The organism is Streptomyces sp. NPDC090021 (assembly GCF_044748225.1).
In the GTDB taxonomy this organism is placed as follows: domain Bacteria; phylum Actinomycetota; class Actinomycetes; order Streptomycetales; family Streptomycetaceae; genus Streptomyces.
In genome coordinates, this window is the sequence record NZ_JBIVFO010000010.1 from 114,189 (window position 1) to 159,328 (window position 45,140).

The window sequence follows — 45,140 nt, forward strand, 5'->3', positions numbered from 1 at the left end:
GATGGCGGTGGTCGTCTGATGCTGCCAGTCCAAGGCCCGACGCTTGGCTTTCGCGCGGAGTCCTGCGATCTGGTCGTAGGTGCGGTGCAGCCGGCCGCTGGTGCGCTCGCCGGGCCCCCGGTGCCGCTTACGCTGCGCGGCACGCTGTTCCAAGTGCAGGAGCCTGGCCTTCTCCTTGCCGGTCAGCCATTCGCCGTGCTCGTACGTTTCGCCGTCCGAGAGGGCGATGGGCACGGTGACGCCCACGTCGATGCCGATGTCCGGCCCCTGGTGGGGCTCGGGTCTGCCCTGAAGGGTGTGGACACGGAAGGCGATGTGCCAGCCGAGCGCGTCCTTGATCAGTCGTGCCCCGGTGATCCGGTTCTCCGTGTTGGCGTGCTTGCCCACGGGCAGGTCCTTGGTCCACCGGAACCGGACCCGGCCCACCTTGGGAATGTTGACCACGCCCCACCGGCGGTGCACGCGGGTGATGTTCAGGTCCCGGCCCTGCGGAATGTCCACGGACATCACCGTGCGGAACCGGCCCTTGAAGTTCGGGGCGTCGGCGCGGCCGTCCCAGCAGTTCTTCCACGCCTGGAAGTACGTCTTGAGCACCGCTTGCGCGGCCTGCGCGGGCAGGACGGCGAGAAAGCCGATGTCCTCGCGGGCCTGGCGAATCGCGGCGTCGGCGTTCGCGAGAGTCCGCTCTTCCTTCGGCATCATCCGCCACCACGCGTGCAGCAGGTTCCACATCGTGCGGGCCGCGTGCGCCTGATCATCCACTGCGCGAACCCCGGCAGGAGACAGCGCAAGCCGGGCACGGTGCCCGAACTGCCGCTTGACCAGGGCGCCTTGACTCACAATGAGAGCCTAGCATTGGTTTATGTCACGGCGCTGGAACCCTAATGCCGATGTCAGAACCGGTCGCCATGTTGTCTACAACCTGCACGTTCACTTGGTTTTCGTCACCAAGTACAGGCGGAAGGCGTTCACCGACGCCATGCTGACCCGCACCGAAGAGATCATGCGGGAGGTCTGCGCCGGCTTCGAGGCCGAGCTGAAGCAGTTCAACGGCGAACAGGACCACGTGCACCTGCTGGTGCACTACCCGCCCAAAGTCCAGCTCTCCAAGCTGGTCAACTCCCTCAAGGGCGTCAGCTCACGCAGGCTCCGCCAGGAGTACGACAGCCACGTCCGCCGGTACCTGTGGGGCGGACACTTCTGGTCCGGTTCCTACTTCGCCGGATCGTGCGGCGGGGCACCCCTGACCGTTGTCAAGCAGTACATCGAAAACCAGCAGCGCCCCGTCTGACCGTCACCCCGGAGGCGCAGAGCACTCCGGCGCTCAGCGCCTCCGATCCAAGGATGGCCTTCACCCCCGCCCTGAAGGGCGGAGCACTGGCCAAGATCAGAGGTAGACCGCCGAAGGACATCCAGCTGCCACCGTGCATGGAGTGAACCGCCACATGCTCACCAGCTCGGGCGGAAGCGGCACCGCACGCACGCAGGGCATCGAGGTGGCGGTGGTCGGTATTCTCCTCGCCCGCTACAACGCCACTCGCCGGGGCGCCCCGCGCACCACCAGCGAACCCCGCACCGCTGCGCAACTCCTCGATGCCGCCCACCTGCACCGTACCGAGCGCATGCGGCGGCTGACTGAGGAGGAGGCCGCTGCCGCGCGGGTGCGGGCCCTGGAGGTCGACCAGGCACGGGAGACGCGCCTGGACCAGCTCGCGCAGGACACCGAGCGGGCATGGCGGGACGTCGACCGGCTGATCGGGGAGAAGAAGGCCGGCCCGTACGACGTCGCGGTCACCCTGCTCACCGACCTGCGCGAGATCCACTCCCGCGCGGGAACCAGCAGCGCCTTCGAGGACCGGGTCGGCGCGCTGCGCACGACCCACCGAGTCAAGCCGTCCCTGATGCGCCGCTTCGACGCCGTCGGCCTGCCAAAACCCTGAAGCACCACGGCCCCACTGCCCGCCCGGCGAGCCCTGGTCCGGTCCGCGATCGAGGTCATGCACGCAGGCGCCGGGTCCGTCGTGGCTCCCGGCCGGCGGCCGGTCGGATGATGTTCGCCGGGGCCTGGCGGGCCCCGGCGAACCGCTTCACTCGGACTGTGTGGAGAGGCTCACGCCGGTGAAGTCCTGCGCGGCGGCGAGGCTGAAGTAGACCCAGCCGGAGGGCGGGTTGTCGATCGTCAGGGTCTCGCCGTTCCCGGCGTTGGTCGACTTCGCCTGGTAGCTGCCGGTGGTGGCCCAGCTGCCGCCGCCGTAGTACAGGTCGGCGTTGCCGGTGCCGCCGCTGCTGGTGATGGTCAGCTGCTTGACGCCGGTCGGCAGGTACACGAAGTGGTAGCTGTAGTTGCCTGCGGCGGCGGTGAGGCCGTCCCGGCGGCAGTTCTGGTCGAACTGGCGCGGGTCGCCGAGGGTGCAGAGCGGCGCGGGTGTCGTGGTCAGGGCGTCGGGGAGCGGCCCGCAGCCGTCGGTCGCGCAGGTGGTCGTCAGCCAGGTCGCGAAGTCCGCGTCGTACGTGGTGCCGATGGTCTGCTTCAGGAAGCCGCGTGCTCCGGCCCAGTCACCGGTGCGGTACTTGCCGAGCACGGTCTGTACGTCGGCGGGGTGCTTCTGGAGCATGTAGCGGACGGCGAGCCAGCCCCAGCGGTAGACCCGGTCCGAGTTGACCTGGGGGTCCTCGTCCTGGCCGTAGACGGTGTCGAAGAGCTCGCTGAGCCGGTATGTCTGCTTGCCGGCCTCGGCGATGGCCGCGGTGTTGCGCTCGCCCAGGTAGCCGTACGAGATGTTCTCGGCGATGCCCTCGACCCACCAGATGGTCGGCGTGGTCATGCCCGCCTCGAAGTCGCCGTACATGTTGTAGCGGCCGTCAAGGTAGTGCGTGTACTCGTGGTTGAGGTTCCAGATCTGGAAGTCCGGGCGCAGCCAGCTGGCCTCGTGCGCGATGAAGCGGGCCTGGTTGCCGGGGACGGCCGGGTTGCCCTCCTCGTACATACCGCCGTTGTCGACGTCGATGTCGTAGATGGCCCAGGCGTACAGCGCGTACTGGGTGTAGTCGTCGAAGGCGACGACCTCCAGGTCCGTGTTCACGTCGTCGGGGACCGGACCGTCGTCGCCGATGATCCGGTGGAAGTACGCGTCCTGCGCGACCAGGCTCGTGCAGGTGCTCGCCAGCTGGCCGGGCGACATGTCCTGGGCGCGGATCTTCAGGCCCGGGGTGCACGTGTGCTGGAGGGGAAGGATCGCGGGGAGCACGCGCTGCCCCAGGTCGCAGATGGCGTAGGCCGCGCAGTTGCCCCGGTCGTACTGGCGGGTGGCCCAGCCCAGGTTCATGGTGAGCGGCGCGGTGGGACCGACGTTCGGGTACCGGTTGATCAGGTCCCTCAGCAGCGGCCGGACCTGCTCCCTGAGCTCGGGGATGTCGAGGGCGTGGCCCAGGAAGCGGCCGACGTTGCTCACCACGTCCAGGCGGTTCAGCTGCCCGCCGTTGCGGGTGACGAAGCCGGCCCAGGTGTCGAGGATGGCGGGGTCCGCCTTGAGGGCGGCCCGCCATCCGCGCTCGTCGTTCCTGGCCTTGAAGCCGTTCCCCACGACCCACTCGACATGTTGCATGGCGAGGTTCATCTGGCCGGGCCAGGTGCCGTCGTAGGCGCCGAGCAGCCACTTCACGACGCCGGCGTACCGGCCCGCCTCGTGGGTGCTGTCGATCAGCGTGACGACCTCGTTGAGGATCGCGCCGTTGGCGTCGGTGATGTCCTTGCTGCGCGGGGAGGCGAAGAACGCGTCGAGCGCGCCGCGTGCCGCGCCCGCCAGCGCCGGGCCGTAGTCCCCGACGGCGTCCGCGTTGTTGTCCTGCACGTAGTAGCCGGCGCGCAGGAACATCACCAACTGGCCGGTGGAGGAACGGTTGTCGCCCGCGTACCCGGCTGAGTCGGCGCGCAGCGCGTTGGCGACGGTCACCATCTGCGCCTCGCGGAAGGTCTTCCGCGCGTTCTCCCCGGTGAGGTTGAACAACGGGTAGGTGCAGGTGATCTGGGGGAGATCCTTGAGCTGCTGGACCAGCGCTCCGCCCGTGGCGTTGATGACGCCGGAGAGGTCACCGCACCCGTCCGCGGCGGCGAGCGGGGACTGCTTGGCCGTCTTGCCGGTCGTGGCGGTGGTGGGCGCGGCTGCCGGGCCGGACTCCTCGGTGCCGTCCTGCGAGGAGAGGCGGAAGCGGGGGTTCTCGCTGATGGCGTGGGGCGACTTCGGGACCGGGATCGCCCGCGGCGCCGAGACCGCGGTATCGCGCGGGCCGTCGGCCGGAGCCGCCGCGCCGACCGGGGCGGCCTGGCTCTGCTGCGTCAAGAGACCGAGGGCCAGGAAGGCGGCTGCGCCGAGCACGGGCAGTCTTCGTGCGCGGGTCCGCGATATTCGGGAGGGGTGCATCTGTGGGGGCCTCCAGGGCCGTTGGGGCCTCGTGCGGGGAAGCACGGGCTACCGACATGTGACGTGTAAAATTTCACATGTCGCATTACTCTGGAAGGGGTCTGACCGGATCCATCGACCGACGCGGAAAAAAGCCGCGGACCCCCTATCGGACTGACCACGGCACACAGAACAGCCGACGCCACCCGCCACAAGCTCCACCAGGCGGTTCGAGAGCCGCCGCCTCGCTGCACCACGAACGCGATCGAGTCCGTGAACGCGCGGATCCGGCGGGCGGCCAAGGCCCGCAGGCACTTCCAGAACGAGACCGCCGCTTGAAGTGCGCCTACACGGCGATCATGCTGCTGGACCCCACCGGCCGGGGTCGGGGCAGGTTCGAATCCTGCCGGGGGCACTCCAGCAGGGGCAGCGAGATCACGTCGCTGACCAGCTGAAGCGCCAAGCCAAGCATGAAGGCCCGGACTCAGTCCCACAGAGTCCGGCCCCTTGTCGTTGTGCCGCTGTTCGGGCTTGGATGGCGCGGGAGACTTCGACGCGCCCCCGTCCTCGGCCAGGCCCGGGACATGCCCGCGCCCTCCCCGCGAGGGTCAGACGACGAGCGTTACGAGATGACCGTGGGTCTCCTGGCAGCCGACAGCAACACCTCGCAGCTGGGGGACATTTACACCCTGGAGCGCATCACGGCGGACTCCCCCGGAAACACCCTCACAGTGGTCCAGTCGCCGACCGGTCAGGGAGAGCAACAGGGCTCAGCCGGAGAAACAATGGCGGCAGACCCCCGATTCGGTCCGGGAACCCGACCGGGCGGAACCCTCAACGCCCCGCCCGGTTGCGGTGTCGACGCGTGGTCCTCCGCCCGGGACGAGGACCGGATCCGCGCCCGGGGCGCCTACCTCGCCTCGGTGGTCCTGGACATCTGGCTCTCGGCCGACGGCCTGCGCGCCGTCGACACCGTCCCCGCGATCCCGGCCTCGCGGACCGCCGGGCACTGACCGGCCGGCACGGCGCCCGGCACCGTCGCGCCGGGCGGGTTCCGGTGGTCCGTACGAGGGCGGGGGCGGGCAGTCTGTGGGATTGCCGGGTGGGTGTGCGGCGCGGGGCTGCCTATGGTGGGTGGTGAGCCTGCAGGGTGCCGCTGACCTGGCGCTTTGCGGGAAAGAGCGCGGAAGGATGGGGCGGCACGGATGCGTGAGCTGGCGGAGACGGCGCGGCAGTGGGTGACCGAGGGGCGGGCGGGGTATCTGGCCCGGCCCGTGACCGAGCAGGGTTTCGGGCCGCGGGATCCGGGCGGGGCCGTGCTCGTCGATGCGCGGGGGGAGTGCGTCGGCAGCCTGTACCACGGGGTCTTCGACGCCGAGCTCGTCGCCGAAGCCGTGGCCATGGCGCCCGGCGCCACCGCGCGGGTGTGCGAGGTGTCCGTGGCCGGGGACGAGGCCGTGGCAGCCAGGCTGACCTGCGGCGGGCAGGCCGAGGTGCTGCTCCAGCCGCTCGCGGCGATTCCCGCCGAGTGGTGGGAGCTGCTCGGCGAGGGCGTCGGCGTGGCACTGGTGACCCGGTTGAACGAGGCCGCCGACCAGGCGTCCAGTGAGGTCGTACGGGCCACCGCGGTACCGGGCGACGATGCCGGGCGGCGGGCCGGCGAGCTGCTGGCCACGCGGCGGGCCGGGCGGGACGCCCTGTACGGGGAGTCGGGCCTGGTGCTGGTGGAGGCGCAGCCGTCGGCCCCGTACGTGGTCATCGGCGGCGGCGGTGAGCTGGCCGCCGTCATCGAGCGGCAGGCACGGCTGCTGGGCTGGGAGGCCGTACGGGTCGAGGCGCCGGGGCCGGCGGCCGAGGTGATCGAAGCGCGCCGGGACGCCGCGTGCGTGGTCATGCTGAGCCACGACGAGCAGTTCGACGTGCCGACGCTGCGGGCGGCGCTGGCCGCCGGGGTCCCGTACGTCGGGGCGCTCGGGTCGCGGCGTACGACGGCCCGGCGTCGGGAGGGGCTGCTCGCGGCCGGGGTCACCGAGGCGGAGCTGGCCCGGGTGCACGGGCCGATCGGGCTCGACCTCGGCGCCCGCACGCCGGCGGAGACCGCGCTGGCGATATGCGCAGAGATCCTCGGGGTGCTGGGGGCGCGCGACGCGGGGGCGCTGCGGGACGCCGCCGGGCCGGTCAACGCCTGAGTCTCTTGCCTCCCCGCCCGTCCCGATACACCCCGCCATCAAGTCCGAAATGCGCGCAACCAGATGATATGAGGGAAAATGCTCCGTATGGACATGATCCTGAGCGTGGACCCGGTCGCCTTGGACATCGCGTGGTTCCTCGTCGTCGGCATCGTCGTCGCCGGCATGCTGCTCGGCGGCTTCAAGCTGGGGCAGCGGGTCCGGGCCAAGGAGCCGCCGCCGCCCGCCCCCGAGGAGCAGCCCCACCTGCCGAACGGCGGGGCCGTCTACGAGGTCCGCGAGGAGCGGGACCAGGTGGAGATCCCCGAGGGCGGCCTGAGGCCGCACGAGATGCAGGGCTACGGGAACTTCGGCTCCACCACCTCCAGCCACCCGGACGAGGTCCGCAAGGAGCGCGAGTCCGGATACAGACTGCCCGAGGGCCCGGGGCCGCACCCGCAGCCCGGGGCTCCCCCGAACGCGGGGCGCGGAGCGCATTCCTGAGACGCCGGGCGCGGAGCTCATTCCTGCACACGGGACCCTGCGTCCCGGAGACGGCGAGGAGACGACGACCCGACCCTCCGACCCGCGCCTCCCGCGCGGGTCAGAGGTCCGTCCGCAGCCGGATCACCTCCGGCGGCGGGTGCCTGGCCGAGGCGTGCCGGACCTCCGCCGTCAGCGGCGGGTCCAGGGGGTGGTAGGGGACCTCGCCGAGGCCGATGGCGGTGACGGTGGCGGTGGCCCGCGGCTCGGCGGGTCCGCGCACGGCGACCGCCTCCGCCACCTCCCGGCGCAGCGCCGCCGTCAGCGGGCTCGACACGAGCGGGGCCTGGTCCCCGACCGGCAGGACGAGGACCAGGGCGAGCGGTCGGCGCGGAGTGCCGGTGTAGCCGACGACCGCCGCGTCCCGGACGTCCGTGTGTCGCAGTTTCTGCCAGCCGCGCCGCCCGGCCGGATAGGCCTGGTCCAGCCTCTTGACGACGAGGCCCTCGATGCCGCTGGCGGGGAGCGTCTCGTACCAGGTGGCGGCCAGTTCCGGGTCGGTGGTCATCGGGACCGGTTGGAGCGGTGGCCCGAGGGGCAGGAGCAGGTCGACGAGGAGGGCCCGGCGGCGTTCGTACGGGCGGCCGCGCACGTCCAGCCCGGCCAGTTCCAGTACGTCGAAGGCGGCGTACGAGGCGGGCAGGCTCTGCGCGAGCACGGCGGCCCGCGCGGCGGTGGCCGCCGCCCGCCGCTGCACCAGCGCGAAGTCCGTCCGGCCCGCATGCCAGACGACCACCTCGCCGTCGAGGACCGTCCCGGCGGGCAACTGCAGCGCTGCCGTCGCCAGATCGGGGAACGCGCTGGTCACGATCCGGCCCGAGCGGGCCTGGAGCGACACCTCGGCCGCCGACCGCACGACGACCAGCCGGTGCCCGTCGAACTTCGGCTCGTACGCCAGTCCCGCCGCGCGCGGCAGGTCCCGCACGGCCGCGGCCAGCGCGACGCGGATCACGGCCGGGCCCTGGGGAGCGGGCGGCCCCGCGCGGGGTCGGCCAGTGAGGCGAAGAGGTCCCCGTCGCGGTCGAGCCGCGGGCCGATCTCGTCGGCGAGGAAGACCAGGTCGGCGGGGGTGCGGCAGGCCTCGACCTCCGCCCAGGAGACGGGTGCGGACACGGTGGGGCGGGCTCGCGCCCGCAGGGTGTAGGCGGCGGCGGTGGTCTTGGCGGCGGCGTTCTGGCTGTGGTCGACGAAGACCTTGCCGGGGCGCAGCGCCTTGGCCATGCGGTGGACGACGAGGTCGGGGAGTTCGCGTTCGGCCTCCTGGGCGAGCTGCTTGGCGTACGCGGACACCTGCGCCGAGGGGGTCGGCTCCAGGGGCACGGACAGGTGCAGGCCCTTGGAGCCGGAGGTCTTGGCGTAGGCGTCGAGGCCGTCGGCGGCGAGGCGCTCGCGCAGCCAGAGGGCGGCGGCGCTGCACTCGACGACGGAGGCGGGCGCGCCGGGGTCGAGGTCGAGGACCATGCGGTCGGCGACGGCGGGGCGGCCGACGGGCCACTGGTGGACGTGGAACTCGACGACGAGGTTGGCGGACCACATCAGGGTGGCCAGGTCGGCGACGACCACCTGTTCGGCGGAGGGGTCCTCGGAGCGGGGTACGGGGGTGGTCCTCACCCAGTCGGGTGCGCCGGGCGGCGGGTTCTTGGTGAAGAACAGCTGGCCGTCCGGCCCGTCCGGATAGCGCAGGAAGGACACCGCCCGGTCGTGGATCTGGGCGAGCAGGGGCTCCGCGACGGTGGCGTAGTAGTGGAGGACCTCGCCCTTCGTGAAGCCGGTCTCGGGGTAGAGGACCTTGTCGAGGTTGCTGAGCGCGATGCGACGGCCCTCCACCAATGTGATCGGCGTCATACGATGAGATTGCCACGAAACAGGAGGAACCGTGCGATCCATCTGGAACGGAGCGATCTCCTTCGGCCTCGTCAGCATTCCGATCAAACTCGTGAACGCAACCGAGAGCCACTCGATCTCCTTCCGTCAGATCCACCTCGCCGACGGCGGGCGCATCCGTTACCGCAAGGTGTGCGAGCTGGACGGCGAGGAGGTGCCGGGCGCCGAGATCGGCAAGGGGTACGAGGAGGCGGACGGGTCCGTCGTCCCGATCACGGAGGAGGACCTGGCGCAGCTGCCGCTGGCCACGGCGAAGACGATCGAGATCATGTCGTTCGTCCCCGCCGAGGAGATCGATCCGCTGCAGATGGACGCGGCGTACTACCTGGCGGCGAACGGGGCGACGGCTGCGAAGCCGTACACGCTGCTGCGGGAGGCACTGAAGCGCAGCCGGAAGGTCGCGATCGCCAAATTCGCGCTGCGGGGCCGGGAGCGGCTGGGCATGCTGCGGGTGGTCGACGACGTGATCGCGATGCACGGGCTGCTGTGGCCGGACGAGATCCGGGCGCCGGAGGGGGTTGCCCCGGACGTCGAGGTGACGGTACGGGACGCCGAACTGGACCTGGCGGACGCGCTGATGGCGACGCTGGGCGAGGTGGAGCTGGAGTCGCTGCGCGACGACTACCGGGACGCGGTGGAGGCGATGATCGCGGCGAAGGCGGGTGGGGCGTTCGAGCCGGCGGAGGCCACGGTGGAGCCGGCCGGTGGGCAGGTGATCGACCTGATGGCGGCACTGGAGAAGAGCGTGCGGGCGGCGAAGGCGTCGCGGGGCGAGGGCGGTGCTGCGGTGGCGGCCGACGCGGACACCGAGGCGGACACCGAGGCGGGTGCCGAGGCGGGTGCCGAGGCAGGGGCAGGGGCAGGGGCCGAGGTCACACCGATGCGGCGGCGGAGCGGGGCGGGCCGGAAGACGGCGGCGGCGCCGAAGGCCGTGGGCGGGAAGAAGTCGACGGCGGCTTCGGCGAAGAAGACGGCGACGGCCGCGTCGAAGAAGAAGACGGCGACGAGCGCCACGTCGAGTACGGCCAAGTCGGGCGCAGCCAAGCCCGGTACGAACAAGTCGACTTCGGCGGCGAGTGCGAAGAAGACCGGTACGAAGAAGGCCGGTTCGAAGGTGGCCGGGACGACGGCGGCCGGTACGGCTACGGGAGCGAAGAAGGCCGCGGCGGCGCCGCGGAAGCGAGCCTCGGCCTGAAGCCGGGCGGCTCGGTGGAGCCGGGCCTGCGGCGCTGATGGACCACCCCGTCACCGTTTCCCGTGGCTCAGCCCGGAACCCCGCGCCGCCCGAAGGCCCGGGCGGGGGAACGGACCACCGCCCGATCTCGGGCACGGCCCGCCGACCGGGAACGGACCACCGCCCGGGCACGGCCCGGGACCCCGCACCCGCCGGAGCCTCAGGGCGGCCGGGCGCGGGGCGGCCGGGCGGGCGCGGGGCGGCCGGGCGGGCGCGGGGCGGCCAGGCCACGGTGGTGCGGGGCGGCCGGGCGGGCGCGGGGCGGCCAGGCCACGGTGCGGGCCGACCGGGCGGGCGCGGGCCGACCGGGCCGCGGTGCGGGCCCGAACCGTCGCGGTGCTGGCCCGACCGCCGACCGGTGGAGGCGGGTCAGCGGGTGCGGCGGGGACGGCCCGGGTGGGGACGGGGAGTCGGCGGCAGCCAGGTCCGGGTGTCGCGGGCCTGGGCGAACAGGGCCTCGACGTCCGGGGGTTTGAGGGCGACCGGGGAGGCGACGAGGTCGGGCGTCGCCGTCGGCGGCTGGAGGATGCGGATGTCGCGGACCGTCGGCGCCGTCTCCAGGCGGGAGGCGTCGACCACCGCCAGGGCCGGGGTGACCTTCGCGGCCAGCAGCGCCGTCGCGCGGGCCGCCGCGCCGCGGATCCACCGGGGGTCCGGGCGGGGTTCCGCGCGGCCGACCGTGAGCAGCAGGTCGCCGACCACCGCACGCTGCCGCCGTCCCGGAACCGTACGCACGCAGAAGATCCCGGCCGGGCCGATGACCAGGTGATCGATCCTGCCGAAGCCCGGGAGCGGGACGCAGTGCAACGTCCGCCAGCCTTCCGGTTCCAGGGCGTCGAAGGCGTCGCCCATCCGCTGTTGCGCCGTCAGGTCCTGGCGCAGGCGGTGCCGGGCCCGGGTGCCCGCTGCTCCGTGTTCCAGCTCCGCCAGCAGCACCTCGGCGGGCCGGTTGGGAGCCAGGTCCGCGTCCGGCGGCATGGTCAGGCGGCGCAGATCGGCCGCGGTGGGGACCGGGGGCGGCCCGATGGACACGGTGCCGCTCAGGTACGGGCGCAGCACCGCCAGGACCGCTTCGCGGTGGTCGTCCGCGAGGACGCTGATCCGGTTGGCCTGGCGGTCGTACCACGCGACCGCCTGCCCGTCGGGCAGGTTGACGTACAGTCGGCCGCGGCCGGGCCGGCCGCTGGGCAGTACCTTGAGTCCGCGCATTCACCCTCACCCCCGCCGTCCATGGGAGCAGCCGGGGGGCCGCACGGCAATCCCTCGGCTGTGTAACGACTCCGACGGAACCTTGCGGCTTCGCTGTTACACGAACGGGGTGTCGCCGCAACGGCCGCCGCCTAGGTTGGCCGTACCCGGAAGACGCCGGGTACCGACCAGCATCGAAGGATCTTCCGTGAGCACCGTCCGCCGCCGCACTCTCGTTCGCGCCGCAGCCGTGACCGTCTGTGCCGGCAGCCTCCTGGCGCTGCCCGCTGCCGCCGCTCTGGCCGAAGGGGTGCCGGCGGCCTCGTCCGCGCACTCGGCGGCGACGCAGCGGACGCTGGTCAAGAGCCTCGCACTGGCGGACGGTGTTTCCACGGCGAAGGTCTACCGGACCGCCAAGGGCGGCTACCAGGCCGACATCCTGGCCGCCGACGGCGCCAGGGCCACCACCCTGACCAGCCATGACGGGGTCACCGACGTCGGCGGCTCCGGCGATCTGCACGCCGCCCTGGACCCCGCGGGGCGGCTGACGTCCTGGGTGGGCGACACCTCCGTGCCGGACGGCGGCCACGCCGTCGCGGGCGACGGGCACAAGACCGGCACCCGTGACGGGCAGATCGTGCCGGTCTCGGCAGAGCAGCGGGCCGCCGCCGGCGACACCCGCGCGCTGGAGGCCGCGTCCGCCGAGGGCCGGCGGCTGAGTACGCTGGCCGACGGGCAGGGCGACGGCATGCTGCTGCTCGCCGCGGGCGGCGGCATCGCGGCCGTGGGCGCGGCCGGGCTCGGCTTCGCCATGCTGCGCCGGGGACGTACGGACGGCTGACCGTCGTACGCAGGCAGGGGCGGCCCGCACGGACGGGCGGCCCGCACACCCGCGCCCGGACCGCCGGAACCCACCGGCATGGGCAAATGGGGCGCACCTCCGCATATGGTGGATGTGATCGACCATCGTCGTAACGCGGGCAGAAGGGCACGGGGGCTGTGAGCAGGGGGGCTGTGGGCAAGGGGGCCGTGGGCAAGGGGGCTCGGCGCAGAGCGGCCGTGATCAGGGGGGAAGCGGGCCCGGGGGGCGTGCAGGGGTTCGGTCCGGGCGGCTCCGCGCGCCGCCGCTCTCCCGTTCCCGTCCGCGCCTCCGCCCTCGCCCCTCTGCTGGCCCTCGCCGCACTTCCGCTGCTGGCGGGCTGCGGAGACACCGGCGGCCTGGTCGGCGCGGGGGCCACCGCGACCGCGAGCGGGCCCGTACACCTGTGGCCCGACCGCGTGGGGGCGACGGTACCGCCGGCCGATCCGGCCGGGGCTCCGCCCGAGTACGTCAAGGGGATCCCGCCCGTCCACGACCAGGACGTGCACACGGTCGATCCGGTGGCGCTCGTCCAGGCGGAGCTGCGGGTGCTTCCGAGGACCAGGGTCGGGGCCGACGGGATACCGGCCGAGACCGCGGCGGCGATCAACGCGTGCAAGAAGGAGGGCGCGGAGCCCGAGTCGTGCCCGGTGCTGGCGCCCTACTACCGGGACCTCACGGGCGACGGCAAGGCCGAGCTGATCGTGGGCATCGAGTTCCCGGACAGGATGATGTCCGTACGGGTCTACAGGGCGGACGGGGACGGACGACTCAACCGGATCATGGCGACCACGCAGACCGTGGTCTCGGTGGAACTGGCCGGGCGGGACGTGGTCCTGCGGGTGCCCAGCGGGAACCGCGGCTACGAGCTGATCACCGCCTGGTCCTGGGAGGAGAGGCAGCGCAGGATGCTGCCGACGCGCGAGCAGATCGTACGGGTGCCGGCGAACCCGAGGGGTCCGGAGGACCGCGGCCCCGGCATCGGTCCCGGCGGCGGGGGCGGGTCCGGAGGCGGGACCGGCCCGGGGACCGGTCACGGCTCCGGTCACGGCCACGGCCCGGGTGCCGACCTCGCACCGGACCGGCCGTGACCGTGGGCGAGGAACACGCACGGGCCGAGCGGCGGCAGGTGCCGCGTCCGCGCCGGTGGCAGCGTCGGCGGCTGCGCCTCCGGCCGCGGCTGCCCGCGTGGACGGCCACGCTGACCTGGAAGTCGGCCTGCTTCATCGTGGTGATGTGCTGCTCGCTGGCAGCCGTGCTCGGCGCGCTCGTGCACGTGGAGGTGACCCGCCAGACGGTGGCCACGGCGCGCGAGAAGGCACTGGGCAGACTCGGCGACGTCACGGACGCGTACGAGGCGGGCGAGCCGCTGCCGCCCGGTTCCGGCCTGGACCCGGTGGGGCTGCCGCCGGAGCTGCGGGCGCTCGCGGCCGGCGGAGAGCGGGGGACGGTCGTGGCGGAGCACCGCGGCCGCCCGGTGATGTGGGCGGCCGGCCCGGCGGACGGCCGGGCGCTGGCGACCGTCGTCGACTACCGGCAGAGCGCCCGCACCATCAGCGGACTGGACAACGCGATCATCGGGTCGTCCGTGCTGGCGATCGGCGGGACGCTGCTCGTGGGCGCCTTCGCGGTGACGCGGGTGACCCGGCGGCTGCACCAGACGGCGTCCGTGGCCCGGCGGATCACGCAGGGCGACCTGGACGCCCGGGTGGGCGACCCGCGGACGAAGGACCCCTCGCGTCCCCAGGACGAGGTGGCGACCGTGGCCGGGGCGCTGGACACGATGGCGGGGAGCCTGCAGTCGAAGCTGGAGAGCGAGCGGCGGTTCACGGCGGACGTGGCCCATGAGCTGCGCACTCCGCTGACGGGCCTGCAGGCGGCGTCGGAGCTGCTGCCGGAGGGGCGGCCGACGGAGCTGGTGCGCGAACGGGTGCGGACGATGCGGCAGTTGACGGAGGACCTGCTGGAGATCTCCCGGCTGGACTCGGGCAGCGAGGCGGTGGAGACGGATCTGCACCAGCTGGGGCGGCTGGCCCGGCGCGTGGTGCGGGCTTCCGGCACGGACACGGAGGTGGTCGTCCTGCGGGACGCCCACGTGGAGACGGACCGGCGCAGGCTGGAACGGGTCCTGGGCAACCTGGTGGCCAACGCCCATCAGCACGGCCGGTCGCCGGTCGTGCTGACGGTGGACGGGCCGGTGGTGAGCGTACGGGACCACGGGGACGGCTTCCCCGACTACCTGCTGGCGCACGGCCCGCAGCGCTTCCGCAGCGGGGGCAAAGGGCACGGGCTGGGCCTGACCATCGCCGTGGGCCAGGCGGAGGCGATCGGCGCGAGGCTGCGTTTCCGCGCCGCGGAGGGCGGTGGCGGCCTGGCCATCCTGACCCTCCCGGGCGCGTAGGACCCCGCCCTTCCCGGCCGGGGGCCGCGGTCCACCCCTCGCGGCCCGCCCGGCCCGCCCGGCCCGCCCGGTCCGGCGGTGGGGCCCGGGCTCGGCCGAGGGCGCGGGCGCGTGGGCGGGTCAGCTCTCTGAGGGCAGGGGGGCGGGTCAGCTCTCTGAGGGCGGGGGGCGGGTCAGCTCTGGGGACGCGGGGGCTTGGTCCAGGGCCAGCGGGGGCGCGGCTTGGTGCCCGAGGGGCGGAACGCGTACTTCCAGCCCTTTTGCAGGCCCAGTCGCTTCGAGTAGCCCGACGGGACCCGTTCGTACAGCAGCACCGTCGGCGGGCCGTCGGGCGTCGGGACGGGGATCTCGTACCACTTCGGCGGGTGTCCGGTCGGGCCGAGCAGGATCGGGAGGACCCGGCCGTCCATCGGGCCGCCCTCGAACGGAGTCGGTTGGCTTCTCACCCCACCAGTGTCACAGCAGGTGGGCGGCCTCGGAGACCACCGGCATCACGCGCCGGGCCAGGCTCCCGACCGGGCCGTCCGCCGATTCGATGGCCAGGGCTGCCCGGGCGGCCGCCGCCGTCTCCGGATCGGTGGCGGCGGTGGCCGTCAGCAGGGCGATGAACTGGTCGAGCAGCCAGTCGCGGAGGGTGTCGACCTCGGGCTGCTTGCCCTCGTCGATCCATATGAGGGAGGCCGCCTCGACCGCCGTGATCCATGTGCGGACCATCATGCGCAGCCGGGGGCCGGGCGTCGGGACGCCGAGGTGGAGGAGGATCTGGTCGGCCGCGGCCCGGCGGATGCCGTCGACGGTCGCCGTCGTACGGGAGGTCTCCACGACGCTGCCGCCCTGGAGGAGGGCCGCGAAGCCGGTGTCGTGCTCGTCGACGAACGCGAGGTAGCGGTCCAGGGCCCGGGACAGCCGCCGGGTCAGGGGACCCTGCTGGGGTTCGGCGAAGCAGAGTTCGAGGAGCTCGGCCGCCGAGCGCAGGGCCGCCTCGTAGAGCTGCTGCTTACCGCCGGGGAAGTAGCGGTAGACGAGGGGGCGCGAGACTCCGGCGGCCTCCGCGACGTCGTCGAGCGAGACCTCCTCCGGAGCCCGGTGCGCGAACAGCGTGAGGGCGGCGTCGAGGAGTTGGGCCCGCCGCTCCTCGACGCTCAGCCTGCGGTACGCGCGTACGGTCATGACCGCAGGGTAGCCCGCGAGCCGTGGCCCGTGACCGGCGTCCGTGAAGTCCCGGCCCGATCCGGACCGCCGGACGGGCGCCGCGACGCCCGGGGCTCCGTCCGCCCCTATGCCAGGAGCCCCGAGCTCTGCCAGAGCCTGCGGCCGACTCCGCGCAGGACGCCGATGTCGTCGAGGAAGTCGGTGAGCCGCTTGGCGCCGGTCTGCATGACCTCGCGGCGGTGGCCGCTGGCCCGGACCTGGGCGACGGCTTCGCGCCGGTCCAGTCCGACGTTGTCGTAGACGGCCGGGTTCACGAAGGCGAGGGAGAAGACGCGGGCGGCCTCGCCGCAGCTGATGCGGGTGAGCTCCTGCTCCCAGCGCGGGGCCGTCAGCATCTGGCGGCGCAGTTCCTCGCGGGCGTACCGGACGTGCCGGGCCTCCTCGATCACGTGGATCCGGGTGACGCCGCGGACCAGCGGCTGGATGCGCTCGTCCGGGAAGGTCAGGCGCTGCATCCAGTCGAGGATCTCCTCGCCGAGCAGGGTGCAGGCGAAGGAGCCGGGGGTGGTGGAGACGGTCTTGAGGATCCGCGCGAGGTTGTGGTTGAGCCGGGAAACCGGGTATGCCGGGCTGCCGCTCTTCTGGATCATGCGGGCGAACATCATCGAGTGTCGGCACTCGTCGGCGATCTCGGTGAGGGCGTACCGCACGTGCTTGCTGGTCAGCGACTTGTCGTAGATGTGCCGGACCATCAGCTGCATGAGGATGATCTCGAACCAGATGCCGAGCGAGCCGAGCGCCGCCGCCTCGTGGCGGGAGAGGTCGATGCGCTGCTCCTCGCCCATCTTCTTCCAGAGCGGGGTGTCGTAGAGGGAGAGCAGCTCGGGCGGCCAGTAGTACTTCCCCTCGGCCATGGGGGCGCCCCAGTCGAGTTCCTTGTCGGGGTCGAAGGAGTGCTTGGCGGAGGATTCCAGCAGGCGCTCGGCTATCTGCTCCCGGTCCTTGAGGAGGCCGAGGGCGTCCCTGAGAGCGGCTCGTTCGGTCACGGTCGTCATGGCTTCGGACACCTCGTCGTCGAGTCACCGGCGGTCACCGCTTATGAGACTGCTTGTCAGCAACGTCGTCAATCCCCCGCGCACGACTTGTTGACCCGGCGTCTACCAACGTGTGACTCTGCCAACTGTCCGGTCCTGCACGGCAGTACGCGAGACGAGGGGGCGTCAGTGTCGACGCACGAGCTCTACACCGAGGACCCGGGCGAGGCCGTCTGGCAGATCCCCGCCTCCGGCTCCGCCCGCTTCAGCTGGGATTACGACGACGGCCGCGAGCGGCTCCTCGCCCTGTACCAGAGGGGCAAGGACAAGCAGTGGGACGGCGCCAAACGCATCGACTGGGACATCGAGGTGGACCCGTACGATCCGCTGGGGACCCCCGACGAGGCCCTGCCGCTGTACGGGACCCGGCACTGGGCCAAGCTGACCGAGAAGGACAGGGGCGAGCTGCGCCGGCACTACACCGCCTGGAACTTCAGCCAGTTCCTCCACGGCGAGCAGGGCGCGATGGTGTGTGCGGCGCGCATCGTCGAATCCGTTCCGGACCTCGACGCGAAGTTCTACTCGGCCACGCAGACCATGGACGAGGCCCGGCACGCGGAGATCTTCGGGCGCTTCCTGCACGAGAAGGTCGGGATGCTGTACCCGGTCAACGACAGCCTCCGGGAACTGCTCGGCGACACCCTGCGCGACTCCCGGTGGGACATGCCGTACCTGGGCATGCAGGTCCTCATCGAAGGCCTGGCCCTGGCCTCCTTCGGCCTCATCCGGGACACGACCACCAGGCCGCTGCCCAAGCAGATCCTGGCGTACGTGATGCAGGACGAGGCCCGGCACGTGGCCTTCGGGCGGATGGCGCTGCGCGACCACTACCGGCAGCTGACGGACGCCGAACTGCGCGAGCGCGAGGAGTTCGTGATCGAGGGCTGCTACCTGATGCGGGACCGGCTGCTCGGGGTGGAGGTGCTGGAGAACTTCGGCATCCCGGCGAAGGAGGCGGAGGCGCTCAGCGAGCAGTCCGAGTTCCTGCACCTGTTCCGCAAGCTGCTGTTCAGCCGGATCGTGCCGTGCGTGAAGGACATCGGACTGTGGGGCCAGCGGCTCCAGAGGGCGTACGTGGACCTGGGCGTCTTCCACATGGGCGACTCCAACCTGGACCTGCTGATGAGCCAGGACGAGGAGATCGCGGAGGCCCTCGACCGGGAGCGCTTCGCGGCCGAGGAGTCGGCACGGGTGGCGGAGGTCGAGGCCGCCATCGCCGAAGGGCGGGGCCCGACGGGAACGTGACGGCGGTGACCGGCGGACGGCGGGAGGGGACCGGCGGACGGCACGCGGGGGCCGGGGGCGGTGACCGGCGGACGGCAGGCGGGGGCCGGCGGGCAGCGGCGGGTACGTGCCGTAGGAGATGTGGCGTCCGGCACCCACACCGCCGACCACGACGACGCCCCCGCCGACGCCTCCGGCTGGACCCGGACCCCGATCTGCGCACAGCCGGGGACCGCGAACTGCACAGCCCGGGACCGCGAACCGCGCGGGTGGGGACTCCGCCTGTGTCCCGCCCCGCGGCGCCGTACCGCGCGGCGAACTCGACGGCCCGCACCGCGCCTACGCGGCCATCGCCGTCCAGGTGCCGACCCGCACCCCGGCCCAGGCGGTCGCCGGGGGACCGTCAGCCACATCGACGGCGGCTCCGGCAACGGGATCCAGATCAACGGGGCCGACGCCGCCACCCCGCAGGCTCCCGGCCATTTCCCCTCCGGCGACTGCTCGTACCGGGATCCGCCCCGGCGCCGGATCCGGCCCCCGCGGGCCGCACGGTCCTCGCGGGGACCCCGGTGCACCCGCGACGCCCTCACCGCGCCGCCAGCGCGGCCTCCATCACCGCTCGGGCGATCGGCGCGGCGGCGCCGTTGCCGCTGATGTCGCCCCGGTCCGCCGCCGCGTCCTCCACCACCACCGCGACCGCCACGGCGGGCAGGGCCGCCCCCTCGGTGCGGGCCCAGGAGATGAACCAGGCGTACGGGGTCCCGGCGTTGCCGACGCCGTGCTGGGCCGTGCCGGTCTTGCCGCCGACCACCGCGCCGGGGATCGCCGCGTTCCGGCCCGTCCCCCGCTCCACCACCTTCACCATCAGCTCCTGCATCCGCAGCGCGGTGGCCGGGTTCATCGCCCGTCCGAGGCTGCGCCGGTCACCGTGCCGCACCGGGGAACCGTCGTCCTGGGTCGTCCGTTCCACCAGGTACGGGGAGGCCAGCTCGCCGCCGTTCGCGACGGCCGCGGCCACCATCGCCATCTGCAGGGGTGTGGCGGTGGTGTTGAACTGCCCGATGGAGGAGAGGGCCAGCTGGTCCGGGCTCATGTCCGTGTCGAAGTTCGACCGGGACACCCACGAGGGGACCCGCAGCCCCTCCGTGTTGAAGCCGAAGCGGCGCGCCGCCTCCGTCATCCGGCGCAGCCCGACCTGTACCCCGATCTTCGCCATCACCGTGTTGCACGACCACTGCACGGCCTCGGCCATGGAGGCGTCCTCGCAGCCCGTGGCCGTGTTCGGCAGCAGGGTGCTGGTCCCGGGCAGCGGGTAGGGGTCCGGGGTCCGGGTCGGCGCGTACACATCGGTGACCACGCCCGCGTCCAGGGCCGCGGCCGCCGTCACGATCTTGAAGGTCGAACCGGGCGGGTACGTCTCGCGCAGCGCCCGGTTGAGCATCGGCCGGGCGGGGTCCGCGTTGAGCGCCGCCCAGGCCCCGCGCGCCGCGGCCCCCGTGCCGGAGAGCACGGAAGGGTCGTACGAGGGACTGCTGACCAGCGCCAGGATCTTCCCGGTGGCCGGTTCGAGGGCGGCCACCGCCCCGCGCTTGCCGCCGAGCCCGGTGTACGCGGCCCGCTGCACGGCGGCGCGGACGGTGGTGGCGGCGTTCCCGCCGGCGGGGCGGCCGCGGGCCAGGTCGTACCAGAGCGGGAACGCCGACAGCCCCGGGTCCGTGCCCGACAACACGGCGTCCTCGGCGCGCTCGACGAAGCTGGTCCCGTACGTCTGGGAGGAGAACCCGGTGACGGGCGCGTAGAGCGGACCGTCCGCGTAGGTCCGCTCGTAGCGCAGCAGCTGGCCGCTGTCGCGGGAGCCGGTGACGGGCCGTCCGTCGACAAGGATGTCCCCGCGCGGCTCGGCGTAACGCGCGATGGCGGAGCGCTTGTTGGCCGGGTTCGCACCGTAGGCGGCGGACTCCCACACCTGCACGCGGGCGATGTTGACGAGCAGGGCGAGGAGCAGCAGCGCGCAGAAGTACGCACACCAGCGGATGTAGCGGATCACTCGGCCGCCTCCTGCGCGGGACGGGGTCTGCGTGCGCTGTCGCTGAGCCGGACCAGCAGCGCGACGATGATCCAGTTGGTGACGACGGAGGAGCCGCCCTGGGCGAGGAAGGGCATGGCCATGCCGGTGAGCGGGATCAGCCCGGTGACACCGCCCGCGATGACAAACACCTGGAGCGCGACGATCGAGGCGAGGCCGGTGGCGAGCAGCCGGCCGAAGGGGTCGCGCAGCGCGAGGCCGGCGCGGAAGCCGCGGGCGACGAGGAGCCCGTAGAGGAGCAGGATCGCGGTGAGGCCGACGAGGCCCAGCTCCTCTCCGGCGGTGGCGAGGATGAAGTCCGACTTGGCGGCGAACCCGATGAGGAAGGACTGGCCGTGGCCGAGGCCGGCCCCGAGGAGGCCCCCGGCGCCGAAGGCGAAGAGGGACTGGGCGAGCTGGCCGGGGCCCTCGCCGCGCTCGATGGAGGCGAAAGGATGCAGCCAGTCCTCCACACGGCTGTTCACATGTGGTTCCAAGGTCCCGACGGCGTAGGCGCCGAGGGCGGCGAGCAGCAGTCCGATCGCGATCCAGCCGATCCGCCCGGTGGCGGTGAACAGCATGATCACGAACAGTCCGAAGAACAGCAGCGAGGTGCCGAGGTCCCGTTCCAGGACGAGCAGGCCGACGCTGAGCAGCCAGATCGCGAGGATCGGGCCGAGCACGCGGCCGGGCAGGAGGCGCAGCTTCCAGAAGAGTCGGCGGCCGGTCAGGGCCAGGGCGGTGCGGTTCGCGGCGAGGTAGGCGGCGAAGAACACCGCCAGCAGGATCTTGGCGAACTCCCCCGGCTGGAAGGAGAGTCCGGCGAAGCGGATCCAGATGTGCGCGCCGTTGACCGCCGGGAAGAAGACGGGCACCAGCATCAGCACCAGTGCGGTGGCGACGGACAGGTACGCGTAGCGCTGGAGCACCCGGTGGTCACGGAGCAGCACGACGACCAGGACGAAGAGCACCACGCCGAGGGCGGACCACAGGAGCTGGTCGTCCGCGGTGGGGCGGCCGGGGGTGGTCGCGTCGAGGCGCTGGATGAGGACCAGGCCGAGGCCGTTGAGCAGGACGGCGATGGGGAGCACGAGGGGGTCGGCGTACGGGGCCGTGAACCGTACGGCGAGGTGCGCGAGCAGCGCGGCCGCGGCGAGGCCGACCGCGTACCGGTCGGCGGGGTCGGGGATGCGGCCGGTGGTCACGAGGCCGACGTGGAGGTGACCGAGTACGGAGATCAGGACGGCGCCCGCGAGGAGCGCCAGCTCGACCCCCCGGCGTTTGGGTGCGCCGGCTTCGGGTGGCGGGGGCGGGGAGGGCTCCGCCACCTTCGCCGTCAGAGCGGTCATACCCCGAAACGTAGCAAGCAGGGGGATGGTATGTCCGCTTATGTCATAGTGTGCCGAAGAGTCGTCACAAACGGTCGAAAGTATCGAGAGTGAGGAGCCGAGGCGCATGGGGCCTGTGGAATTCATCGTCCTCGCCTTCCCCGAGGAGCAGCTGCGGGTGCCGGCCGTCGAGGCCGTGATGGGGCTGCGCAAGTCGGGAGTGGTCCGGCTGATCGACGGGCTCGTCGCCACGAAGACGGCGTCGGGGGAGGTCCTCGCCGCCGAGTTCGACGAGTTCGTGGAACTGCACGGCCTGCTGACGGGGCGGGACGCGGCCCGGCTGATCGGCCCGGAGGACGTGCACGAGGCGGCGGACCTCCTGGAGCGCGGCAGCTGCGCGCTGCTGCTGGTCGTCGAGCACGTATGGGCCGAGGACGCGGCGATCGCCGTACGGGCGGCGGGCGGCCGGATCGTGGGCTCGGTCCGCATCCCGCCGGACCGGGTGCCGTCGGACCCCCGGGCAGGGGTGGCCTGATGTTCATCCGCCCGATGGGAGTGACGGTCCACGCCGCGAACCGCCCGGCGGGATCCCCCCTGCTACGGGGCCTGCTGGCGCGGGCGTCGGGCGCGGCGCCGGAGGCGGAGGCGGCGGGCGCGGTGCGCCCGGAGGAGCCCCCGCCCCGGGGCCTGCTCGCCCGGGGCGTCCGGGCGGCGGAGCCGGAGCTCGTGGAGGAGCCGGAACCGGACCCACTGGACGAGCCCGAGCCGGATCCCGACTACGACTACGAGCCGGAGCCGGAGCCCGTCGACGCGGTGCACTGGGACCCCCACCCGGACGCCCACCCGGACGCCCACCCGGAGCCGGGCCCGACGGCCCCCGCCGGCCTGGCGGCGGAACTGCGCCAACTGGCCGACCTGGCCCGCGAGGGCCTGCTGACCCCGCAGGAGTTCAGAACGGCGAAGGCCAGGCTGCTGAACGACTGACGGCCCCGCAGGCACCGAACGGGCCGATACGGGGGGAGAGGAGGAGGGCGGCCGGACGGCGGCCGACCCGATTTCCGGGGGCGGGGACCGGAAAGCGCGGGGTGGGGCGGGGCGGAAGCCGATGGGGCGGGAGCGACAAGGCGCGACGGCGGCGCGGGGAGCGGGATGCACTCGGGCGGGAGCGACAAGGCGCGGCCGCGCCTTCCACCCCCGCCCCACCAGCCTCCGCCCCACACCACCCCGCGCCTTCCGGTCCCCGCCCCGCCAGCTCCGCCCTGCCCCACCCCGCGCCCTCCACCCCGCCCCGCCGCCTCCTCCCCCACCCCTCCAACTGGGTGGCCGTGGGCGGGGTGGACGGCTCTGTCGGGCGATTTGTCATACCGGGCGTGGCAGCATCGGCGGTCTCGGAGGTGATCCCATGTCATATCGGGGGCTTCGCGCTGCCTGCGTCGCCGCGGCGCTCCTCGTCGCCGGACCGGTCCAGGGCGCCGGCGCCGAGCCGGTTGTGCCCGAAGGGGAGAACGTGGGCGCGTTGCTCACCCGCCTGCAGGGCCTCTACCAGAAGGCCGAGGAGGCTTCCGAGGCGTACAAGTCCACGGAGGACGCCCTGGAGGCCGGCCGGCGGGAGGAGCGTTCGCGCGCCGCCGAGCTCGGCAGGGCGCGTACGGCCCTGGACGCCGAGCGGGCCCTCGCCGGGCGGCTCGCCCGCGAGCAGTACCAGGGCAGCCTGGGCCTGTCCTCCTACGCCCGGATGCTGCTGGCCGGGAGCCCGCAGGCGGCGCTGGAGCAGCGCCGGCTCGCCGCCCGCGAGGGCGCCCGCCGGGCCGCGCTGCTCAGCCGCCTCGCGCGGGGCGAGAAGGAGGCCGACGCGCTGGCCGTACGGGCCCGCAAGGCCCTCGACACCCGGCAGACCCTGGCCGCGCGGCAGAAGCTCCACAAGGAGGAGGTCGCCTCGCAGCTCAGGCAGGTGGAGCGGCTGCTGTCCTCGCTGACTCCGGAGCAGCTCACCCGGCTCGGGGCGCGCGAGGCCGAGAAGACGGCCGTGGCGCAGCGCGCGCTGGTGACCTCCGGGGCCCTCCCCACGCGCACGGGCACGCCCACGGCGGCCGGTGGCGCGGCCCTCCGGTACGCGGCGGCGCAGATCGGGAAGCCGTACGTCTGGGGCGCCGAGGGGCCCGGGTCCTTCGACTGCTCCGGTCTGACCTCGCAGGCCTGGGCGCACGCCGGCCGGAGCATCCCGCGGACCAGCCAGGAGCAGTGGGCCCGGCTGCCGCGGGTGCCGCTGGACCGGTTGCGGCCGGGGGACCTGGTGGTCTACTTCCCCAAGGCCACCCATGTGGGCCTGTACGTGGGCGATGGCAAGGTGATCCAGGCGCCGCGGCCCGGGTCGGTCGTGAAGGTCTCGCCGATCGCCGCGAACCCGTTGCTCGGGGCGGTCCGGCCGGATCCGGACGGGACCCCGCTGGCGGAGTTCACCCCGCCGCCGCTGCCCGAGTCCTCGGGCGCGGCGGCGGGGGACGACGCCGGTTACTCCGCGGAGGAGGCGCCCACGGACGAGGAGTCCGCGGCGGCGGTGACCTCGGCGAGGTAGTCCGCCGCGTCCTCGGGGTCGTAGAAGTACGCGTCGAAGTCGGCCGGGTTGTCGAAGCCGTTGGCAAACCGATTCGCCACCGGCTGGAGCTGCCCGGCCGCGCCGATCAGGTTGAGCACGTGCTCCGGCGGCACGCCCAGCATCGCGTTCGTCCACTGGGTCACGGGCTTGCCCGTGGTGAACCAGTACTTGTCGAAGGTGGCCTTCATCCACGCCTCGTCGAACGGGTTGTCCCCGTGCATGAGGATCGAGGAGAGGTACGAGGCGGCGCACTTGGACGCGGAGTTCGAGCCCTGGCCCGTGATCGGGTCGTTGGCGACGACCACGTCGGCGACGCCGAGGACGAGCCCGCCGCCGGGGAGGCGGCCGACGGGGTTGCGCACGATGGGCGCGTACCGGCCGGCGAGGGTGCCGCCCGCGTCCGTCAGCTCCACCTTCGTCGCCCGGGCGTACTCCCACGGCGTGTACTTCTCCATCAGCCCCAGCGTCAGCGCCAGGTGCTCCGCCGGGTCCTTGACGCCGTTGAAGACGTCCAGCGGTCCGCCGGGGACGCCCTCCCAGAAGAGGATGTCCGCCCGTCCCGAGGTCGTCAGGGTCGGCATCACGAACAGCTCGCCGACGCCCGGGACCAGATTGCAGCGGACGGCCTCGGTCTCCGGGTGCTCGGGGCGCGGACCGAGCCCGTGCACGTAGGAGACGGCCAGCGCGCGCTGCGGGGCGTCGTACGGGGAACGCGCCGCGTCCCGCCCGAACATCGACACCAGCTCGCCCTTGCCCGCGGCGACCAGCACCAGGTCGTAGGCGCGGGAGAAGTAGTCGAGGTCGGCGACGGACGCGCCGTGGATGACGAGCTGCCCGCCGCGCTGCGCGAAGGTGTCCAGCCAGCCGGACATCTTCACGCGCTGGTCCACGGACTGGGCGTGGCCCCTGAGCCGGCCGAGCCAGTCGACGGGGCGGCTGCCGTCGGGGGCGGCGACCGAGACGCCCAGTCCCTCGATCTTCGGGGCCTGCTGCTCCCAGAAGCTGATCTGCAGGTCGCGCTCGTGCCGGAGCGCGCTGTCGAACATGCACTGCGTGGACATGACCCGCCCGGTGCGGATCTCCTCCGCGGTCCGGTTGGACATGAGGGTGACCTCGTAGCCCTTGGACTGGAGTCCGAGGGCGAGCTGGAGGCCGGACTGGCCGGCTCCGACGACAAGTATCCTGCGCATCTCTCAGTCCTCTATTCGGGAGTGCTGTCCAGGGCGTGGCCCACCAGCGCCAGCAGGGATTCGATCACCGTCCGGCGCTCTCGCGCATCCATGATCACCACGGGTACGTGCGGCGGGACGCTGAGCGCCTCGCGCACGTCCTCGGGCTCGTACGCCTGCGAGCCCTCGAAGTGGTTGACGGCGACGGCGTACGGCAGCCCGGAACTCTCGAAGTAGTCGAGGGCGGGGAAACAGTCCCGCAGGCGGCGGGTGTCGGCCATGACGAGCCCGCCGACGGCTCCGCGCACCAGGTCGTCCCACATGAACCAGAACCGTTCCTGGCCCGGGGTGCCGTACACGTAGAGGACGAGGTCGTCGTCGAGGGTGATGCGGCCGAAGTCCATGGCGACGGTGGTGGTGTGCTTGTCCGGTGTCCCGGACAGGTCGTCGGTCGGGACGCTGGCCTGCGTCATCACCGCCTCGGTGCGCAGCGGGGTGATCTCGGAGACGGAGGAGACGAAGGTGGTCTTGCCGACCCCGAAGCCACCCGCGACCAGCACCTTGACGGCGACGGGCGCGCGGGAGCGGTCGTACTGCCAGGGCTGGACCGGTTCGTCGTCCAGCTCCGGTCTGTCAGAGACGGCGAAGACCACCGAGCACCCTTTCCAGCAGCGCGCGTTCGGGCCGGCCGGCGCCGTGGCCCGTTCCGTAGACACGGACCCTGCCCTGGTCGGCGAGGTCGCTGACCAGGACGCGGACCACTCCGAGCGGCAGCTTCAGCAGCGCGGCGATCTCGGCGATCGTGCGCATGCGGCGGCAGACCTCGACGATGGCCGGCATCTCGGGCATGCGGTCGGGCGTCTGCGGCTCGGACGCCTTGGTGTCCAGAGCGGCGACGAAGGTCTCGACGTGCAGGACCTGGGTGAACCGTGTCCGGCCGCCCGTCAGGGAGTACGGGCGGACGCGGGCGGGACGGCGGTCGGCTCCACGTATCGGGAGTCGGTCGGCGGCCGGTCTCCTCACGGGGTGTTCTCCATCGACTGGCGCAGCTCGCTGCGGACTTCGGGGGTCAGGACGTGGCCGGCGCGGCCGACGAACAGGGCCATGTGGTAGGCGACCACGCTCATGTCGCAGTCGGGCGTGGCGTGCACGCCCAGGAGTGAGCCGTCGCTGATGGCCATGACGAAGACCGATCCGTTCTCCATCGCCACCATGGTCTGCTTGACGGCGCCGAACTCCATGAGGGCGGCCGCCCCGGTGGTGAGGCTGCCGAGGCCGGAGACGATGGTGGCGAGGTCGGCGGACGCCCCCCGTGGGCCCTTCGGCCTCGGCGTCTCCTCCGGTTCGCCCGCGCCGCCCGCTCCTGGGTCGGAGGACAGGAGCAGCAGCCCGTCCGAGGAGACGACGGCTACGGAGTTGACGCCGGGCACCTCCTCGACCAGGTCGGTCAGCAGCCACTGCAGGTTGCGGGCCTGGGTGCTCAGTCCGTACGTACTGGGCGCGGTCATGTGCGTGCCTCCTGTGCGCTGTCCCCCTGGTCGGTATTGCTCTGTCCCTGCCCCCGGTCCGGCTCCCGGTCCTGCGCGAGCTCGGCGGCGACGACGCGTCGGCCGTCCTGGGCTCCCTGGTAGAAGCCCCCGAGCCGGCGCCGCAGTTCCTCGGCGTCGACCCGGCGCGGCGGCTGGGGCGGTACGTCCTCCCGGCGCGGGGCGGCCACGGTGCGCGGGGTCCGCTTCGGCAGGCCCTTGTCGGTGACGGGGCCGCCGCCGTCGGCGGGGTCGGCGGGGTGGCTGCCCTGGCGGGGGAGCCAGTCGGCCTCGGCAGGGGCGTGGGCGTGCGAGTCCCCTGCGGGGGGCTCGGCGGCTTCGGTTCCGGCGGATTCGGTCCCGGCGGGGGCGTTCACCGCGGGGTCGTTCACCGCGGGGGCGTTCACCGCGGGGTCCGGCAGCGTGAAGCCGTCCGGATCCGTGTCGTGGGTGATGCGGGCGAGGAGCGCCTCGCCCGCGGGGGGCTCGGCGGTGAACACCTGGTCCGCGGGCGGGGTCTGCCCGGCGTCGGATCGGTCGGCGGCCGGGGCCACCGTGAAGATCTGCTCCGCCGGAGGGGCGGCCGTGAAAACCTGCTCCGCGCCGGGTCCGTCGGCGGCCGGGGCGTCGGCCGCCGTGAAGACCTCGTCGGGCGACGGGAGGTCGCCGGCGGGCTCCCGGCCGGATTCGGCCGCGGCGGGGACCGCCAGGGCCTCGGCCAGGGTGACCGGTGTGACCGGTGTGACTGGTGTGACCGGCTCCACCGGAACGGCGGGCTCCGGGGTCGGGGCCACCGTGTTGGCGGATTCGGCGGATTCGGCGGCCTCGGGTGCGGCCTCGGCTTCGGCCTCGGGAGCGGCGTGCGCACCGCGCGGGCGGGCGGGCAGGGTGTTCTGGTTCGCCTCCGCTATCACGCCCGGCAGGTGCAGCGCGGGCGCGCCGGGTGTGGCAAGGGTGTGGACCGGCGAGGCGGGCGGGGTGGCGGGCAGCAGCGCCGCGGGGACGACGACCAGGGCCTCGGTCCCGCCGTGCCGTGCGCCGCGCAGCTCCGCGGTGACCCCGTGCCGTGCCGCGAGCCGCCCGGCCACGTACAGGCCGAGGCCCAGGCCGTGCTCCTCCTCGGGCTCCTCGTCGTACGCCTCGGGCGTGGACAGCCGGACGTTCAGCGCCTCCAGGCGGTCCTCGGTGACACCGATGCCCTCGTCGACGACGGAGAGCACGACGTCGCCGGAGTCCAGGGTCCAGCCGGAGACCTTCACCTTGACCTCGGGCGGGGAGAACGTCGTGGCGTTCTCCAGCAGTTCGGCCAGCAGGTGCGAGATGTCGTCGGCGGCGTGCCCGGCGACCTGCGTGTACGAGGGCAGTGCCGCGAGGTCGACGCGCTCGTAGCGCTCGATCTCGCTGACGGCGGCCCGCATCACGTCGACCAGCGCCACCGGCAGCCCCTGCCCGTGGCCGTGCTCCTGCCCGGCGAGGACCAGCAGGTTCTCGTTGTGCCGGCGCATCACGGTCGCCAGGTGGTCCAGCTTGAAGAGGGTCGCGAGCCGGTCGGGGTCCTGTTCCTTGGACTCCAGTTCCTCGATGACGGCGAGCTGGCGCTCCACCAGGCCCAGCGTGCGCAGCGAGAGCGAGACGGAGGTCGTCGACATGATGCGGCGGTGCTCCTCCAGCCCTGCGCGCAGCGCCGTCAGCTCCCCCTCCAGCGCCTCCCGGCCGGAGGCGAGCGCATCGTTGCGGCCGATGATGCGGCGCCGGTCGGCGTCGAGCCCGGCGATCCGGGTGTGCAGGGAGACCGTCTGGTCGCGTACGGCGTTCAGGTGCCGGACGACCTCGGCGAACTCGTCGTTGCGGCCGGTGAACCGCACCGGTTCGACCGAGCCCTCGGGCGTCGCCAGCCGTTCCGCGCCGCGCCTGAGGACCGACAGCGGGCGGGTGAGGGAGCGGGCGACGGCGGTGGAGAAGCCGACGGCGACGAGGAACAGCACGCCCAGCAGGGCGACCATGATCTCCAGCCGGGTCACGTCGTCGTCGCGCAGGGAGGCGAGGGCGGAGGCCCGCTGGCCGGCGAGGGTGGCTTCGACGGTGCGCATCCGGTCGATGCGGGCGGTGAGCGCGGTACCGACGGCTGCGCCGTCGGTCTTGCGGTCGGAGCCGCTCAGGGTGGGCCGGTCGGTGAGCCGTTCGAGGAAGTCCTCGGCCGCCTTGACCTCGGGGCCGGTGACGGTGGCGGTGAGGGTCTGGCGTACGTCGGGCCGGGCGACCCGCGTGAAGTCGTCGAGGGCGGCCTGCTCCCGTACGCGCGAGCGCTGGGCGGCGGCGGTGAGTTCGTCGACCGCGGCCGAGCCCGGGGGCTGTTCGCCGCGGGGGACGGCCAGTGCGGCGAGCAGCAGTCCGCGGGTGGCCGAGGCCTGCTCCACGGCCTGGCCGAGCGGGGCCAGGGGGCGGGTGGTGGTGAGGGCGGCCTCCGCGCGCGGCGGGGTGAGGTCTGCGAGCCGGGCGCCCGGGGCGAGGAGTTCCGTGATGACGCCGGTGTAGGCCTGGTGGGCGGCGAGGGCGGTGCCCTTGCCGTCGATGGCTTCGGTACGGACGGACGCGACGCGGGCGAGGGCCGTGGCGAGGGTTTCGTCGGCCGCGGGGTCGACCTCGGCGGCGGCCTCGGCGATCTGCCGGTCGGTGCGCAGGGTGCGTTCCTGGAGGCCGCCCATGGCGGCGCCGGGGCGGCCCTTGGCGGCGTACTCGACCACGGCGTCGCGCTCGTCGGCGAGGACGTGCGTGAGGGTGAGGATCTGCCCGGTCTGCTCCGCGAGGGTGACCAGCCGCTGGGAGTCGTTCAGCTCTCTCGCGGCGGTGACGACGGCGGGGGTGCCGGCCGCGAGGACGGTGAGCCCTGCGACGGCGACGCCGACGACCAGCCGGCTGCGCACGCGGACGCGGCGTCCTGCGGGGGCCGGGCCTTCGGCGGCGGTGCCTCCCCCAGCTACCGCTGGGAGGTGCTCCCTGTTCCGAGACCGCTTCTTCTGCACCGGTGCTCGCAATCCTGTACGTGTGCTTCTGCTCGTCTACTCGTGTGGCCGAGGTAACGGCCGGTCAACAAGTAAACGCCCCCTGCCCCCTCGTACCCGCCTCAGACCTTTGCAGCGTGTTGGGGAGAGAGCCGCACATCGCCCACCCGGCCACTCGAACGAGTGAACATCACGGATGAGTTGGCGACCAACTCGGGAACGCGGCCCAGAAGCGGCTCCGTGGACAGACGGTTGAAAGATCGATGCGGCCTTTGGCAGTATGCCCGCCCACATCGGCCGTGCCGCGCCGGGGTCTTGCCGCTCCGGAGCCGGACGCGCCGGGCGCGGGGAGCCCCCGACTCCTCCCCGACTTGGTACGTACCTGCCCCGGCTCCGCGGGCCCCGCCGGGCAGAATGCCCGTATGCGCATCGACCTCGCGACAGCCCCCGGCAACCGGGAACGCCCCAATGAGGACTGGGTGTCGGCCTCGGCGCCCGCTTCGGGCGGCGGGGTGCTGGTGGTCCTGGACGGGGTCACCCCTCCGGCGGGCGAGGACGGATGCGTGCACGGAGTGCCGTGGTTCACGGCCCGACTCGGCGGCCGATTGACCGAACTGTCCGGATCGCGATGGGACATGCCGCTGGACCGGATCCTGGCCGAGGCCGTCCGCACCACGGCCGAGGCCCATCGCGACACCTGTGACCTTTCTCACGTCAGGACTCCGCAGGCGACGGTCGTCGTGGTCCGCTGGGACGAGGCGTACGTGGAGCACCTCGTGCTCTCGGACTCCGTGCTCCTCCTCCAGGCACCCGGGGGCGGCGTGACCGCGGTGCTCGACGACCGGCTGGACCGGCTGCCGCGGGAGGTGCTGCGGTCGGTGGCCGCGACGGACGCCCTGCGCAACGCCGAGGGTGGTTTCTTCACGGCGGCAGCGGACCCGGCGGTGGCGGCCCGGTCGGTCACGGGGCGCACCCCGCGCGGGCGGGTGCGGGCGGTGGCCGCGCTCACGGACGGGGCCAGCCGCTGGACGGACACGTTCGGGGAGGGCGACTGGGCCGCATGCCTGGAGGTGCTGCGGAAGGAGGGCGCGGAGGGCCTGATCGCCCGGGTCCGCGCCGTCGAGTCCGGCCCGGCGCACCCGTCGGCCCCCCGGTCCAAGCGGCACGACGACGCCTCGGCGATCTACGCGGAGCTCTGAGGCCGCGTCCGGCGGAGCGTCGGGGCCGCGTGCCCGGGTGCGGGTGCGGGCCCGGGTGCGGGTGCCGGGTGCGGGTGCCGGGTGCCGGGTGCGGGTGCGGGGTGCGGGTGCGGGCCCGGGTGCGGGTGTTCGGTGCGGCCGCCCGGTGGCGCCGTCCGTGCCGCTGTTCGGTGCCGGCGTTCGGTGCCGTTATTCGGTACCGGCGTTCAACTGGTGCAGAAGCCGCGCCAGTTCCGCCACCTCGCCGCGGTCCCAGCCGGCGAGCTTGCGCATGTACTGCTCGCGTCGTGCGCCCCGTACCCGCAGGAAGCGCTCGCGGCCCTCCTCGGTGAGGCCGACGAGGAAGGCCCGCCCGTCGGCGGGGTCCGGCTCGCGGGCCACCAGGCCCAGTGCCTCCAGGGCCCGCAACTGCCGGCTCATGGTGGCCTTGCCGACGCCGAAGTAGGCGGCGAGGTCGGTGGCCCGCTGCCGGCCCGCGGCCTCCAGGCGGACGAGCAGCCCGTACGCGGCGGGCTCCAGCTCGGGGTGGAGCTCGCGGGCCATCTCGCCGGAGGAGGCACGGGCCCGCCGGAGGAAGACGGACAGCTCCCGCTCCAGGGCAAGGAACTCCTGGTCTTCACTCCCGTGCACGTCCCGCTCCTTCTCCGCTGTGTGGCACCCCGGTGGGTGAGGGCCAGTATTTCGCAGCGGGTGCGCGGACGGCCCGGGGCCCCGCCGCAGCGGGGATCCGGGCCGCCGGGAAACCGTCGGGAAGCGGGTGGACAGCCGTCAGGCGGCGGCGGTGACCGGCACCTGCGCCCCGTCGAGGGCGAGCTCCAGCACCTGGCGGACGTCGGTCACCGGGTGCACCTCCAGCCCCTCCAGCACCTCCGCCGGGACGTCGTCGAGGTCGGCCTCGTTGCGCTTCGGGATGATCACGGTGGTCAGGCCCGCCCGGTGGGCGGCGAGCAGCTTCTGCTTGACCCCGCCGATCGGCAGGACCCGCCCGGTCAGCGAGACCTCGCCGGTCATGGCCACGTCCGTGCGCACCTGCCGCCCGGAGAGCAGCGAGGCGAGGGCCGTGGTCATGGTGATGCCCGCGCTGGGGCCGTCCTTGGGCACCGCGCCCGCCGGGAAGTGGATGTGCACGCCGCGGTCCTTGAGGTCGGCGACCGGGAGTTCCAGTTCGGCGCCGTGCGAGCGCAGGAAGCTCAGGGCGATCTGCGCCGACTCCTTCATCACGTCGCCGAGCTGGCCGGTGAGGGTCAGTCCGGCGGCGCCCGTCTCCGGGTCGGCCAGGGATGCCTCCACGAAGAGCACGTCACCGCCCGCGCCGGTCACCGCGAGGCCGGTGGCCACGCCGGGGACCGCGGTGCGCCGCTCGGCCGGGTCCTGGGCGGACTCGGGCACGTGGTGCGGGCGTCCGATCAGTGCCCGCAGCTCACCGGCCCCGATGGTGTACGGGAGTTCGCGCTCGCCCAGTTCGTGCTGGGCCGCGACCTTGCGCAGCAGCCGTGCGACGGCCCGCTCCAGGGTGCGTACGCCCGCCTCGCGGGTGTACTCGCCGGCCAGCTTGCGCAGGGCGTCCTCCTCCAGGACCACCTCGTCGGCGGCGAGCCCGGCGCGCTCCAGCTGGCGGGGCAGCAGGTGGTCGCGGGCGATGACGACCTTCTCGTCCTCGGTGTAGCCGTCGAGCCGGACGATTTCCATGCGGTCGGCCAGTGCCTCCGGGATGGCCTCCAGCACGTTGGCGGTGGCCAGGAAGACGACGTCGCTCAGGTCCAGTTCGACCTCCAGGTAGTGGTCCCGGAAGGTGTGGTTCTGGGCGGGGTCGAGGACCTCCAGGAGGGCGGCCGCGGGGTCGCCGCGGAAGTCGGAACCGACCTTGTCGATCTCGTCGAGCAGCACGACCGGGTTCATCGACCCGGCCTCCTTGACGGCCCGGACGATGCGGCCCGGCAGGGCGCCGACGTAGGTCCGGCGGTGGCCGCGTACCTCGGCCTCGTCCCGTACCCCGCCGAGTGCGACGCGGACGAACTTGCGGCCCATGGCGTGGGCCACGCTCTCGCCCAGCGAGGTCTTCCCGACGCCGGGCGGGCCGACGAGCGCGAGCACGGCTCCCCCGCGACGGCCCCCGACGACGCCCATGCCGCGCTCGTTGCGGCGCTTGCGCACGGCCAGGTACTCGGTGATGCGGTCCTTCACGTCGCCGAGGCCCGCGTGCTCGGCGTCGAGCACCGCCCGGGCGCCCTGGATGTCGTACCGGTCCTCGGTGCGCTCGTTCCACGGCAGTTCGAGCACGGTGTCCAGCCAGGTGCGGATCCAGGAGCCCTCGGGGCTCTGGTCGCTGGACCGCTCCAGCTTGTCGACCTCCTTGAGGGCGGCCTCGCGGACCTTCTCGGGGAGGTCGGCGGCCTCGACGCGGGCCCGGTAGTCGTCGGACTCCTCGCCCTCCTTCTCGCCGTTCAGCTCGCGCAGTTCCTTGCGCACGGCCTCCAGCTGGCGCCGGAGCAGGAACTCGCGCTGCTGCTTGTCGACGCCGTCCTGGACGTCCTTGGCGATGGACTCGGCCACGTCCTGTTCGGCGAGGTGGTCGCTGAGTGCCTTGACGGCGAGCTTGAGGCGGGCGACGGGGTCGGCCGTCTCCAGCAGCTCGACCTTCTGCTCGACCGTCAGGAACGGCGAGTACCCGGAGTTGTCCGCGAGGGCGGAGACCCCTTCGATCTGCTGGACGCGGTCCACGACCTGCCAGGCCCCGCGCTTCTTGAGCCAGCTGGTGGCGAGCGCCTTGTACTCCTTGACGAGTTCGGTGACGGCGCCCGGCAGCGGATCGGGGACGGACTCGTCCACGGTCTCGCCCTCGACCCAGAGCGCCGCTCCGGGCCCGGTGGTGCCCGCGCCGATGCGGATGCGCCCGAGACCGCGGATGAGGGCGCCCGGGTCGCCGCCGGAGAGCCGGCCGACCTGCTCGACCGTTCCGAGCACACCGGTCGCCGCGTACTTGCCGTCGATCCGCGGCACGAGCAGTACCCGGGGCTTGCCGCTGCTGCCCGCCGCGGCCTGGGCCGCCTCGACGGCTCCCCGCACCTCGGCGTCGGACAGGTCCAGCGGGACCACCATTCCGGGCAGCACGACCTCGTCATCGAGCGGCAGCACGGGCAGGGTGAGCGTTACGGACGTCGAAGCCATGATCTTCCCTCCGGCAGTGAAGTTGAGCTATGCCGACTCAATGCATCTACGCCGCCCTGTGTTCCCCAACCCCCGTTCGCCGGGGGCGAACGGACCGGAACCGCCTGCTCCGCCGGTCAGCCGGGAAGGTGGCCCCGTCGCCGTCCCGGCCTCCGCCTTCCGCCTTCCGCCTTCCGCCTGCGGCCCTGCACCGGCGGGGTGTCAGAGCGGCTGAAGGCGCGGTCGGCCGTCTTCGGCCGACCCGGGGACTTCCCCTCCCGCGCCCGGGCCGGTGGCGACCGGGCGCAGCGGGGAGGGCAGGCCCCACTCGCTCCAGGAGCCGTCGTACACCGCCAGGTCCCGGTAGCCGGCGAGGTCGGCGCCGAGGGCCAGCACGCAGGCGGTCACCCCGGAGCCGCAGCTGAAGCGGAGGCGTTCGCGGCCGCCCGCGGCCGCTTCGAAGGCCGCGCGGAGCTCCGCGGCGGGGCGCATCAGGCCGCCGGGAAGCTGGAGTTCGGCGAACGGCAGGCTGACGGCGCCCGGCATGTGACCGCCGCGCAGGCCGGGACGGGGTTCGGGGGCGGTGCCCTCGAAGCGTTCGCGGGTACGGGCGTCGAGGACGGCCGCAGCCGGATCGGCGAGGGCGGCCGCGACCCCCTCGGCATCGATCAGCAGGCCCGGGCGGGGCCGGGCGGTGAAGGAGCCGCGCGGGCCCTCGTACCGCGGGCCGCAGTCCTCGACGGGCAGGCCGGCGGCGGTCCAGGCGGGGAGTCCGCCGTCGAGGACGGCGGCCCGGTCGAAGCCCATGGCGCGCAGCATCCACCAGGCACGGGCGCTGGAGTAGACGCCGGCGCCGTCGTAGACGACGACGGTGTCGGCGTCGTCGAGACCGAGGGACCTCAGCGCCTCCGTGAGGTCGGCCGCTCCGGGCATGGTGTGCGGGGCGGGAGCCGTGTGGTCGGAGAGGGCCCCGTCGAGGTCGAAGGGGCGGGCGCCCGGGATGCGCCGGCCGGCGGCGCGGTGGGCGCCGACGGAGGCGTCGAAGACGACCACGCCGGGGTCGCCCAGCCGGGCGGCCAGCCAGTCGGCCCCGACCAGCGGTCCGGGGTCCGCGGGCCCGGGCTCGCAGGGCACGGGGCGGTCGGACGTGGGCATACGGCAGCACCTCCTGATGGCTCGGCCGGCCGTACCCGCCCGGCGGGTGGTACGGCCGCCGGCTGTGCGACGCGGTCGCCCCCATCCTCCGGTGCGCCCCCGCCGACCGTGCGCCCGCCCCTGCACGGGCGGCCTCTCCGTCCACCGGGCGGAACCGGGCGGGAACCGGACGGGGCCGGTCCGCGCACCGGTACGACGTACTCCGGGGGATCTCCCCGGCGAAGGGCCCGCGGCCGGGGGCGGCGGTCGCATTCCGGCCGGGCCGAAGGGCGTCGGCGCCCGGAGGGCGGACCTCGTGGCGGCCGGCGCGACGGGTGAGCGCGGTACGGAGGACGAGGGGTGCAGGGCGCACCGCGGGCCGGGCACGGCGGGCACGGAGATCTAACGGGCGTCGGGGCAACTGCCCGGGGAGGCGTAGAGGGCGATGCGGGCGCCACGGACTTCGGTGATCGAGCAGAGGTCGAAGCGGCTCGCCAGTACCTCGCGCTTGACCACCTCGCGCGGGTACGGGTCCAGCGGCTGGTCCGCCGGGTCCAGCAGCGCGATCACACGGGGCGACGCGAGCAGGGCCGCGCGGATCCGCTCCGGGGGCAGCTCCGTGCCCTGGAGGCTGTGCGAGGCGGTGGGGCCGGCGGCGAGGGCGGGGTCGCGCAGGCCCTCGTAGACCTCCGGCGAGGACAGCAGCCATTCGCGCCTGCGGGACGGCATGAACACCACCGCGTCCCCCGGGCGGGCCCGCTCCCGTACCGCGGCGGCCACCGCGAGGACGTCGTCCTTGCGGCTCTCCGGGGTGCGCAGCCACGCCGACCAGACGCCGGAGGACGCGAGGAGGGCGCCCGCCAGCACCCAGGGCCAGCCTCCGCGGGCGGCGGCCAGCCGTGCGCCCGCCAGCAGGGCGGGCCCGGCGAGCGCGTAGAGCACGTACCGGTCGACGTACCAGGGATTGAGCAGCGAGAGCGCCATCAGCAGGCCGGGCGGCAGCAGTACGAGCGGCAGCGCCACCCGGACCAGGTCCTTCGGGGCGCCCCGCGCGAGCAGCAGGCAGGCGCCGCCCACCAGGGCGTACGCGGCCCAGTCCTGCCAGCTCGGCCGGCCCAGCCAGCCGAGCTGCTGGTGCGCCTGGCGCACGCTCACCGCGGCGAGCGGCAGCAGCAGGGCGACGACGGTCGCGGCGCTCCACCGCCAGCCGCGCGCGTGCCGGGCGGTGAAGGCGTGGGCGAGCAGGGCCAGCGCGGCGAACTCGTGCAGCCAGCAGCCGATCAGCAGCACGACGGTGTAGGCGGCCCAGCGCTCGCGGAGCATCAGGTACGTCGCCCACACCACGGCCGCCGCGACCAGCGCGTACGAGCGGCCTTCCTGGGCGTACATCTGGACGGGCGGCAGTACGGCGTACGCGCAGCCGGCGATGAGTGCGGCCCGCTCCCCCACGAGCCGGTGCGCGACGGCGGCCACCCCGGCGGCGGCGAGGGCGGTGGCGGCGACGGAGGGCAGCCGCAGCGCCCACAGGCCACCGTCCCAGACCTGGAAGACGCCGTGCATGAGGACGTAGTACAGGCCGTGCACGGCGTCGACCCGGCCGAGGAGGTCCCAGATCGCGCCGGGCGAGCGGTGCGCCACCTGCCAGGTGACGGACTCGTCGCGCCACATGCTGCCGCCCCGTTCCAGGCCCCAGAGCCCGAGGGCCGCGGCGAGCAGCGGCGGGAGCAGGCGCCATGGCGCGATGCGGCGGATGGCGGCCTCCTGGAGCTGTCGGCAAGCTGTCGGATCGGGGGTGCGGGCTCCATACTCGGGGGTGGACCCGAGTGTCTGCGGAGGTGGGTGTGCGCACGTTCCGGGCAGTGGCGGCGGTACTTCTGGGCGCGGTGGTCCTCGCGGGGTGCGGACCGTCCGGTTCCGGGGACGGCGACGACGCGCCGCCGAAGGGCTCCGCAGGACCGGGCGCCATCACCACGAGCGCCGGTACGACCGCCGGCACGAGCGCAGGTACGACCGCCGGCACGAGCTCAGGTGCGAGCGCTGGTACGAGTCCGGGCGCGAGCCCCACTCCGAGCCCCGCCCCGAGCCGGAGCGCGAGTACCGGCACGGTGCCCGCCCCCGGCGAGACCCTGGTCCGGGTCACCCGCAGCGGTGGCTTCGCCGGCGAGACCCACACCCTCGTCGTCAAGGGCGACGGTTCGTGGTCCCGGCTGGACGCGAAGGCGAAGGGCGAGGGCACCGGGAAGCTGTCGGAGCAGGAGCTGACAGCCCTGCGCACCGCCCTCCGGGAGGCGGACTTCCCCGCTCAGCCCCGGATCGCGACGGGTGGCCCGAAGATCTACGACGGGTTCTTCTACGCGTTCGTGCACGGCGGCTACGAGGTCGCGGGCGGGCAGGGGGCACTGTCGCCGGAGCTGGTCAGGGTGGTGGCGGCGCTGCCTCCGTTCACCGGGGGCTGAGCCCGCGCGGCAGCCGGTCCAGGACCCCGCACAGCGCGGCCGCCACGGCCGCCCCGCTCTCCGGCACGCGCACCCACCCGGAGACCGCCGGGCGTGCGGCGGCGCCGGTCGCCGCCTCCCGGCCCGATGTGCGGGACGACACCCACGACCCGGTCCTCCCGTACGGCCGCCGACCGGCCTTGCAGGGACCCGGCAAAAGGGATCCGGCGAGATCGAAGCCGGTGGGGCAGCTGACCGCCCGACCCGCCGGGTGCCGGTCCCGCGGGGTGTCCGCTACCCGGTACAACCCATTCCATTTACTCCGGTCCAGCGCATATGCCGTGTCCGAACCCCACGTAGCCGCAGGCCGGAGCCTCCTCTACGCTGCACCCCAGTCAGCGGGATCTTCAGGGGCGGACATGGAACAGACACACACCACCCACACCGGCGCCGCGGCAACGCCCGGCGCCCAGCGGCGTGTGCTCGTCGTCGAGGACGACCGCACCATCGCGGAGGCCATCGCGGCCCGGCTGCGCGCCGAGGGCTTCCAGGTGCAGACGGCCTCCGACGGTCCCGCGGCCGTCGCCGCGGCGGAGAGCTGGCTGCCCGAGCTGCTGGTCCTCGACGTCATGCTGCCCGGCTTCGACGGGCTGGAGGTCTGCCGCCGGGTCCAGGCGCAGCGCCCGGTCCCGGTGCTCATGCTCACCGCCCGGGACGACGAGACCGACATGCTGGTCGGCCTGGGCGTCGGCGCGGACGACTACATGACGAAGCCGTTCTCCATGCGCGAGCTGGCCGCACGGGTCCACGTCCTGCTGCGGCGGGTGGAGCGGGCCACGATCGCCGCGCACACCCCGCGCGGCGCCACCCTGCGCCTGGGCGACCTGGAGATCGACCACGCGCAGCGCCGGGTCCGGGTGCAGACGGAGGACGTCCACCTGACCCCGACCGAATTCGACCTGCTGGTGTGCCTGGCCGGGACCCCGCGGGCGGTGCTCTCCCGGGAACAGCTGCTCGCCGAGGTCTGGGACTGGGCCGACGCCTCCGGGACCCGTACGGTCGACAGCCACATCAAGGCCCTGCGGCGCAAGATCGGCGCCGAGCGGATCCGTACGGTCCACGGCGTCGGGTACGCCCTGGAGACCCCGGCCCAGCCGTGAACGGCCGGGCGGAGGAGCCGCGCCGGCGCCAGCGGCCCACCGGCGGGCTGCGGCCCTTCTCGCCGTTCTCGATCAAGACCAAGCTCGGCACGCTCGTGGTGGTCTCGGTGTTCATCACGACCGGCCTGCTGCTGGTGGCCCTGCGCACGGACACCGAGCTGCGGTTCATCACCGTCTTCTCGGTGATCGCCTCGATGCTGATCACGCAGTTCGTGGCGCACAGCCTGACGGCCCCGCTGGACGACATGACGACGGTGGCCCGGGCGATCTCCCACGGCGACTACACGCGGCGGGTCCGGGGCGCCGGACGCCGCGACGAGCTGGGCGACCTGGCCTCCACGATCAACCTGATGGCGGACGACCTGGAGGCGGTGGACCGGCACCGCAAGGAGCTCGTCGCCAACGTGTCGCACGAGCTGCGCACGCCGATCGCCGCGCTGCGGGCGGTGCTGGAGAACGTGGTCGACGGGGTCTCGGACGCCGACCCGGAGACCATGCGCACCATGCTCAAGCAGACCGAGCGCCTCGGCCGGCTCGTGGAGACCCTGCTGGACCTGTCCAGGGTGGACAACGGCGTGGTGCCGCTGAAGGCCCGCCGCTTCGAGGTGTGGCCGTACCTGTCCGGGGTGCTGAAGGAGTCGGGGCTGGCCGCCGCCGGGCGGCCGGGGCTGCTCTCGGGTTCCGGCGGGCACACGCGCAACGACGTCCACCTGCACCTGGACGTCTTCCCGCCCGATCTGGCCGCGTACGCGGACGTCGAACGCCTGCACCAGGTGGTGGCCAACCTGATCGACAACGCGGTCAAGCACAGCCCCCCGCACGGCCGGGTCACCGTCCGGGCCCGGGCCGGCGAGGTGCCCGACAGCCTGGCGCTGGAGGTCCGCGACGAGGGCCCCGGCATCCCGGAGGCCGAGCGGCACCTGGTCTTCGAGCGGTTCAACCGGGGCAGCGCCCGCGGCGGCGACGGCGGCACCGGACTGGGCCTGGCGATCGCCCGCTGGGCCGTGGAGCTGCACGGCGGGCGGATCGGGGTGGCCGAATCGTCTCGGGGCTGCCGCATCCTCGTCACCCTTCCGGGCAGCTCGTAGGTCCCGTGTTGACGTAGGGTTCGACTGGGAAGGACATGATCTCGGCCACACGTACCCGGGGTCCGTCAGGGGTGCGAAGCCAAGAGGGCCGCAACCTCGGTACCGCCTACCCGAACCAGGCTGGTTTCCCGCCATTCCACGTCATGAAACCCGCCGTTCGATGTGACCTGCATGACGTAAGTCCCGCCCGGCCTGCATGCAGCGGCCGAGGAGGCGTAGCCTTTATTCCCGCTGTCCATACCTTGTGAAGCGGAAGAGGGCGGTTGCCGCCGTGTCGCCACAGTCCCCCAGTAACTCGAGCACCACGACCGAAGCAGCAGAGGGCGGGAAGAACCCTGCCTCAGGCTTCGGCGCGAATGAGTGGCTCGTCGACGAGATCTATCAGCAGTACCTCCAGGACCCGCAGTCGGTCGACCGGGCCTGGTGGGACTTCTTCGCCGACTACAAGCCGGGGGGCGCTGCCGCTCCGGTGACGTCGGCCGGTTCCGACAAGTCCACACCGACGGACGGCGCCTCCGCACAGGCCGCCACCGCCGCCGGGACCCCGCAGGTCGCCGACGCCGCCACGGGGGCGGCGGACGCCGCGCCCGCGCATACAGCGACGCCGACTCCTCCGCCTGTGTCAGCTCCTGCCCCTGCTCCTGCCATCCCCTCTGGTGCCCCTGCTGTGACTGTCACCTCCCAGGCCCCGGCCGCCGCACCGGCCGCGCCCGCCCCCGCCTCCGTAGCCCCGCAGAAGGCCGCGCCCACCACCGGGGCCCCCGCGGGCCCCGAGCTGGTGACGCTCCGCGGCCCGGCGGCTGCCGTGGCCAAGAACATGAACGCCTCCCTCGACGTCCCGACGGCCACGTCCGTCCGCGCCGTCCCGGTGAAGCTGCTGTTCGACAACCGCATCGTCATCAACAACCACCTCAAGCGGGCCCGGGGCGGGAAGATCTCCTTCACGCACCTCATCGGCTACGCGATGGTTCAGGCCATCAAGGCCATGCCGTCGATGAACTACTCCTTCGCGGAGAAGGACGGCAAGCCGACCCTGGTCAAGCCCGACCACGTGAACTTCGGCCTCGCCATCGACCTGGTGAAGCCCAACGGCGACCGCCAGCTCGTCGTCGCCGGCATCAAGAAGGCCGAGACCCTCAACTTCTTCGAGTTCTGGCAGGCCTACGAGGACATCGTCCGCCGCGCCCGCGTCGGCAAGCTGACGATGGACGACTTCACCGGTGTGACCTGCTCCCTCACCAACCCCGGCGGCCTGGGCACCGTCCACTCCGTGCCCCGCCTGATGCCCGGACAGTCGGTCATCATGGGCGTCGGCTCCATGGACTACCCCGCCGAGTTCCAGGGCACCTCGCAGGACACCCTGAACAAGCTGGGCATCTCCAAGGTCATGACCCTGACCTCGACCTACGACCACCGGGTCATCCAGGGCGCGGCCTCCGGCGAGTTCCTGCGCATCGTCGCGAACCTGCTGCTCGGCGAGAACGACTTCTACGACTCCGTCTTCGAGTCGCTGCGCATCCCGTACGAGCCGGTCCGCTGGAACCGCGACATCGACGCCAGCCACGACGACGACGTCACGAAGGCCGCCCGCGTCTTCGAGCTGATCCACTCCTACCGGGTCCGCGGCCACGTCATGGCCGACACCGACCCGCTGGAGTACAAGCAGCGCAAGCACCCCGACCTCGACATCACCGAGCACGGCCTCACCCTGTGGGACCTTGAGCGCGAGTTCGCCGTCGGCGGTTTCTCCGGCAAGTCGATGATGAAGCTGCGCGACATCCTCGGCGTGCTGCGCGACTCGTACTGCCGCACCACCGGCGTCGAGTTCATGCACATCCAGGACCCGAAGCAGCGCCGCTGGATCCAGGACCGCATCGAGCGCCCGCACACCAAGCCGGAGCGCGAGGAGCAGCTGCGCATCCTGCGCCGCCTGAACGCCGCCGAGGCCTTCGAGACCTTCCTGCAGACGAAGTACGTCGGCCAGAAGCGCTTCTCCCTGGAGGGCGGCGAGTCCGTCATCCCGCTGCTCGACGCCGTCATCGACTCGGCCGCCGAGGCCCGCCTCGAAGAGGTCGTCATCGGCATGGCCCACCGTGGCCGCCTGAACGTCCTCGCGAACATCGTCGGCAAGTCGTACGCGCAGATCTTCCGCGAGTTCGAGGGCAATCTCGACCCGAAGTCCATGCACGGCTCCGGCGACGTCAAGTACCACCTGGGCGCCGAGGGCACCTTCACCGGCCTCGACGGCGAGCAGATCAAGGTCTCGCTCGTCGCGAACCCCTCCCACCTGGAGGCGGTCGACCCGGTTCTGGAGGGTGTCGCCCGCGCCAAGCAGGACGTCATCAACAAGGGCGGCACGGACTTCACGGTCCTCCCGCTCGCGCTCCACGGCGACGCGGCCTTCGCCGGCCAGGGCGTCGTCGCCGAGACGCTGAACATGTCGCAGCTGCGCGGCTACCGCACCGGCGGCACCGTGCACGTGGTCATCAACAACCAGGTCGGCTTCACCGCCGCCCCGGAGTCCTCGCGTTCCTCGATGTACGCGACCGACGTGGCCCGCATGATCGAGGCGCCGATCTTCCACGTGAACGGCGACGACCCGGAAGCGGTCGTGCGCGTTGCCCGTCTGGCCTTCGAGTTCCGCCAGGCGTTCAACAAGGACGTGGTCATCGACCTCATCTGCTACCGCCGCCGCGGCCACAACGAGTCCGACAACCCGGCCTTCACGCAGCCGCTGATGTACGACCTGATCGACAAGAAGCGCTCGGTGCGCAAGCTCTACACCGAGTCCCTCATCGGTCGCGGCGACATCACCCTGGAAGAGGCCGAGCAGGCGCTCCAGGACTTCCAGGGCCAGCTGGAGAAGGTCTTCGCGGAGGTCCGCGAGGCCTCCACGGCCCCGGCCGTCAGCGCCCCGGTCACGCCCGCGCAGACCGCGCAGGAGTTCCCGGTCGCGGTGAACACCGCGATCTCCCAGGACGTCGTCAAGCGGATCGCCGAGTCCCAGGTCAGCATCCCCGAGGGCGTGACCGTCCACCCGCGTCTGCTGCCGCAGCTGCAGCGCCGCGCGGCGATGATCGACGACGGCACCATCGACTGGGGCATGGGCGAGACCCTGGCCTTCGGTTCGCTGCTGATGGAGGGCACCCCGGTCCGGCTGTCCGGTCAGGACTCCCGCCGCGGCACCTTCGGCCAGCGCCACGCGGTGCTCATCGACCGGGAGACGGGCGAGGACTACACCCCGCTGCTGTACCTGTCGGACGACCAGGCCCGCTACAACGTCTACGACTCGCTGCTCTCCGAGTACGCGGCCATGGGCTTCGAGTACGGCTACTCCCTGGCCCGTCCGGACGCGCTGGTCCTGTGGGAGGCCCAGTTCGGTGACTTCGTCAACGGCGCGCAGACCGTCGTCGACGAGTTCATCTCCTCCGCCGAGCAGAAGTGGGGCCAGACCTCCGGCGTCACCCTGCTCCTCCCCCACGGCTACGAGGGCCAGGGCCCGGACCACTCGTCCGCCCGCCCGGAGCGCTTCCTCCAGCTGTGCGCGCAGAACAACATGACGGTGGCCATGCCCACGCTCCCGTCGAACTACTTCCACCTCCTGCGCTGGCAGGTCCACAACCCGCACCACAAGCCGCTGGTCGTCTTCACCCCGAAGTCGATGCTGCGTCTGAAGGCGGCGGCGTCGAAGGCGGAGGAGTTCACGACCGGTTCGTTCCGTCCGGTCATCGGTGACTCCACGGTGGACGCGAGCGCGGTCCGCAAGGTCGTCTTCTGCGCCGGCAAGGTCTACTACGACCTGGAGGCCGAGCGCGAGAAGCGCGGCATCACGGACACCGCGATCATCCGCATCGAGCGCCTGTACCCCCTCCCGGGTGAGGAGCTCCAGGCCGAGATCGCCAAGTTCCCGAACGCGGCGAAGTACATCTGGGCCCAGGAGGAGCCGGCGAACCAGGGTGCGTGGCCGTTCATCGCGCTGAACCTGATCGACCACCTCGACCTGGCGGTCGGCGCGGACGTCCCGGCGGGCGAGCGCCTGCGGCGCATCTCGCGCCCGCACGGCTCGTCCCCGGCGGTGGGCTCCGCGAAGCGCCACCAGGCGGAGCAGCAGCTCCTGCTGAACGAGGTCTTCGAGGCCTGATCACCCCGCTGAGCCCAACAGGGGCAGCGGCAGCGGCAGCACACGGAAGGCCCGGCCCCTTTGGGGGCCGGGCCTTCCGGCTTTCGGGGCCCCCGGACGGAACAAACGGGTGATGGAACGGCGACGCGGGCCGGCCCGCCGACCCGAAACCCACCCATTTGTGTATTTTCGGCGATCGAATCAGCGCATTGCGTGACCGGATGCGCGCGGAAGCAAGCCCCGGAGGGTACATGCGCAAGCTTCAGCAGGTCGTGACCGTCGCCCTGGCAGCAGGGGCACTGGTCGCCCTGGGTGCCGGATCCGCCCACGCGGACCAGGGAACGGCAGCGGTGCGGACGCCTCGGGCAGCCATGCCGCAGCTCCCGGCCCTTCCCCCGCTCCCGCAACTCCCCCAGCTGCCGCAGCTCACCCACCTGGTGCGACTCGCCCAAACGCCGTACGCCCAGTACGCGACGCCGAGCACAGGCGCAGCTCCGACAGCGTACGGTCCTTACGCGCCATACGCCCCGTATACGCCATACACCCCGTACGCCCCGTACGCACTCACCGAATCGGGCACGCCCAACACCCCGAACACGCCCAACACCCCGAACACGCCCAACACCCCGAACACGCCCAACACGCCCAACACGCCGAACACGCCCAACACGTCGAACACGCCCAACACGCCCAACACGCCCAACACGCCGAACACGCCCAACACCCCGAACACGCCGAACACGCCGAACACGCCGAACACGCCGAACGTGTAGGCGCCAGAGGCCTGACGCCCATGAGAGCGCCGCGCAGTGAATTCACTGCGCGGCGCTCTGCACACCTCGGATTATCCAGGGGTGTTCGGAGTATTGGGCGTGTTCGGAGTATTCGGAGTACCGCCCCCACCACCCGGCGTGTTCGGAGTATTGGGCGTGTTCGGAGTATTCGGAGTACCGCCCCCACCACCCGGCGTGTTCGGAGTATTGGGCGTGTTCGGAGTATTCGGAGTACCGCCCCCACCACCCGG

The 45,140-nt window shown here is 73.0% G+C and carries 39 protein-coding genes and 1 pseudogene (1 of these 40 only partly in view); 19 read left to right on the forward strand and 21 right to left on the reverse strand.

From position 1 onward, the window contains the following. Positions 1-786 carry the 5' portion of an RNA-guided endonuclease InsQ/TnpB family protein gene (locus ACIPXC_RS10160; protein ID WP_401615568.1) on the reverse strand. It extends 441 nt beyond the left edge of the window, so 786 of the gene's 1,227 nt are visible here — the first part of the coding sequence; its start codon is at positions 784-786; its stop codon lies off the left edge, out of view. Positions 787-862: 76 nt separating this feature from the next. Here ACIPXC_RS10160 and tnpA point away from each other — a divergent pair, with 76 nt between their 5' ends. Further along, positions 863-1,291 carry an IS200/IS605 family transposase gene (gene tnpA, locus ACIPXC_RS10165; RefSeq protein WP_401615429.1) on the forward strand — a complete coding sequence of 143 codons (429 nt, stop codon included), beginning with the start codon at positions 863-865 and terminating at the stop codon, positions 1,289-1,291. 154 nt (positions 1,292-1,445) lie between these two features. Continuing rightward, positions 1,446-1,940, forward strand: coding sequence for a hypothetical protein (locus tag ACIPXC_RS10170; protein ID WP_401615431.1), 495 nt, complete (start codon positions 1,446-1,448; stop codon positions 1,938-1,940). A 147-nt stretch (positions 1,941-2,087) separates the two neighbouring features. Here ACIPXC_RS10170 and ACIPXC_RS10175 read toward each other — a convergent pair whose 3' ends face one another. After that, entirely contained in the window at positions 2,088-4,376 is a 2,289-nt protein-coding gene (locus ACIPXC_RS10175) for a collagenase (RefSeq protein ID WP_401615433.1), read from the reverse strand. A gap of 273 nt (positions 4,377-4,649) precedes the next feature. Between ACIPXC_RS10175 and ACIPXC_RS10180 the strand changes: the two are divergent. The 4 genes and pseudogenes from ACIPXC_RS10180 to ACIPXC_RS10195 all read left to right on the forward strand — a co-directional run. Continuing rightward, positions 4,650-4,855 (forward strand): annotated as a pseudogene (locus tag ACIPXC_RS10180) (transposase); the annotation flags it as partial. Between the two features lie 174 nt (positions 4,856-5,029). Beyond that, positions 5,030-5,413 carry a hypothetical protein gene (locus ACIPXC_RS10185; protein ID WP_401615435.1) on the forward strand — a complete coding sequence of 128 codons (384 nt, stop codon included), beginning with the start codon at positions 5,030-5,032 and terminating at the stop codon, positions 5,411-5,413. 192 nt (positions 5,414-5,605) lie between these two features. Next, complete coding sequence (locus ACIPXC_RS10190) at positions 5,606-6,589, forward strand: XdhC family protein (protein WP_401615437.1); 984 nt, start codon at positions 5,606-5,608, stop codon at positions 6,587-6,589. Positions 6,590-6,676: 87 nt separating this feature from the next. Beyond that, on the forward strand, positions 6,677-7,072 hold the full coding sequence (locus ACIPXC_RS10195; protein WP_401615439.1) for a DUF6479 family protein: 396 nt from the start codon (positions 6,677-6,679) through the stop codon (positions 7,070-7,072). A gap of 100 nt (positions 7,073-7,172) precedes the next feature. Here the strand turns inward: ACIPXC_RS10195 and ACIPXC_RS10200 are convergent, their stop codons facing one another. Together ACIPXC_RS10200 and ligD are read right to left on the reverse strand one after the other, a co-directional pair. Next, positions 7,173-8,060: an ATP-dependent DNA ligase gene (locus ACIPXC_RS10200; protein WP_401615570.1), complete on the reverse strand. Its 888-nt coding sequence runs from the start codon at positions 8,058-8,060 to the stop codon at positions 7,173-7,175. After that, entirely contained in the window at positions 8,060-8,956 is an 897-nt protein-coding gene (gene ligD / locus ACIPXC_RS10205) for a non-homologous end-joining DNA ligase (RefSeq protein ID WP_401615441.1), read from the reverse strand. Before ligD ends, ACIPXC_RS10200 begins: the two co-directional genes overlap by 1 nt. Before the next feature lie 31 nt (positions 8,957-8,987). On the opposite strand from ligD, the gene ACIPXC_RS10210 reads away from it, so the two are divergent. After that, complete coding sequence (locus tag ACIPXC_RS10210; RefSeq protein ID WP_401615443.1) at positions 8,988-10,190, forward strand: Ku protein; 1,203 nt, start codon at positions 8,988-8,990, stop codon at positions 10,188-10,190. A 408-nt stretch (positions 10,191-10,598) separates the two neighbouring features. Here ACIPXC_RS10210 and ACIPXC_RS10215 read toward each other — a convergent pair whose 3' ends face one another. After that, positions 10,599-11,438 (reverse strand): nuclease-related domain-containing protein, encoded by an 840-nt coding sequence (locus ACIPXC_RS10215; RefSeq protein ID WP_401615445.1) that lies wholly within the window; start codon positions 11,436-11,438, stop codon positions 10,599-10,601. A gap of 187 nt (positions 11,439-11,625) precedes the next feature. On the opposite strand from ACIPXC_RS10215, the gene ACIPXC_RS10220 reads away from it, so the two are divergent. The 3 genes from ACIPXC_RS10220 (at position 11,626) to ACIPXC_RS10230 (ending at position 14,677) form a co-directional block, all read left to right on the forward strand. After that, entirely contained in the window at positions 11,626-12,258 is a 633-nt protein-coding gene (locus ACIPXC_RS10220) for a hypothetical protein (RefSeq protein WP_401615447.1), read from the forward strand. Positions 12,259-12,506: 248 nt separating this feature from the next. Then, complete coding sequence (locus tag ACIPXC_RS10225) at positions 12,507-13,367, forward strand: hypothetical protein (protein ID WP_401615449.1); 861 nt, start codon at positions 12,507-12,509, stop codon at positions 13,365-13,367. 38 nt (positions 13,368-13,405) lie between these two features. Continuing rightward, positions 13,406-14,677: a histidine kinase dimerization/phospho-acceptor domain-containing protein gene (locus ACIPXC_RS10230; protein WP_401615572.1), complete on the forward strand. Its 1,272-nt coding sequence runs from the start codon at positions 13,406-13,408 to the stop codon at positions 14,675-14,677. A 173-nt stretch (positions 14,678-14,850) separates the two neighbouring features. Here ACIPXC_RS10230 and ACIPXC_RS10235 read toward each other — a convergent pair whose 3' ends face one another. The 3 genes from ACIPXC_RS10235 to ACIPXC_RS10245 all read right to left on the reverse strand — a co-directional run bounded on the left by ACIPXC_RS10235 (position 14,851) and on the right by ACIPXC_RS10245 (position 16,884). Then, the gene (locus ACIPXC_RS10235; protein ID WP_386453900.1) at positions 14,851-15,123 is read right to left on the reverse strand and encodes a hypothetical protein; all 273 of its coding nucleotides are present in this window, start codon (positions 15,121-15,123) and stop codon (positions 14,851-14,853) included. A gap of 10 nt (positions 15,124-15,133) precedes the next feature. After that, positions 15,134-15,847, reverse strand: coding sequence for a TetR/AcrR family transcriptional regulator (locus tag ACIPXC_RS10240; RefSeq protein ID WP_401615451.1), 714 nt, complete (start codon positions 15,845-15,847; stop codon positions 15,134-15,136). A gap of 107 nt (positions 15,848-15,954) precedes the next feature. Continuing rightward, positions 15,955-16,884, reverse strand: coding sequence for a diiron oxygenase (locus ACIPXC_RS10245; RefSeq protein WP_401615453.1), 930 nt, complete (start codon positions 16,882-16,884; stop codon positions 15,955-15,957). A 168-nt stretch (positions 16,885-17,052) separates the two neighbouring features. Between ACIPXC_RS10245 and ACIPXC_RS10250 the strand changes: the two genes are divergently transcribed. Next, positions 17,053-18,168 (forward strand): ferritin-like domain-containing protein, encoded by a 1,116-nt coding sequence (locus ACIPXC_RS10250; RefSeq protein ID WP_401615455.1) that lies wholly within the window; start codon positions 17,053-17,055, stop codon positions 18,166-18,168. A 565-nt stretch (positions 18,169-18,733) separates the two neighbouring features. Here ACIPXC_RS10250 and ACIPXC_RS10255 read toward each other — a convergent pair. Together ACIPXC_RS10255 and ACIPXC_RS10260 are read right to left on the reverse strand one after the other, a co-directional pair. After that, positions 18,734-20,194, reverse strand: a complete 1,461-nt coding sequence (locus ACIPXC_RS10255; RefSeq protein WP_401615457.1) for a penicillin-binding transpeptidase domain-containing protein — start codon at positions 20,192-20,194, stop codon at positions 18,734-18,736. After that, complete coding sequence (locus ACIPXC_RS10260) at positions 20,191-21,561, reverse strand: FtsW/RodA/SpoVE family cell cycle protein (protein WP_401615459.1); 1,371 nt, start codon at positions 21,559-21,561, stop codon at positions 20,191-20,193. Before ACIPXC_RS10260 ends, ACIPXC_RS10255 begins: the two co-directional genes overlap by 4 nt. Before the next feature lie 106 nt (positions 21,562-21,667). Here ACIPXC_RS10260 and ACIPXC_RS10265 point away from each other — a divergent pair, with 106 nt between their 5' ends. The 3 genes from ACIPXC_RS10265 (at position 21,668) to ACIPXC_RS10275 (ending at position 24,115) form a co-directional block, all read left to right on the forward strand. Beyond that, positions 21,668-22,075: a DUF6325 family protein gene (locus ACIPXC_RS10265; RefSeq protein WP_037882200.1), complete on the forward strand. Its 408-nt coding sequence runs from the start codon at positions 21,668-21,670 to the stop codon at positions 22,073-22,075. After that, on the forward strand, positions 22,075-22,524 hold the full coding sequence (locus ACIPXC_RS10270; RefSeq protein ID WP_401615462.1) for a hypothetical protein: 450 nt from the start codon (positions 22,075-22,077) through the stop codon (positions 22,522-22,524). The genes ACIPXC_RS10265 and ACIPXC_RS10270 overlap by 1 nt, the downstream gene beginning before the upstream one ends. 418 nt (positions 22,525-22,942) lie before the next feature. Continuing rightward, positions 22,943-24,115, forward strand: coding sequence for an NlpC/P60 family protein (locus tag ACIPXC_RS10275; RefSeq protein WP_401615464.1), 1,173 nt, complete (start codon positions 22,943-22,945; stop codon positions 24,113-24,115). Here the strand turns inward: ACIPXC_RS10275 and ACIPXC_RS10280 are convergent. From ACIPXC_RS10280 to ACIPXC_RS10300, 5 genes are read right to left on the reverse strand one after another with little or no spacing between them, the layout of a single operon-like run. Further along, the gene (locus ACIPXC_RS10280) at positions 24,052-25,326 is read right to left on the reverse strand and encodes a styrene monooxygenase/indole monooxygenase family protein (RefSeq protein WP_401615466.1); all 1,275 of its coding nucleotides are present in this window, start codon (positions 25,324-25,326) and stop codon (positions 24,052-24,054) included. The two genes, ACIPXC_RS10275 and ACIPXC_RS10280, sit on opposite strands and share 64 nt — an antisense overlap. An 11-nt stretch (positions 25,327-25,337) precedes the next feature. Beyond that, positions 25,338-25,958, reverse strand: coding sequence for a GTP-binding protein (locus ACIPXC_RS10285; protein WP_401615468.1), 621 nt, complete (start codon positions 25,956-25,958; stop codon positions 25,338-25,340). After that, positions 25,939-26,328, reverse strand: coding sequence for a DUF742 domain-containing protein (locus ACIPXC_RS10290; RefSeq protein ID WP_401615470.1), 390 nt, complete (start codon positions 26,326-26,328; stop codon positions 25,939-25,941). Before ACIPXC_RS10290 ends, ACIPXC_RS10285 begins: the two co-directional genes overlap by 20 nt. Further along, positions 26,325-26,813 carry a roadblock/LC7 domain-containing protein gene (locus tag ACIPXC_RS10295; protein WP_401615471.1) on the reverse strand — a complete coding sequence of 163 codons (489 nt, stop codon included), beginning with the start codon at positions 26,811-26,813 and terminating at the stop codon, positions 26,325-26,327. The genes ACIPXC_RS10290 and ACIPXC_RS10295 overlap by 4 nt, the downstream gene beginning before the upstream one ends. Then, entirely contained in the window at positions 26,810-29,755 is a 2,946-nt protein-coding gene (locus ACIPXC_RS10300; RefSeq protein ID WP_401615473.1) for a nitrate- and nitrite sensing domain-containing protein, read from the reverse strand. The genes ACIPXC_RS10295 and ACIPXC_RS10300 overlap by 4 nt, the downstream gene beginning before the upstream one ends. 500 nt (positions 29,756-30,255) lie before the next feature. Here ACIPXC_RS10300 and ACIPXC_RS10305 point away from each other — a divergent pair, with 500 nt between their 5' ends. Beyond that, entirely contained in the window at positions 30,256-31,032 is a 777-nt protein-coding gene (locus tag ACIPXC_RS10305; RefSeq protein WP_401615475.1) for a protein phosphatase 2C domain-containing protein, read from the forward strand. Between the two features lie 189 nt (positions 31,033-31,221). Here ACIPXC_RS10305 and ACIPXC_RS10310 read toward each other — a convergent pair whose 3' ends face one another. The 4 genes from ACIPXC_RS10310 to ACIPXC_RS10325 form a co-directional block, all read right to left on the reverse strand. Further along, a complete protein-coding gene (locus ACIPXC_RS10310; protein WP_401615477.1) occupies positions 31,222-31,662 on the reverse strand; it encodes a MarR family winged helix-turn-helix transcriptional regulator in 441 nt (146 codons plus the stop codon). A gap of 138 nt (positions 31,663-31,800) precedes the next feature. Next, entirely contained in the window at positions 31,801-34,200 is a 2,400-nt protein-coding gene (gene lon / locus ACIPXC_RS10315) for an endopeptidase La (protein ID WP_401615479.1), read from the reverse strand. 201 nt (positions 34,201-34,401) lie between these two features. Beyond that, the gene (locus tag ACIPXC_RS10320) at positions 34,402-35,334 is read right to left on the reverse strand and encodes a sulfurtransferase (protein WP_401615481.1); all 933 of its coding nucleotides are present in this window, start codon (positions 35,332-35,334) and stop codon (positions 34,402-34,404) included. A gap of 381 nt (positions 35,335-35,715) precedes the next feature. Continuing rightward, positions 35,716-36,981 carry a hypothetical protein gene (locus tag ACIPXC_RS10325; RefSeq protein ID WP_401615483.1) on the reverse strand — a complete coding sequence of 422 codons (1,266 nt, stop codon included), beginning with the start codon at positions 36,979-36,981 and terminating at the stop codon, positions 35,716-35,718. Between the two features lie 191 nt (positions 36,982-37,172). Between ACIPXC_RS10325 and ACIPXC_RS10330 the strand changes: the two genes are divergently transcribed. Beyond that, a complete protein-coding gene (locus tag ACIPXC_RS10330) occupies positions 37,173-37,769 on the forward strand; it encodes a hypothetical protein (protein WP_401615485.1) in 597 nt (198 codons plus the stop codon). Here ACIPXC_RS10330 and ACIPXC_RS10335 read toward each other — a convergent pair. Then, entirely contained in the window at positions 37,756-37,911 is a 156-nt protein-coding gene (locus ACIPXC_RS10335; protein WP_401615487.1) for a hypothetical protein, read from the reverse strand. The genes ACIPXC_RS10330 and ACIPXC_RS10335 overlap by 14 nt on opposite strands. A 256-nt stretch (positions 37,912-38,167) precedes the next feature. Here ACIPXC_RS10335 and ACIPXC_RS10340 point away from each other — a divergent pair, with 256 nt between their 5' ends. From ACIPXC_RS10340 to ACIPXC_RS10350, 3 genes are all read left to right on the forward strand, one after another. Then, entirely contained in the window at positions 38,168-38,908 is a 741-nt protein-coding gene (locus tag ACIPXC_RS10340) for a response regulator transcription factor (RefSeq protein WP_401615489.1), read from the forward strand. Next, positions 38,905-39,996, forward strand: coding sequence for an ATP-binding protein (locus tag ACIPXC_RS10345; RefSeq protein ID WP_401615491.1), 1,092 nt, complete (start codon positions 38,905-38,907; stop codon positions 39,994-39,996). The genes ACIPXC_RS10340 and ACIPXC_RS10345 overlap by 4 nt, the downstream gene beginning before the upstream one ends. Before the next feature lie 271 nt (positions 39,997-40,267). Continuing rightward, complete coding sequence (locus ACIPXC_RS10350; protein ID WP_401615493.1) at positions 40,268-44,137, forward strand: multifunctional oxoglutarate decarboxylase/oxoglutarate dehydrogenase thiamine pyrophosphate-binding subunit/dihydrolipoyllysine-residue succinyltransferase subunit; 3,870 nt, start codon at positions 40,268-40,270, stop codon at positions 44,135-44,137. Between the two features lie 490 nt (positions 44,138-44,627). Here the strand turns inward: ACIPXC_RS10350 and ACIPXC_RS10355 are convergent, their stop codons facing one another. Further along, positions 44,628-44,876: a hypothetical protein gene (locus ACIPXC_RS10355; protein ID WP_401615495.1), complete on the reverse strand. Its 249-nt coding sequence runs from the start codon at positions 44,874-44,876 to the stop codon at positions 44,628-44,630. Positions 44,877-45,140 lie beyond the last annotated feature (264 nt).

Coding starts and splice junctions, on each gene's coding strand:
- tnpA (WP_401615429.1), top strand. CDS start 863: ATGTCACGGCGCTGGAACCCTAATGCCGATGTCAGAACCGGTCGCCAT.
- ACIPXC_RS10170 (WP_401615431.1), top strand. CDS start 1,446: ATGCTCACCAGCTCGGGCGGAAGCGGCACCGCACGCACGCAGGGCATC.
- ACIPXC_RS10185 (WP_401615435.1), top strand. CDS start 5,030: ATGACCGTGGGTCTCCTGGCAGCCGACAGCAACACCTCGCAGCTGGGG.
- ACIPXC_RS10190 (WP_401615437.1), top strand. CDS start 5,606: ATGCGTGAGCTGGCGGAGACGGCGCGGCAGTGGGTGACCGAGGGGCGG.
- ACIPXC_RS10195 (WP_401615439.1), top strand. CDS start 6,677: ATGGACATGATCCTGAGCGTGGACCCGGTCGCCTTGGACATCGCGTGG.
- ligD (WP_401615441.1), bottom strand. CDS start 8,956: ATGACGCCGATCACATTGGTGGAGGGCCGTCGCATCGCGCTCAGCAAC.
- ACIPXC_RS10215 (WP_401615445.1), bottom strand. CDS start 11,438: ATGCGCGGACTCAAGGTACTGCCCAGCGGCCGGCCCGGCCGCGGCCGA.
- ACIPXC_RS10240 (WP_401615451.1), bottom strand. CDS start 15,847: ATGACCGTACGCGCGTACCGCAGGCTGAGCGTCGAGGAGCGGCGGGCC.
- ACIPXC_RS10245 (WP_401615453.1), bottom strand. CDS start 16,884: ATGACGACCGTGACCGAACGAGCCGCTCTCAGGGACGCCCTCGGCCTC.
- ACIPXC_RS10260 (WP_401615459.1), bottom strand. CDS start 21,561: ATGACCGCTCTGACGGCGAAGGTGGCGGAGCCCTCCCCGCCCCCGCCA.
- ACIPXC_RS10265 (WP_037882200.1), top strand. CDS start 21,668: ATGGGGCCTGTGGAATTCATCGTCCTCGCCTTCCCCGAGGAGCAGCTG.
- ACIPXC_RS10270 (WP_401615462.1), top strand. CDS start 22,075: ATGTTCATCCGCCCGATGGGAGTGACGGTCCACGCCGCGAACCGCCCG.
- ACIPXC_RS10275 (WP_401615464.1), top strand. CDS start 22,943: ATGTCATATCGGGGGCTTCGCGCTGCCTGCGTCGCCGCGGCGCTCCTC.
- ACIPXC_RS10280 (WP_401615466.1), bottom strand. CDS start 25,326: ATGCGCAGGATACTTGTCGTCGGAGCCGGCCAGTCCGGCCTCCAGCTC.
- ACIPXC_RS10295 (WP_401615471.1), bottom strand. CDS start 26,813: ATGACCGCGCCCAGTACGTACGGACTGAGCACCCAGGCCCGCAACCTG.
- ACIPXC_RS10305 (WP_401615475.1), top strand. CDS start 30,256: ATGCGCATCGACCTCGCGACAGCCCCCGGCAACCGGGAACGCCCCAAT.
- lon (WP_401615479.1), bottom strand. CDS start 34,200: ATGGCTTCGACGTCCGTAACGCTCACCCTGCCCGTGCTGCCGCTCGAT.
- ACIPXC_RS10320 (WP_401615481.1), bottom strand. CDS start 35,334: ATGCCCACGTCCGACCGCCCCGTGCCCTGCGAGCCCGGGCCCGCGGAC.
- ACIPXC_RS10325 (WP_401615483.1), bottom strand. CDS start 36,981: ATGTGGCGCGACGAGTCCGTCACCTGGCAGGTGGCGCACCGCTCGCCC.
- ACIPXC_RS10340 (WP_401615489.1), top strand. CDS start 38,168: ATGGAACAGACACACACCACCCACACCGGCGCCGCGGCAACGCCCGGC.